This window comes from Polaromonas sp. (genome assembly GCF_029945895.1).
Lineage (GTDB): Bacteria > Pseudomonadota > Gammaproteobacteria > Burkholderiales > Burkholderiaceae_C > Polaromonas.
In genome coordinates this window covers 58,529-114,430 of the sequence record NZ_JAQSDL010000107.1, presented here as the reverse complement: position 1 = coordinate 114,430, position 55,902 = coordinate 58,529, and the positions used below count along the sequence as shown (strand labels likewise).

The 55,902-nt window shown below is 62.5% G+C and carries 55 protein-coding genes and 2 tRNA genes (2 of these 57 only partly in view); 19 read left to right on the top strand and 38 right to left on the bottom strand.

Going from position 1 to position 55,902, the window contains the following annotated elements; all coding sequences use genetic code 11:
• From aspS to PSV33_RS16900, 10 genes are all read right to left on the bottom strand, one after another.
• Positions 1–1,690, bottom strand: the 5' portion of a protein-coding gene (gene aspS / locus PSV33_RS16945) for an aspartate--tRNA ligase (RefSeq protein WP_300563467.1). The gene continues 98 nt to the left of window position 1, outside the view; only the first 1,690 of its 1,788 coding nucleotides appear in the window; its start codon is at positions 1,688–1,690; the stop codon falls past the left edge of the window.
• A 60-nt stretch (positions 1,691–1,750) separates the two neighbouring features.
• Positions 1,751–2,371, bottom strand: a complete 621-nt coding sequence (locus PSV33_RS16940) for a DUF502 domain-containing protein (protein WP_300563465.1) — start codon at positions 2,369–2,371, stop codon at positions 1,751–1,753.
• Positions 2,371–2,703: an FmdB family zinc ribbon protein gene (locus tag PSV33_RS16935; RefSeq protein WP_300563463.1), complete on the bottom strand. Its 333-nt coding sequence runs from the start codon at positions 2,701–2,703 to the stop codon at positions 2,371–2,373. Before PSV33_RS16935 ends, PSV33_RS16940 begins: the two co-directional genes overlap by 1 nt.
• 152 nt (positions 2,704–2,855) lie before the next feature.
• Positions 2,856–4,301, bottom strand: coding sequence for a sodium:solute symporter family protein (locus PSV33_RS16930; protein WP_300563461.1), 1,446 nt, complete (start codon positions 4,299–4,301; stop codon positions 2,856–2,858).
• 44 nt (positions 4,302–4,345) lie between these two features.
• Positions 4,346–5,899 (bottom strand): ubiquinone biosynthesis regulatory protein kinase UbiB, encoded by a 1,554-nt coding sequence (gene ubiB, locus PSV33_RS16925; RefSeq protein WP_300563459.1) that lies wholly within the window; start codon positions 5,897–5,899, stop codon positions 4,346–4,348.
• On the bottom strand, positions 5,896–6,477 hold the full coding sequence (locus PSV33_RS16920; RefSeq protein ID WP_300563457.1) for a hypothetical protein: 582 nt from the start codon (positions 6,475–6,477) through the stop codon (positions 5,896–5,898). The genes ubiB and PSV33_RS16920 overlap by 4 nt, the downstream gene beginning before the upstream one ends.
• 147 nt (positions 6,478–6,624) lie before the next feature.
• Entirely contained in the window at positions 6,625–7,569 is a 945-nt protein-coding gene (locus PSV33_RS16915) for a Tim44 domain-containing protein (protein ID WP_300563455.1), read from the bottom strand.
• A gap of 22 nt (positions 7,570–7,591) precedes the next feature.
• A complete protein-coding gene (gene ubiE / locus PSV33_RS16910; protein ID WP_300563453.1) occupies positions 7,592–8,323 on the bottom strand; it encodes a bifunctional demethylmenaquinone methyltransferase/2-methoxy-6-polyprenyl-1,4-benzoquinol methylase UbiE in 732 nt (243 codons plus the stop codon).
• A 160-nt stretch (positions 8,324–8,483) separates the two neighbouring features.
• The gene (locus tag PSV33_RS16905; RefSeq protein ID WP_300563451.1) at positions 8,484–8,897 is read right to left on the bottom strand and encodes a DUF971 domain-containing protein; all 414 of its coding nucleotides are present in this window, start codon (positions 8,895–8,897) and stop codon (positions 8,484–8,486) included.
• 22 nt (positions 8,898–8,919) lie between these two features.
• Positions 8,920–12,873 (bottom strand): FAD/FMN-binding oxidoreductase, encoded by a 3,954-nt coding sequence (locus tag PSV33_RS16900; protein WP_300563449.1) that lies wholly within the window; start codon positions 12,871–12,873, stop codon positions 8,920–8,922.
• 203 nt (positions 12,874–13,076) lie between these two features.
• Between PSV33_RS16900 and ugpB the strand changes: the two genes are divergently transcribed.
• The 5 genes from ugpB (at position 13,077) to ugpQ (ending at position 18,123) form a co-directional block, all read left to right on the top strand.
• Positions 13,077–14,384 carry a sn-glycerol-3-phosphate ABC transporter substrate-binding protein UgpB gene (gene ugpB, locus PSV33_RS16895; RefSeq protein WP_300563447.1) on the top strand — a complete coding sequence of 436 codons (1,308 nt, stop codon included), beginning with the start codon at positions 13,077–13,079 and terminating at the stop codon, positions 14,382–14,384.
• A gap of 93 nt (positions 14,385–14,477) precedes the next feature.
• Entirely contained in the window at positions 14,478–15,365 is an 888-nt protein-coding gene (gene ugpA, locus PSV33_RS16890; protein WP_300563445.1) for a sn-glycerol-3-phosphate ABC transporter permease UgpA, read from the top strand.
• A 78-nt stretch (positions 15,366–15,443) separates the two neighbouring features.
• The gene (gene ugpE, locus PSV33_RS16885) at positions 15,444–16,295 is read left to right on the top strand and encodes a sn-glycerol-3-phosphate ABC transporter permease UgpE (RefSeq protein ID WP_300563443.1); all 852 of its coding nucleotides are present in this window, start codon (positions 15,444–15,446) and stop codon (positions 16,293–16,295) included.
• 14 nt (positions 16,296–16,309) lie between these two features.
• A complete protein-coding gene (locus tag PSV33_RS16880) occupies positions 16,310–17,329 on the top strand; it encodes a sn-glycerol-3-phosphate import ATP-binding protein UgpC (RefSeq protein WP_300563441.1) in 1,020 nt (339 codons plus the stop codon).
• Positions 17,326–18,123 (top strand): glycerophosphodiester phosphodiesterase, encoded by a 798-nt coding sequence (gene ugpQ / locus PSV33_RS16875; RefSeq protein ID WP_300563439.1) that lies wholly within the window; start codon positions 17,326–17,328, stop codon positions 18,121–18,123. Before PSV33_RS16880 ends, ugpQ begins: the two co-directional genes overlap by 4 nt.
• A 17-nt stretch (positions 18,124–18,140) precedes the next feature.
• Here the strand turns inward: ugpQ and PSV33_RS16870 are convergent, their stop codons facing one another.
• Positions 18,141–18,431: a hypothetical protein gene (locus PSV33_RS16870; protein WP_300563437.1), complete on the bottom strand. Its 291-nt coding sequence runs from the start codon at positions 18,429–18,431 to the stop codon at positions 18,141–18,143.
• 125 nt (positions 18,432–18,556) lie between these two features.
• Here PSV33_RS16870 and hemA point away from each other — a divergent pair, with 125 nt between their 5' ends.
• From hemA to grxD, 4 genes are all read left to right on the top strand, one after another.
• Entirely contained in the window at positions 18,557–19,837 is a 1,281-nt protein-coding gene (hemA, locus tag PSV33_RS16865) for a glutamyl-tRNA reductase (RefSeq protein WP_300563435.1), read from the top strand.
• A gap of 107 nt (positions 19,838–19,944) precedes the next feature.
• Complete coding sequence (prfA, locus tag PSV33_RS16860) at positions 19,945–21,063, top strand: peptide chain release factor 1 (protein WP_300563434.1); 1,119 nt, start codon at positions 19,945–19,947, stop codon at positions 21,061–21,063.
• 99 nt (positions 21,064–21,162) lie between these two features.
• Entirely contained in the window at positions 21,163–22,035 is an 873-nt protein-coding gene (gene prmC, locus PSV33_RS16855; protein ID WP_300563432.1) for a peptide chain release factor N(5)-glutamine methyltransferase, read from the top strand.
• Positions 22,036–22,130: 95 nt separating this feature from the next.
• The gene (gene grxD, locus PSV33_RS16850) at positions 22,131–22,451 is read left to right on the top strand and encodes a Grx4 family monothiol glutaredoxin (protein WP_300563430.1); all 321 of its coding nucleotides are present in this window, start codon (positions 22,131–22,133) and stop codon (positions 22,449–22,451) included.
• 63 nt (positions 22,452–22,514) lie between these two features.
• On the opposite strand, the gene PSV33_RS16845 is transcribed toward grxD, so the two are convergent.
• From PSV33_RS16845 to PSV33_RS16805, 9 genes are all read right to left on the bottom strand, one after another.
• Positions 22,515–22,760, bottom strand: a complete 246-nt coding sequence (locus PSV33_RS16845) for a hypothetical protein (RefSeq protein ID WP_300563428.1) — start codon at positions 22,758–22,760, stop codon at positions 22,515–22,517.
• Between the two features lie 63 nt (positions 22,761–22,823).
• Positions 22,824–23,030 carry a DNA gyrase inhibitor YacG gene (locus PSV33_RS16840; RefSeq protein WP_300563426.1) on the bottom strand — a complete coding sequence of 69 codons (207 nt, stop codon included), beginning with the start codon at positions 23,028–23,030 and terminating at the stop codon, positions 22,824–22,826.
• A gap of 55 nt (positions 23,031–23,085) precedes the next feature.
• Positions 23,086–23,841, bottom strand: coding sequence for a cell division protein ZapD (gene zapD, locus PSV33_RS16835; protein ID WP_300563424.1), 756 nt, complete (start codon positions 23,839–23,841; stop codon positions 23,086–23,088).
• Between the two features lie 38 nt (positions 23,842–23,879).
• Positions 23,880–24,479 carry a dephospho-CoA kinase gene (coaE, locus tag PSV33_RS16830; RefSeq protein WP_300563422.1) on the bottom strand — a complete coding sequence of 200 codons (600 nt, stop codon included), beginning with the start codon at positions 24,477–24,479 and terminating at the stop codon, positions 23,880–23,882.
• Between the two features lie 4 nt (positions 24,480–24,483).
• A complete protein-coding gene (locus PSV33_RS16825) occupies positions 24,484–25,344 on the bottom strand; it encodes an A24 family peptidase (protein ID WP_300563420.1) in 861 nt (286 codons plus the stop codon).
• A complete protein-coding gene (locus PSV33_RS16820) occupies positions 25,344–26,561 on the bottom strand; it encodes a type II secretion system F family protein (RefSeq protein ID WP_300563418.1) in 1,218 nt (405 codons plus the stop codon). The genes PSV33_RS16825 and PSV33_RS16820 overlap by 1 nt, the downstream gene beginning before the upstream one ends.
• 83 nt (positions 26,562–26,644) lie before the next feature.
• Positions 26,645–28,381, bottom strand: coding sequence for a type IV-A pilus assembly ATPase PilB (gene pilB, locus PSV33_RS16815; RefSeq protein WP_300563416.1), 1,737 nt, complete (start codon positions 28,379–28,381; stop codon positions 26,645–26,647).
• 157 nt (positions 28,382–28,538) lie between these two features.
• Positions 28,539–28,615 (bottom strand) — tRNA-Pro (locus PSV33_RS16810).
• 19 nt (positions 28,616–28,634) lie between these two features.
• On the bottom strand, positions 28,635–29,618 hold the full coding sequence (locus PSV33_RS16805) for a polyprenyl synthetase family protein (protein ID WP_300563414.1): 984 nt from the start codon (positions 29,616–29,618) through the stop codon (positions 28,635–28,637).
• 160 nt (positions 29,619–29,778) lie between these two features.
• Between PSV33_RS16805 and rplU the strand changes: the two genes are divergently transcribed.
• The 4 genes from rplU (at position 29,779) to proB (ending at position 32,822) form a co-directional block, all read left to right on the top strand.
• The gene (rplU, locus tag PSV33_RS16800; RefSeq protein ID WP_300511790.1) at positions 29,779–30,090 is read left to right on the top strand and encodes a 50S ribosomal protein L21; all 312 of its coding nucleotides are present in this window, start codon (positions 29,779–29,781) and stop codon (positions 30,088–30,090) included.
• Between the two features lie 28 nt (positions 30,091–30,118).
• Positions 30,119–30,376: a 50S ribosomal protein L27 gene (gene rpmA / locus PSV33_RS16795; protein WP_096667180.1), complete on the top strand. Its 258-nt coding sequence runs from the start codon at positions 30,119–30,121 to the stop codon at positions 30,374–30,376.
• Between the two features lie 132 nt (positions 30,377–30,508).
• Positions 30,509–31,594, top strand: a complete 1,086-nt coding sequence (gene cgtA, locus PSV33_RS16790) for an Obg family GTPase CgtA (RefSeq protein WP_300563412.1) — start codon at positions 30,509–30,511, stop codon at positions 31,592–31,594.
• 91 nt (positions 31,595–31,685) lie between these two features.
• The gene (gene proB, locus PSV33_RS16785) at positions 31,686–32,822 is read left to right on the top strand and encodes a glutamate 5-kinase (RefSeq protein ID WP_300563411.1); all 1,137 of its coding nucleotides are present in this window, start codon (positions 31,686–31,688) and stop codon (positions 32,820–32,822) included.
• Here proB and PSV33_RS16780 read toward each other — a convergent pair.
• Together PSV33_RS16780 and PSV33_RS16775 are read right to left on the bottom strand one after the other, a co-directional pair.
• Positions 32,812–33,309 (bottom strand): CNP1-like family protein, encoded by a 498-nt coding sequence (locus tag PSV33_RS16780; protein ID WP_300563410.1) that lies wholly within the window; start codon positions 33,307–33,309, stop codon positions 32,812–32,814. The two genes, proB and PSV33_RS16780, sit on opposite strands and share 11 nt — an antisense overlap.
• The gene (locus tag PSV33_RS16775; protein ID WP_300563486.1) at positions 33,299–33,997 is read right to left on the bottom strand and encodes an RNA pyrophosphohydrolase; all 699 of its coding nucleotides are present in this window, start codon (positions 33,995–33,997) and stop codon (positions 33,299–33,301) included. The genes PSV33_RS16780 and PSV33_RS16775 overlap by 11 nt, the downstream gene beginning before the upstream one ends.
• Before the next feature lie 114 nt (positions 33,998–34,111).
• On the opposite strand from PSV33_RS16775, the gene PSV33_RS16770 reads away from it, so the two are divergent.
• Together PSV33_RS16770 and PSV33_RS16765 are read left to right on the top strand one after the other, a co-directional pair.
• On the top strand, positions 34,112–35,854 hold the full coding sequence (locus tag PSV33_RS16770; protein ID WP_300563409.1) for a proline--tRNA ligase: 1,743 nt from the start codon (positions 34,112–34,114) through the stop codon (positions 35,852–35,854).
• A gap of 92 nt (positions 35,855–35,946) precedes the next feature.
• Positions 35,947–36,543: a lytic transglycosylase domain-containing protein gene (locus tag PSV33_RS16765; RefSeq protein ID WP_300563484.1), complete on the top strand. Its 597-nt coding sequence runs from the start codon at positions 35,947–35,949 to the stop codon at positions 36,541–36,543.
• A 118-nt stretch (positions 36,544–36,661) separates the two neighbouring features.
• Here the strand turns inward: PSV33_RS16765 and PSV33_RS16760 are convergent, their stop codons facing one another.
• The 5 genes from PSV33_RS16760 to PSV33_RS16740 form a co-directional block, all read right to left on the bottom strand.
• Positions 36,662–37,135, bottom strand: a complete 474-nt coding sequence (locus PSV33_RS16760) for an NUDIX domain-containing protein (protein ID WP_300563408.1) — start codon at positions 37,133–37,135, stop codon at positions 36,662–36,664.
• On the bottom strand, positions 37,132–38,103 hold the full coding sequence (locus PSV33_RS16755) for an ATP-binding protein (RefSeq protein WP_300563407.1): 972 nt from the start codon (positions 38,101–38,103) through the stop codon (positions 37,132–37,134). The genes PSV33_RS16760 and PSV33_RS16755 overlap by 4 nt, the downstream gene beginning before the upstream one ends.
• A 17-nt stretch (positions 38,104–38,120) precedes the next feature.
• The gene (argJ, locus tag PSV33_RS16750; RefSeq protein WP_300563406.1) at positions 38,121–39,362 is read right to left on the bottom strand and encodes a bifunctional glutamate N-acetyltransferase/amino-acid acetyltransferase ArgJ; all 1,242 of its coding nucleotides are present in this window, start codon (positions 39,360–39,362) and stop codon (positions 38,121–38,123) included.
• Positions 39,363–39,399: 37 nt separating this feature from the next.
• A complete protein-coding gene (gene secA, locus PSV33_RS16745) occupies positions 39,400–42,165 on the bottom strand; it encodes a preprotein translocase subunit SecA (RefSeq protein WP_300563405.1) in 2,766 nt (921 codons plus the stop codon).
• Positions 42,166–42,300: 135 nt separating this feature from the next.
• Entirely contained in the window at positions 42,301–43,281 is a 981-nt protein-coding gene (locus PSV33_RS16740; RefSeq protein ID WP_300563404.1) for a M23 family metallopeptidase, read from the bottom strand.
• Between the two features lie 37 nt (positions 43,282–43,318).
• On the opposite strand from PSV33_RS16740, the gene PSV33_RS16735 reads away from it, so the two are divergent.
• Positions 43,319–43,636 (top strand): hypothetical protein, encoded by a 318-nt coding sequence (locus tag PSV33_RS16735; RefSeq protein WP_300563403.1) that lies wholly within the window; start codon positions 43,319–43,321, stop codon positions 43,634–43,636.
• A gap of 111 nt (positions 43,637–43,747) precedes the next feature.
• Here the strand turns inward: PSV33_RS16735 and PSV33_RS16730 are convergent.
• The 6 genes from PSV33_RS16730 to petA all read right to left on the bottom strand — a co-directional run bounded on the left by PSV33_RS16730 (position 43,748) and on the right by petA (position 48,097).
• Positions 43,748–43,823, bottom strand: a tRNA-Thr gene (locus PSV33_RS16730).
• Positions 43,824–43,835: 12 nt separating this feature from the next.
• On the bottom strand, positions 43,836–44,366 hold the full coding sequence (locus tag PSV33_RS16725) for a ClpXP protease specificity-enhancing factor (RefSeq protein WP_300563402.1): 531 nt from the start codon (positions 44,364–44,366) through the stop codon (positions 43,836–43,838).
• A gap of 150 nt (positions 44,367–44,516) precedes the next feature.
• A complete protein-coding gene (locus PSV33_RS16720; RefSeq protein WP_096667159.1) occupies positions 44,517–45,128 on the bottom strand; it encodes a glutathione S-transferase N-terminal domain-containing protein in 612 nt (203 codons plus the stop codon).
• A gap of 87 nt (positions 45,129–45,215) precedes the next feature.
• Complete coding sequence (locus tag PSV33_RS16715) at positions 45,216–45,983, bottom strand: cytochrome c1 (RefSeq protein WP_300563482.1); 768 nt, start codon at positions 45,981–45,983, stop codon at positions 45,216–45,218.
• A 17-nt stretch (positions 45,984–46,000) separates the two neighbouring features.
• The gene (locus PSV33_RS16710; RefSeq protein ID WP_300563401.1) at positions 46,001–47,401 is read right to left on the bottom strand and encodes a cytochrome bc complex cytochrome b subunit; all 1,401 of its coding nucleotides are present in this window, start codon (positions 47,399–47,401) and stop codon (positions 46,001–46,003) included.
• Positions 47,402–47,473: 72 nt separating this feature from the next.
• Entirely contained in the window at positions 47,474–48,097 is a 624-nt protein-coding gene (gene petA, locus PSV33_RS16705; RefSeq protein WP_300563400.1) for a ubiquinol-cytochrome c reductase iron-sulfur subunit, read from the bottom strand.
• Between the two features lie 233 nt (positions 48,098–48,330).
• Between petA and mscL the strand changes: the two genes are divergently transcribed.
• Positions 48,331–48,759, top strand: a complete 429-nt coding sequence (gene mscL / locus PSV33_RS16700; RefSeq protein ID WP_300563399.1) for a large conductance mechanosensitive channel protein MscL — start codon at positions 48,331–48,333, stop codon at positions 48,757–48,759.
• Between the two features lie 182 nt (positions 48,760–48,941).
• Here the strand turns inward: mscL and pdxA are convergent, their stop codons facing one another.
• Positions 48,942–49,994, bottom strand: coding sequence for a 4-hydroxythreonine-4-phosphate dehydrogenase PdxA (gene pdxA, locus PSV33_RS16695; protein ID WP_300563398.1), 1,053 nt, complete (start codon positions 49,992–49,994; stop codon positions 48,942–48,944).
• A gap of 193 nt (positions 49,995–50,187) precedes the next feature.
• Here pdxA and PSV33_RS16690 point away from each other — a divergent pair, with 193 nt between their 5' ends.
• On the top strand, positions 50,188–51,480 hold the full coding sequence (locus PSV33_RS16690) for a GGDEF domain-containing protein (protein WP_300563397.1): 1,293 nt from the start codon (positions 50,188–50,190) through the stop codon (positions 51,478–51,480).
• Positions 51,481–51,495: 15 nt separating this feature from the next.
• Here PSV33_RS16690 and PSV33_RS16685 read toward each other — a convergent pair whose 3' ends face one another.
• Positions 51,496–52,278, bottom strand: a complete 783-nt coding sequence (locus PSV33_RS16685) for a Nif3-like dinuclear metal center hexameric protein (protein ID WP_300563396.1) — start codon at positions 52,276–52,278, stop codon at positions 51,496–51,498.
• Positions 52,279–52,368: 90 nt separating this feature from the next.
• Entirely contained in the window at positions 52,369–53,292 is a 924-nt protein-coding gene (cysK, locus tag PSV33_RS16680; RefSeq protein ID WP_300563395.1) for a cysteine synthase A, read from the bottom strand.
• Positions 53,293–53,536: 244 nt separating this feature from the next.
• On the opposite strand from cysK, the gene PSV33_RS16675 reads away from it, so the two are divergent.
• Entirely contained in the window at positions 53,537–54,691 is a 1,155-nt protein-coding gene (locus PSV33_RS16675; protein WP_300563393.1) for a trypsin-like peptidase domain-containing protein, read from the top strand.
• A gap of 67 nt (positions 54,692–54,758) precedes the next feature.
• On the opposite strand, the gene tatC is transcribed toward PSV33_RS16675, so the two are convergent.
• Entirely contained in the window at positions 54,759–55,559 is an 801-nt protein-coding gene (gene tatC, locus PSV33_RS16670) for a twin-arginine translocase subunit TatC (protein ID WP_300563391.1), read from the bottom strand.
• 54 nt (positions 55,560–55,613) lie between these two features.
• Positions 55,614–55,902: the 3' portion of a Sec-independent protein translocase protein TatB gene (tatB, locus tag PSV33_RS16665; RefSeq protein WP_300563389.1), read on the bottom strand. The gene runs 191 nt beyond the window's last position; 289 of the gene's 480 nt are visible here — the last part of the coding sequence; its start codon lies beyond the right edge, outside the window; its stop codon occupies positions 55,614–55,616.

Below are 55,902 nucleotides of genomic sequence, written 5' to 3'. Positions count from 1 at the left end.
GGGTTTTGGGGAAGGCTATCACGTCGCGGATGGACTCGGCCCCCGTCATCATGGTCACGATGCGGTCCAGGCCAAAGGCCAGGCCGCCGTGCGGCGGCGCGCCGTACTGCAGGGCGTCAAGCAGAAAGCCGAACTTTTCCTGCGCTTCCTCGGGCCCGATTTTCAGGGCATTGAAGACCTTGCTCTGCACCTCGGCGCGGTGGATACGCACCGAACCGCCGCCGAGTTCCCAGCCATTGAGCACCATGTCGTAGGCCTTGGCAATACATTTGCCGGGATCGGTGTCCATCCAGTCTTCATGCCCGTCCTTGGGCGCCGTGAACGGATGGTGCACCGCGCTCCAGCGCTGGCCTTCCTCGTCGAATTCAAACATCGGAAAGTCCACCACCCAGAGCGGTTTCCAGCCGGCGGTGAAGATACCGGTCTTCCTTCCGAAAGGGCTCAGGCCGATCTTCAGGCGCAGGGCGCCCATGCTGTCGTTGACCACCTTGGCCTTGTCGGCGCCGAAGAAGAGGATGTCGCCGTTTTGCGCACCGGTGCGCTTGAGGATTTCGGCCACCGCTGCGTCGTGGATGTTCTTGACGATGGGGCTCTGCAGGCCGTCCCTGCCCTTGCTCACGTCATTGACCTTGATCCACGCCAGGCCCTTGGCGCCATAAATCTTGACAAACTCGGTGTAGCCGTCGATCTCGCCACGGCTCATCTCGGAGCCGCCCGGCACGCGCAGGGCCACCACGCGTCCGCCCGCTGTCGTGGCCGGCGCGCTGAAGACCTTGAAGTCGACATCGGCCATGACGCCTGTCAGTTCGGTGAACTCCAGGTTGATACGCAGGTCGGGCTTGTCGGAGCCGAAGCGGTGCATGGCGTCGGCATAGGTCATGACCGGAAACTCGCCAAGGTCAGTAGCCAGCACGGTTTTGAAGATGTTGCTGATCATGCCCTGGAACATGTCACGGATGTCCTGCTCGCCCATGAAGGACGTCTCAATATCGATCTGTGTGAACTCGGGCTGGCGGTCGGCTCGCAAGTCTTCGTCGCGGAAGCATTTGGTGATCTGGTAGTAGCGGTCGAAGCCCGCCACCATCAACAGCTGCTTGAACAGCTGCGGGCTTTGCGGCAGCGCAAAGAACATGCCTTCATTGACGCGGCTGGGCACCAGGTAGTCGCGGGCACCTTCGGGCGTGCTCTTGGTCAGCATCGGCGTTTCGATGTCGATGAAGCCGTTGGCGTCGAGGAACTTGCGCGTTTCCATGGCCACGCGGTAGCGCAGCATCAGGTTGTTCTGCATGTAGGGACGGCGCAGGTCCAGCACGCGGTGCGTCAGGCGGGTGGTCTCCGACAGATTGTCATCGTCGAGCTGGAACGGCGGCGTCACGCTGGGGTTGAGCACGGTCAGCTCGTGGCACAGGACTTCGATCTTGCCGCTTTTCAGCGCGTCATTGACCGTGCCCTCAGGGCGCGCCCGCACCAGACCCTTGATCTGCACGCAGAACTCGTTGCGTACGCCTTCGGCCGTCTTGAACATGTCGGCACGGTCGGGGTCACATACCACCTGCACATAACCCTCGCGGTCGCGCAGGTCGATGAAAATCACGCCGCCGTGGTCACGCCGGCGATTGACCCAGCCACACAGGCTCACAGTTTGGCCCATCAGGGCTTCGGTCACCAGACCGCAATAGTGGGAACGCATTTGGGAAGTCATAGATAAATCGCTTGTGCTTGTGGCGCTCGCACGCCCTGGAAGAAAAGATTATTTCGGTTTGTAGCTGGCGGCGCTGCCGGGCACCACCACACCCATGGAAATCACATAGGTCAAGGCTTCGTCAACACTCATTTTGAGTTCGATGCAGTCTGCCTTGGGCAACATGATGAAATAGCCACCCGTGGGATTGGGCGTCGTCGGGACATACACACTGACGTAGTCCCCCTGCAGATGATTGGCCACATCGCCCCCTGGCATGCCGGTCTGGAACGCGATGGTCCAGACACCTTCGCGCGGCCACTGCACCAGCAAGGCCTTGCGGAATGCATTGCCGTTCTCCGAAAACAGGGTGTCGGAGACCTGCTTGACGCTGGAATAAATGGATCGGACGATGGGAATGCGGCTGAGCAGCGCATCCCACCAGCTGACCAGCTTCCTGCCAAAGAAGTTGCTGGCGAAGGCGCCTATGGACAGCACAATCGCCAGGGCCAGCAGAACGCCAAAACCCGGGAGGTGAAAACCCAGCAGCTTGTCGGGATGCCAGTCCGCCGGAAGGATCTGCAAGGTCTGGTCCAGCGTGCCGATGATCCAGTTGAGCAGCCAGACCGTGACCGCCAGTGGCACCAGAACCAGCAACCCGGCGAGCAACCATCGGCGTATCGGGCCCATCAACTTGCCTTGGCGGGGCCGGAAGGCGCCGGCGCGGGAGCCGGGGCCGCTGCAGGGGCGGCGGCTGTTTTCCCGGCCGGCTCAGCCGGCTTGCTGTCAGCAGCAGCTGGAGCCTCGCCGCCGCTGACCGGCGGAACGGCGGTGGCCCCCCCGCCGCGGAAGTCAGTCACGTACCAGCCCGAGCCCTTGAGCTGGAATCCGGCCGCAGTGAGCTGCTTCTTGAAGGCGGGCGCGCCGCATTGGGGGCAGTCGGTCAGCGGGGCATCCGACATTTTTTGCAAAACGTCCTTGGTATGCCCGCAGGACTCGCATTTGTAAGCGTAGATTGGCATGGTTCTAGAGGTTTTGTCAGAGGGGTGCTGTCCCGAAGTGACCCGCAGGATGCAAAACCTTCAATTATAGGCGCTGCGAATTTCCGGAGCCGGCGCCTGAAAGCCTCCGATGCCCCTTACCGGCTGGGCGGCTGCGCCCGGCGGGGTGCCGGTCAGCCTTCGGTGGACAGCCGGTGGTGGCTGCCCCGGCTGTTTTCTATCGTCTGCGGTGTCAGCGATCCCACCAGCATGCCCAGCGTGGCGGCCAGCACACCCGCCAGCTGGGCGGGGAACTGCTCCCCCAGAGTACTGAAGGTGAAGAGCAGCCAGGTCGCGATGCCGCAGACGACCGAGAAAATGGCGCCCTGGGTGCTGGCCTTTTTCCAGTACAGCCCAAATACCAGCGGGACAAAAGCCCCGACCAGGGGCACTTGATAGGCACCCGAGACCATGTCGTAAATCGAGGTGCCCTGCATGAAGATGGCGTAGCTCAGCACCAGCGCGCTGAAGATCAACACCGTGGTCCGCATGAGCTTGAGTTCGCGCTTGTCACTCATGCGGGGTTTGAACTGGCGCCAGATGTTCTCGACAAAGGTCACGCTGGGCGCCAGCAGGGTCGCCGACGCGGTGGACTTGATGGCCGACAGCAAGGCGCCAAAAAACAGCACCTGCATGATGAAAGGCATTTTTTCGAGAACCAGCGTCGGCAGGATTTTCTGCGGATCCTCCTTGAGCAGCAGGGCTGTCTGCTCGGGCATGATGATCAGCGCGCTGGCCACCAGGAACATCGGGACAAAAGCAAACAGGATGTAGAAAATGCCGCCAATAACCGGCCCCTTGGTCGCTGCGCTCTGGCTGTTGGCCGACATCACGCGCTGGAAGACATCCTGCTGCGGAATCGAGCCGAACATCATCGTGATGGCCGCGGCAAAGAAAAACACCATGTCCCTGAAGTTCGGTTCGGGCCAGAACCTGAACAGGTCCTGGCTGGTGGCCAGGGCGACGACCTTGTCCGCGCCTCCGGCCAGGTTGCCGGCAAAAATGGCCAGCACGGCCAGGCCGGCGACCAGCACGATCATCTGGATGAAGTCGGTCACGGCCACCGACCACATGCCGCCGAACAGCGTGTAGGCCAGCACCGAGGCTGTGCCGATGATCATGCCGGCCGTCGTGCTGATGGCGCCACCCGACAGGAGGTTGAACACCAGCCCGAGCGCGGTGATCTGGGCGGCCACCCAGCCAAGGTAGCTGAGCATGATGATGATGGAGCACACCACCTCGATGGTGCGGCCATAACGCTCGCGGTAGTAGTCGCTGATGGTCAGCAGGGACATCTTGTAGAGCTTGCCCGCAAAAAACAGGCCCACCAGGATCAGGCAGGTGCCGGCGCCAAAGGGATCTTCCACCACGCCGTTCAGGCCGCTGCTGACAAATTTGGCCGGGATGCCCAGCACGGTTTCCGAGCCGAACCAGGTTGCAAACGTTGTCGTCACGATCATGATCAGCGGCAGATTGCGCCCCGCGATCGCGTAGTCGGCGGTGTTTTTCACGCGCCTGGCGGCATACAGGCCGATGATGATGGTGATCAGAAGGTAGACAAAAACCAGGGTCAAGAGCACGGCGATCTCCTCAGGAATGCGTGATTATCACCAGATTTTCCGGCTCAAAAAAGCCGGATTCTCAGCAGCAGTTGCATGGCCAGCAGGCCCAAAGCAAAACCCAGACCACCATAAATCAGGCTTTGCAGCAGCTTGTTGGTGCGCCGCTGCTCCTGCAGCAGCTCCTGAAGCTCCCGGTGGTTTGCGCCGCCTTGCCCCTTCAGGTACTGCTGCAACAGGCGCGGCAGGCCGGGCAGCAGCTTGGCGTAGGTCGGCGCCTCGGCCTTGAGTTGCTCCAGCAGTTTTTCGGGACCGACCTGCTCCAGCATCCAGGTTTCCAGAAAAGGCTTGGCCGTGCTCCAGAGGTCCAGGTCGGGGTCAAGCTCCCGGCCGAGGCCCTCGATGTTCAGCAAAGTCTTCTGCAGCAGCACCAGTTGCGGCTGGATCTCCACATGGAAACGCCGCGAGGTCTGAAACAGTCGCATCAACACCATGCCCAGGGAGATTTCCTTGAGCGGCCGGTCAAAGTAGGGCTCGCAGCAGGCACGTATCGCGGACTCCAGCTCATCGACGCGTGTCTGCGGCGGCACCCAGCCTGACTCGATGTGCAGCTCGGCCACCCGTTTGTAGTCGCGCTGGAAAAAGGCACTGAAATTCTGCGCCAGGTATTCCTTGTCGACCTCGGTCAGGGTGCCCACGATGCCGAAGTCCAGCGAGATATAACGTCCAAAGGTCGCGGGGTCCAGGCTGACCTGGATGTTGCCGGGGTGCATGTCGGCATGAAAGAAACCGTCGCGAAAGACCTGGGTGAAAAAGATGGTGACGCCGTCGCGCGCCAGCTTTTTCATGTCCACCCCGGCGTCGCGCAGGCGCTGCACCTGGCTGATGGGTACGCCGTCCATGCGCTGCATCACCATCACGTCGGGCATGCAGAAATCCCAGACCATTTCCGGAATCAGCACCAGGTTCAGGTCCTGCATGTTGCGGCGCAGCTGGGCCGCATTGGCGGCTTCGCGCAGCAGGTCCAGCTCGTCATGCAGGTACTTGTCGAACTCGCCGACCACCTCGCGCGGCTTCAGGCGCTTGCCGTCGGCCGACAGACCTTCAACCCAACCCGCCATCATGTGCATCAGCGCCAGGTCTTTTTCAATCGCGGGCAGCATGTTGGGGCGCAGCACCTTGACCGCCACCTCGCGGCCGCCGGGCAGCGTGGCAAAGTGAACCTGCGCAATCGAGGCGCTGGCCACGGGCCGGCGCTCGAAGGTCGCAAAAATCTGCCCGATCGGCCGGCCGAAGGCCTTTTCAATGATGGCAATGGCCACGTCCGAGTCGAATGGCGGAACGCGGTCCTGCAGCCGGGCCAGCTCGTTGGCGATGTCCAGCGGAAGCAGGTCACGGCGGGTCGACATGACCTGACCGAACTTGACAAAAATCGGCCCCAGGCTTTCGAGGGCCTCGCGCAGACGCTCGCCGCGCGGCGCTTTCAGGTTCCGGCCCAGCGACACAATCCGCGTCAGCAGCCGGACCCAGGGCCTGCTGAAACTGGAGAGTACCAGTTCGTCGAGGCCGAAGCGCAGCACCGTCCAGACGATATAAATGCCCCTGAAAAGGCGGCTCATGCAGAAGCTTTCGGAGGCTCCGTCACAGGTGCTGCGCCGGGCTGTACCGGGGAAACGGCTGAAGAAGGTCGTGGGCCCTGCGCAAGAAACTGCCGCAAGCCCGCCAGGCCCTGACGCGCCGCGCTGGCCAGCGTGTGGGCCGGCACGTCGCCGATCAGGCGCGAAAGGTCGTCCTCCACGTCCCAACGCAGGTTGTCCGCCAGCCAGCCGAGTTCAGCGGCAAGCTGGACATCGCCCTCGATCTTGACCGGGGGCGCCTTGCCTGCCAGCACCGACTGCAGCACCACGCCCGGCGACTCTGCCGCCACGGCCAGCAACAGGTCCGGCCTGGCCGCGGCCGGCGCACGGTCCACGAGTCCCGCGGGGGTGATCAGCAAATCCAGGGCAAACACACCCCAGCGAACATGAACCACGCTGCCTTTTTTGCGCAGCAGACGGTTTTGTGCCTCCTTCTCCTGCATCAGCACGTGGTTCAGGAACAGCACCAGCTTCTGCTGCCCCTCATCCACCACCCAGGCGGGAGGTTGAAAGCGTTGGGCCAGGGATTGCAGAAAAGAAAAAGGGGACGTGGTATTCATACGTCCCCGATTTTGCAGCATAAACATGGCCCCCACGGTCGCTCACTTCGTGTAGCCCCTGCCCCCGAGGGGGCCGCTGCGCCTGCGGCCCGGCGAAGCCGGTTCCGCGGCCCCTGCTTGAAAAAAAAGGGGCCCTTGCGCTCGCGCTTACTGGAGTGCCTGCACGCCGGCGACGAGCCAGCCGCCGCCGTTGCGCGGCTTGGTCATGTTCCAGACTTCGCGGAAGGGGCTGGGGCCCGCCGACGCGTCTTCACGGATCATGCCGGAGAACTCCACGCTGGCCATGTAGACATCGCTGAGTTCTTCAATGCCCAGCAGCTGGGCATCGAGCATGACCACGTCGGTCTTGTTGGCCACGCCGCCGGTGTGCGACTCACGGTCGGCCAGCTGCGCCTTGATCTGCTCGAGCATCTCGTCGGTCATCATGGCGCGCAGGCTGTTGACGTCGGAGCGGTCCCAGGCGTCCTGCAGCGTCACGAAGTTGGCCTTGCAGGCCTTGAGGAAACCCTCGGCATCGAAACCTGCCGGCACACCCCAGGACTGCGAACCGCCAAGGGCGGAACCGATCACCGAGCCGCCGGCAGCGGCGCCTGCCTTGTTGGCCTCAAACGCCATGCTGCCGCGCTCCCAGGGACGGGCCGAGGCATCGTTGCCCACGTTTTGAGGACTGTAGTTACGCGGTGTCGCCGCATTGCCGGCTCCCTGCATGGCATAAGGCGTCGCGCCCTGGCTGTTGTTGGCCTTGAGTCTGCGCATGATGAATCCAACGGCCACCATCACCAGCATGGCGAGCAGGGCAAACATGATGATCTGCCCAAAAGCGCCGCCCAGACCGAGCGAAGATGCCAGCCAGGCCAGACCCAGGCCCGCTGCCAGACCGCCCAGCATCGCGCCCCAGGGCTTCTTCGGCGCTGCCGCAGCGGCCCCCGTGTTGGCGGGCGCGGCCGGTGGGGCGGCCTGACGCTGCGTCACATTGGACGATTGCCGCCCGAAGGAGCCGCCACCGCCCATGCGTTTGGCCTCCGCAGGCGCATAGGCCAGCAGCATGGTGACGGACAGCACTGCCGCCAGGATTGCAGACCAAAGTTTCATAACGTCTCCTCTGATTGAATATTCAACACTTGATTCCAACATGCAACGCCACTACCCCGCCGGTGAGGTTGTGATAGTCCACATGGCCGAAACCACCTTTGTGCATCAGGGCCTTTAGCTCTTCCTGCCCGGGATGCATGCGGATGGACTCCGCCAGATAGCGGTAACTCGAGTCGTCATTGGCCACCAGCTTGCCCAGGCGGGGCAGCACCTTGAAGGAATACCAGTCATAGGCTTTCTCCAGTGGCTTGGCAATTTTGGAGAACTCCAGCACCAGCAGTTTGCCCCCCGGCTTGAGCACGCGGTTCATTTCCTTGAGGGCTTCGTCCTTGTGCGTCATGTTGCGCAAACCGAAAGCCACCGTCACCAGATCGAAACGGGCGTCGCCAAAGGGCAGGTGTTCGGCGTCACACACGGTCGTCGGCAACACCTTGCCGGCGTCGAGCATGCGGTTGCGGCCTTCGCGCAGCATGGCTTCATTGATATCGGTATGCACCACACAGCCGGTGCTGCCGACCTTGGAGGCGAACGCCAGGGCCAGGTCGCCGGTGCCTCCGGCGATGTCCAGCACAGACTGGCCTTCCCGGACATCGGCCACCATCACGGTGTAGGCCTTCCACACCCGGTGCAGCCCCATGGACATCAGGTCGTTCATCACGTCGTATTTCGGTGCCACGGAATCGAAGACGCCACGCACGCGGCGCGCCTTGTCCTGCTCGTCAACCGACTCAAATCCGAAATGGGTGCTGCTCATAAGTCAATGCTAGGGGTGAATGCCGGGGATTCAAGTGACAACCCTGCCCCTGCTTGGGGCATTGCGGCAGATTTATGTTGAAAAACAACAGCTGCGCCCGTACGCCGGGCGCCGTCAGCTATAAAAAGAATAGCGGGCGAGGGTTTGCCCGCATGAACCATCAATGGCTGCCGCAGGCATGACCGCCCGCCGCGAGCATGGGCGCGTCGCGCTGCATGCCGGCCGCCTCCAGGCGCTGGAGGTAGTCGGTCCACAACCGCGCCTGCTCTGAGCCCAGGAAATAAAGGTAGTCCCAGGAAAAGATGCCGCTCTCATGACCGTCCGAAAACACCGGCTTGACGGCATAGTTTCCGATGGGTTCGAGTTCGACCAGGGTGACCTCGCGTTTGCCGGTCTGCAGCACTTCCTGGCCGGGGCCATGGCCCTGGACTTCGGCCGACGGTGAATAGACACGCATCAGTTCGAACGGGATCTTGAACTCGGTGCCGTCCGAAAAGGCAATCTGGAGCACCCGCGACTGGGCATGCACGGTCAGCGCAGTGGGGGTGGGGGTGTCGGGGCTCAGGCCTGCCATGGTGTTCTTTCTGAAGGGTGGCCTAAACCAGCACCCGTTCGATACCGCCGTTGTTGGCCGCTTCCACATACGCGGGCAGCCATTCCTTGCCCAGGATCTGGTTGGCCATTTCCACCACGATGTAATCAGCCTCCAGCAGCCCGTTCTGCAGGTCGTCGCCATAGCGGGTCAGGCCTTGCAGGCAGCTCGGGCAGCTGGTCAGGATCTTGACGTTGCCGCTGTCGGCCACGGCGCCGCTGGCGCGCAGCCTGGCTTCGTCCTTGCGCAGCTCTTCTTCCTTGCGAAAGCGGATCTGCGTGGAAATGTCGGGGCGGGTGACCCCCAGCGTGCCCGACTCGCCGCAGCAGCGCTCAGACTTGAGCACCTGGTCGCCGAGCAGGGCCTTGACGGTTTTCATCGGTTCCTGCAGCTTCATGGGGCTGTGGCAGGGGTCGTGGTACAGGTAGCCCTGCCCCGGTGCGTCGGTGCGCAGGGTGATGCCTTTTTCCAGCAGGTATTCGTGGATGTCGATGATGCGGCAGCCCGGGAAGATCTTCTCGAACTCGTATCCCTGCAGCTGGTCGTAGCAGGTGCCGCAGCTCACCACCACGGTCTTGATGTCCAGGTAGTTCAGCGTGTTGGCCACGCGGTGGAACAGCACCCGGTTGTCGGTGATGATTTTTTCGGCCTTGTCGAACTGCCCACTGCCTTTTTGCGGGTAGCCGCAGCACAGGTAACCCGGCGGCAGCACGGTCTGCACACCGGCGTGCCAGAGCATGGCCTGGGTCGCGAGACCCACTTGCGAAAACAGACGCTCCGAGCCGCAACCGGGAAAATAAAACACCGCCTCGGTTTCGGCCGTTGTGCTGGCCGGGTTGCGGATGATGGGAACGTAGTCCTTGTCCTCGATGTCCAACAGCGCACGCGCGGTTTTTTTCGGCAGGCCGCCCGGCATCTTCTTGTTGATGAAATGGATCACCTGCTCCTTGACCGGCGCCGGGCCGACGGTCGCGCGCGGTCTGGCCGTCTGTTTGCGCGCCAGGCGCTTGAGCAGCTCGTTGGCCACGCGCTGGGCCCTGAAGCCGACGTCCACCATCGCGCTGCGCATGAACTTGATGGTCTGCGGGCTGGTCGCATTCAGGAAGAACATGGCGGCAGCATTGCCAGGCCGGAAGGACTTCTGGCCCATCTTGCGCAGCAGGTTGCGCATGTTCATGGACACCTCGCCGAAGTCGATGTCCACCGGGCACGGGCTCAGGCATTTGTGGCAGACCGTGCAATGGTCAGCGACGTCCTCGAACTCTTCCCAATGCTTGATGCTGATGCCGCGGCGCGTCTGCTCTTCGTAGAGGAAGGCCTCGACCAGCAGCGAGGTCGCCAGGATCTTGTTGCGCGGGCTGTACAGCAGGTTGGCACGCGGCACGTGGGTGGCGCAGACCGGCTTGCATTTGCCGCAGCGCAGGCAGTCCTTGACGCTGTCGGCAATCGCGCCGATGTCGGACTGCTGCATGATCAGCGACTCGTGCCCCATCAGACCGAAGCTCGGCGTATAGGCGTTGGTCAGGTCTGCAAACAGGCTCTCCGGTGCAGAATGATCAGTCTTTTTGGCCTTCTGCCCAATATCCACGGGCGCAGCCAGCTCCTGATTTCGTAGCAGCTTGCCTTTGTTGAAGCGCCCCTCCGGATCGACCCGGGTCTTGTAGTCGGCAAAAGGTTTCAGCTCGGCATCGGTCAGAAACTCCAGCTTGGTGATGCCGATGCCGTGTTCGCCGGAGATCACGCCGTCCAGCGAACGCGCGAGCACCATGATGCGCGCCACCGCCTCGTGCGCCGTCTGCAGCATGTCGTAGTCGTCGCTGTTGACCGGCAGGTTGGTGTGCACATTGCCGTCGCCCGCATGCATGTGCAACGCGGCCCAGACCCGGCCCTTGAGCACCTGTTTGTGGATGGCGCTGCACTCGGCCAGGATGGGCGCAAAGGCAGCGCCCGAGAAAATGGCCTGCAGCGGCGCGCGCAGCTGGGTTTTCCAGCTGGCGCGCAGCGAGTGGTCCTGCAGCTGCGGAAACAGCGTGTCCACACCCTGCAGCCAGCCGGACCACAGGGCGCGCACATCGGCAATCAGCGCCACGGCCTGGCCGACGCGGTCTTCCAGCAGTTCGGCCGAGGGGATCTCGCCGGCATCGTCCGACTTGCCCAGCGGCAGCTTGCCCTTGAGGAAAAAGGCCTCCAGCGCATCACACAGCCTGACCTTGTTGGCCAGGCTCAGCTCGATGTTGATACGTTCGATGCCGTCGGTGTACTCGGCCATGCGCGGCAGCGGAATCACCACGTCCTCGTTGATCTTGAAGGCGTTGGTGTGGCGCGAAATGGCGGCGGTGCGCTTGCGATCCAGCCAGAATTTCTTGCGCGCGTCCGGGCTGATGGCGATAAAACCTTCGCCGCGGCGCGAATTGGCGATGCGCACCACTTCCGAGGTCGCGCGCGCCACCACATCGGCATCGTCACCGGCGATGTCGCCGAAGAGCACCATCTTGGGCAGGCCGCCGTGGGTTTTGGACTTGGTCGCGTAACCAACTGCCTTCAGGTAGCGGTCGTCCAGGTGTTCGAGTCCGGCCAGGATGGCGCCGCCGCGCTTTTGCTCGGCGAACATGAAGTCCTTGATCTCCACAATGCTGGGCACCGCGTCCTTGGCGTTGCCGAAAAACTCCAGGCAGACCGTGCGGGTGTGCGCCGGCATGCGGTGCACAATCCAGCGCGCGCTGGTGATCAGGCCGTCGCAGCCTTCCTTCTGGATGCCGGGCAAACCGCTGAGGAACTTGTCGGTCACGTCCTTGCCCAGGCCCTCCTTGCGAAAGGTCTTGCCGGGGATGTCGAGGCGTTCTGTGCGCACCGGCGTCTTGCCGTCGGCCTCGAAATATTTCAGCTCGAAGCTGGCCATCCCGGCGTCGTGAATCTTGCCCAGGTTGTGGTTCAGGCGGGTGACTTCCAGCCACTGCGCTTCCGGCGTGACCATGCGCCACGACGCCAGGTTGTCCAGCGCCGTGCCCCAGAGCACCGCCTTCTTGCCGCCGGCATTCATCGCGATGTTGCCGCCAATGCAGGAGGCTTCGGCCGAGGTTGGATCCACCGCAAAGACATACCCGCCGCGTTCGGCCGCATCGGCCACGCGCTGCGTGACCACGCCGGCTTCAGTCCAGACGGTGGCGACCGGCCGGTCCAGCCCGGGCAGCGCCACCTGCTCAACCTCGGTCATGGCTTCGAGTTTTTCGGTGTTGATGACCGCCGACTTCCAGCTCAGGGGAATCGCACCGCCGGTGTAACCGGTGCCGCCCCCGCGCGGAATGATGGTCAGCCCCAGGTCAATACAGCCCTTGACCAGGCCGGCCATCTCGGCCTCCGTGTCCGGCGTCAACACCACAAAGGGGTATTCAACGCGCCAGTCGGTCGCGTCGGTCACATGCGAGACACGCGACAGGCCGTCGAACTTGATGTTGTCCTTGAGCGTGAACTTGCCCAGCCGGCGCGCGGTCTGGCGGCGCAGGTCGGCCATGTCCTCGAACGAGGTGGAAAAACGGCTGACCGCCGCGCGCGCGGTAGCAAGCAGCTCGCCCACAATGGCGTCGCGCTGGCTGTCGGCCTCGGGCGTGCGGCGCTTCTCGACCTCAGAGAGCCGGTGTTGCAGGGCCTCGACCAGCATCCTGCGGCGCTTCGGGTTGTCCAGCAGGTCATCCTGCAGATAGGGGTTGCGCTGCACCACCCAGACATCGCCCAGCACCTCATACAACATGCGGGCTGAACGGCCGGTGCGGCGTTCGTCGCGAAGCAGGTTCAGCAGGTCCCAGGCGCGCACGCCCAGCAACCGGATCACGACCTCGCGGTCGGAAAACGAGGTGTAGTTGTAAGGAATCTCGCGGATGCGGGCTTGCCCATGCACCGCGTCAGGTGTCGCGTCGGCAGCGAAAACGTTCAGTTCTTGGAGGGTGTCAGGGGCGTTCATCGTGGGGGAAATTCCGCCGCGGTCAGCGGCCGTGCGTGCTGTAGGCCTATGTTACCGCAGTGCCACATTTGTTTTGGGCTTGCCCAGACCCTCGTGGAAACCCGCTTGTAGACGCACTGTCAAATGGCTTAAATCCAACTGTCATAAATCTTTTTTAGACTAACGGTTTATTGTTTGTCCATCCTTTCCAATCAGGAGTTGTAATGAAAAAAAGCCTCACCGCGATCACTTTGGCCGCGTGCGCCCTCGTCGCACCCGCCATCGGCCACGCACAAACCGAAATCCAGTGGTGGCATTCAATGACCGGAGGCCTCAACGACTGGGTGCTTGACCTGGCGGACGGTTTCAACAAGAGCCAGAAAGACTACAAAATCGTGCCGACCTACAAGGGCACCTACGACGAGACCATGCCGGCGGCCGTTGCCGCTTTCCGCGCCGGCAACGCTCCACACATCCTTCAGGTGTTCGAAGTGGGCACCGCCACCATGATGGCCGCCAAGGGCGCCGTGGTGCCGGTCGGCAAGGTGCTGACCGATGCGGGCTACAAGTTTGACGCCAAGGCCTACATTCCGGCCGTCGTGGGTTATTACACCGCGCCCAGCGGCCAGATGTTGAGTTTCCCGTTCAACAGCTCGACCACCGTCTTCAACTACAACAAGGACCTGTTCAAGAAAGCCGGCCTGGATCCCAACAAGCCGCCGGCCACCTGGCCTGAAGTCGTGCTGGCCGCGGCCAAACTGAAGGCAGCCGGCGTCAGCTGTCCGTTCACCACCAGCTGGCAGGGCTGGACCCAGCTGGAGAGCTTCTCCACCTGGCACAACGTCGAATTCGCCACCAAAGGCAACGGCTTTGGCGGCACCAGCGCCCGACTGGTCACCAACAGCCCGCTGCATGTGCGTCACATCGAGAACCTGTCCAACATGGCCAAGCAGGGCCTGTTTGTCTACCGCGGCCGCGGCAACAAGGCCGACGCGCCGTTCTACTCGGGCGAATGCGCCATGGCGACGGCCTCGTCGTCCACCTACGCCAGCATCAAGAAGAATGCCAAGTTCGACTTCGGCATCGCCCCCCTCCCGTATTACCCCGACGTGGCCGGCGCACCGCAAAACACGGTGATTGGAGGCGCCTCGCTGTGGGTCATGGGCGGCAAGAAGCCGGCTGAATACAAGGGCGTGGCCGAGTTCTTCCACTACCTGACCAATGCCGACATCCAGTCCAAGAGCCACCAGCGTACGGGCTACCTGCCGATCACTCTGGCTTCATTCGACCTGACCGAAAAGTCAGGCTTCTACAAACAGAATCCCGGCACCGACGTGGCCGTCAACCAGATGATCCGCAAAACCACGGACAAGTCGCGCGGCATCCGCCTGGGTAATTTCATCCAGATCCGCGCCATCGAGGATGAGGAACTGGAGCAGGTCTGGGCTGGCAAAAAGACAGCCAAGGAAGCGCTGGACGCCATCGTGAGCCGGGGCAACGAGCAACTGGCCCGCTTCCAGAAAGCCAACTGAAACCGCGCGCCGGGCGTGGGCCGGGAGGCACTACACTCCCTGCTCCGCCTGCCGCTGCCCATCCGGGGCGTGGCCCTATTGGGTTGAAAAACTGTGTCCTCTGAAAAACGCGTCGTCTTCCGCTCTGCCTGGCTGCCGTGGGTGCTTCTGGCGCCCCAGGTTGCCGTCATAGCCGTCTTCTTCTTCTGGCCAGCCGCGCAGGCCCTCATTCAGTCCTTCCAGCAATCCGACGCATTCGGCCTGTCGACCGAATGGGTAGGGTTGCAGAATTTTGCCAACCTGCTTGAGGATGCCACTTACCTGGCGTCCTTCAAGATCACGGCGGTTTTTTCAGTACTGGTTGCCTCTCTGGGCATTGGCCTGTCGCTGTTGCTGGCGGTATTTGCCGACCGCGTGGTCAAGGGCACGCTGGTGTACCGCACCCTGTTGATCTGGCCCTACGCCGTGGCGCCGGCAGTGGCGGGTGTGTTGTGGCTCTTCATGTTCGCGCCATCCATCGGCATCGTTTCGTTCGCCCTGCGCAGCTTTGGCTTCGAATGGAATCACCTGCTCAACAGCGGCCATGCAATGACCATGATTGTCATTGCCGCGGTCTGGAAGCAGATTTCCTACAACTTCCTGTTTTTCCTGGCGGGTCTGCAAAGCATTCCGAAATCGCTGGTCGAAGCCGCAGCCATCGACGGTGCCAAGCCGTGGCGCCGCTTCTGGACCATCCAGTTTCCCTTGCTGTCGCCCACCACGTTTTTCCTGTTTGTCATCAACATCGTTTACGCCTTCTTCGACACCTTCGCCATTGTGGACGCCGCAACAGAAGGCGGTCCCGGCCGGGACACCGCCATTCTGGTCTACAAGGTTTACTACGACGGTTTCAAGGCGCTCGACCTCGGTGGCTCGGCCGCGCAGTCGGTGGTGTTGATGTTCATCGTGATCATCCTGACCATCATCCAGTTCCGGTTTGTCGAAAAGAAGGTTCAATACTGATATGAACCCCCACGCGCACCTTGTTCCATGCCCTGCGGGGCAGCATTCAGCCCGCTTCGGGCGGCCAGGAGGCCGCTGATGGTCGAACGCAGCCCCTTCCTGCGCATCCTTTCGCACTTCGTGCTGATCGTCGGCGTGTTCATCGTGGCGTTTCCGCTGTACGTGACCTTCGTCGCCTCGACGCAGACGGCCGACGAAATTCTGCAGGCGCCGATGTCCATGTTGCCGGGCTCGCACCTCATCGAGAACTACACCGCGGCCCTGAAAGGAACCGGCGCGGGCGGCGCGTCAAACGCCCCCGTGGGCCGCATGATGATGGTCAGCCTCATTACGGCACTGGTCATCGCCGTCGGCAAGATTGCGATATCGCTGCTCTCGGCGTTCGCCATCGTCTACTTCCGCTTTCCGTTTCGCATGTTTTTCTTCTGGGCCATCTTTGTCACGCTGATGTTGCCGGTGGAGGTCCGTATCGGCCCGACCTACGCCGTGGTGTCGGACCTGGGCATGCTCAACACCTACGCCGGACTCACGGTGCCCCTGATCGCCTCGGCGACGGCGACCTTTCTCTTCCGGCAGTTTTTCCTGACCGTGCCCGATGAACTGGTTGAAGCCGCGCGCATGGATGGCGCCGGGCCCATGCGCTTTTTCAAGGATGTGCTGGTACCGCTGTCAACCACCAGCATTGCCGCGCTTTTCGTGATCCAGTTCATCTACGGCTGGAACCAGTACCTGTGGCCCCTGCTCGTCACGACCAACGAAACCATGTATCCGGTGGTGATCGGCATCAAACGCATGATCAGCGGCGGCGATGCTGCCACCGACTGGAACATCGTGATGGCCACTGCCGTGCTGGCCATGATCCCGCCTGCGCTGGTGGTCATGCTGATGCAACGCTGGTTCGTCAAGGGCCTGGTCGATACAGAAAAATAAGACGGAAACAGAACATGGCTTCGATTCAACTCAAAGATGTCGTCAAACACTATGGCGCCGGAAAAACCGCGATCAAGGTGATCCACGGCGTCAACGCAGACATTGCCGACCACGAATTCATTGTCATCGTTGGCCCCTCGGGCTGCGGCAAGTCGACCCTGCTGCGCATGGTTGCGGGCCTCGAGGAAATCACCGCGGGCGAGATCTTCATAGGCGGGCGCGTCGTCAATGATCTGGAACCCGCCGAACGCGACATCGCGATGGTGTTCCAGAACTATGCGCTCTACCCGCACATGACTGTCTTTGACAACATGGCCTACGGTCTGAAGATCAAAAAAGTCCCCCTCGCCGAAATCAAGGCCCGCGTTGACAAGGCCGCCAAAATTCTGGAACTCGGCCAGCTTCTGGACCGCAAGCCGCGCCAGCTGTCAGGCGGCCAGCGCCAGCGCGTGGCCATGGGCCGCGCCATCGTGCGCCAGCCGCAGGTCTTCCTGTTCGATGAGCCGCTGTCCAACCTGGACGCCAAGCTGCGCGTTCAGACACGTCTGGAGATCCAGAAGCTGCACCGCGAACTCGGCATCACCTCGCTGTTTGTCACGCACGACCAGGTCGAGGCGATGACGCTGGCGCAGCGCATGATTGTCATGAACGCCGGCCGGATGGAACAGTTCGGTACACCCGAAGAGGTCTACAACCGTCCTGCCACCACTTTTGTCGCGAGTTTCATGGGCTCACCGCCGATGAACCTGCTCAAACATGCGCCGAACGCCGACTTTGGCGGAAAACCCGGCACCATCCTCGGCATTCGGCCTGAACACCTGCAGATCGGCGCCACCGGCTGGGCGGTGCAGGTGGAGACCATGGAAATGCTGGGCGCAGAGCGCCTCGTATATTGCCGCTTCGGCGACGAGTTCCTGATCGTCCGCACCGACGAAAGCCAGGCCACGCCCGAAATAGGCGCCACCATCCACGTGGCACCGCGCACCGACCGGCTGCACTGGTTTGACGCAGAGACCGGAAAACGTCTGGCATGAGCCTCAGCGAACGCGGCGAATCGCCCAAGCCACGCGAAGCCACAAGCGGGGGGGCCCAATCTCCCTGGCCTTACCCGCGCTGGATAGCCCACCGCGGCGCCGGCAAACTGGCGCCGGAAAACACGCTGGCCGCCTTCAGGCTCGGCGCCAGCCACGGCTACCGCATGTTTGAATGTGATGTGAAGCTCAGCGCCGACGGCGTGCCCTTCCTGATGCATGACGCCACGCTGGAGCGCACCACCAGCGGCCGGGGCACCGGCGGCGAGCAGCCCTGGGAAGCGCTGTCGCGGCTGGACGCGGGCGGCTGGCACTCTCGCGCGTATGCCGGCGAGCCGCTGGCAAGCCTGGACAACGTGGCACGTTATTGCCAGCGCAACGGCTATGCCCTGAACATCGAAATCAAGCCCACCCCGGGCACAGAGGCACACACCGGCACGGTCGTGGCCAACGCCGCGGCCCGCCTGTGGGAAGGCGCCGCGGTGCCGCCGCTGCTGACGTCTTTTCAGCCCGCGGCGCTGGAGGCCGCACAAGCCGCGCAAGCGCAGCTGCCGCGCGGTTTGCTGCTCGACAGTTTGTGGATGGGCTGGCTGGAAACCGCGCTGACGCTGGACTGCGCGGCGCTGGTCTGCAACCAGGCCCTGTGGGACAGCTCCACCGTGCTGCAGGCCAAAAGCGCCGGTTTTCGCTGCCTGAGCTACACCGTCAACGAAGAATGGGCGGCCGAGCGCCTGCTCGATCTGGGGACCGACGGCATCATCACCGACCGGATTGACCTGTTCGCCCCTGACGCCTGAGCCGGACGTTCAGGCCTTCAGGCCTTCCAGCCGCGCAGCAGCAGCCACTGGCAGGTCGCCGCACCCACGGCCAGCAAGGCATAGCTGGCCATCTTGCCGTCGCGGCCAAAAATGACCAGCCCGGCCACCAGCAGGGCCAGAGATGCTACAAAAATAATAGCTAGCTGCGCAGGAAGGGAAAGGGCTAGTGGCTTTTTTGCCCTGAAGAACCGGGCAAAGACATGGGCCACCATCACCACAAACAGCGCCACAAAGGCGGCCGGAGCCATGAAATTGAGCAGCTGGTTGGTCAGGTTGAGTGCAGTCATGCCGGGGGCGGATTCGAAGGAGTGATTGAAAGGCCGGGCGTGCCATCGTGTCCCGGCTTGCCCTGTATCAAGGGGATTGAAAGAATGTCCGCAACCGGCCACTCCTTCAATTTTATAATCAGGCAATGTCAGTCTGGACCTTGGGCATCAACCATAACACCGCACCGCTCGATTTGCGCGGCCGGTTTGCGTTCGCCATCGACCAGATCGAGCCCACCTTGAGGGGTTTGCGCGAGTCCCTTGCGCGCCAGCCCGAAGCCACGCTGCTGTCCACCTGCAACCGCACCGAGATCTACTGCGCTGGCGACAAGTCCGACCTCGAACACACCCTCGAATGGCTGGCACACCGCGGCGGCGTCTCACCGGCCCTGCTGCGTTCCCACGCCTACACCCTGGAAAACGACCACGCCGCGCGCCACGCCTTTCGCGTCGCCAGCGGACTCGACTCCATGGTGCTGGGCGAGCCGCAGATCCTGGGACAGATGAAGGACGCGGTGCGCGCCGCCGAAGATGCCGGCGCCATGGGCACGACGCTGCACCAGCTGTTCCAGCGTTCCTTCGCGGTCGCCAAGGAAGTCCGCACCAGCACCGAGATCGGCGCGCACAGCATCAGCCTGGCGGCCGCCTCGGTCCGGCTGGCCGGCCAGCTGTTCGAGGATTTGAGCGATATCAGGATCCTGTTTGTCGGCGCGGGCGAGATGATTGACCTGGCGGCCACCCACTTCGCCGCCAAAAACCCAAAGGCCATGACGGTGGCCAACCGCACCCTGGAGCGCGGGGAAAAACTCGCCGGGCGCTTCGGCGCCGAGGTCATGCGCCTGGCCGACCTGCCCGCCCGCCTGCACGAGTTCGACGCGGTGATCAGCTGCACCGCCAGCACCCTGCCCATCATCGGTCTGGGCGCGGTCGAGCGCGCGGTCAAGCTGCGCAAACACCGCCCGATGTTCATGGTCGACCTGGCTGTGCCGCGGGACATCGAGCCGGAAGTCAAGGAACTGCCGGACATCTACCTCTACACCGTCGATGACCTCGCGCATGTGGTGCAGACCGGCAAGGACAGCCGGCAGGCTGCCGTGGCCGAAGCCGAAGTCATCATCGATGCCGGTGTGCAGAATTTCATGCACTGGCTGGATCAGCGGCGCACCGTGCCGCTGATCCAGCAACTCAACGCCCAGACCGACGAATGGCGTGCGCTCGAAATTGCCCGGGCCAAAAAGCTGCTGGCCAAGGGCGAACCTGTGGATGCGGTCCTCGAGGCGTTGTCGCGCGGGTTGACGCAGAAAATGCTGCACGGCGCACTCGCCGAGCTGCATGCCGGCAGTGCGGACAACCGCGAAGCGACGGCGCAAACCGTCTCCCGGCTGTTTCTGCGCGGCAACCTGCCCAGGCAGCAGAAAGAGCGTTAGCGTTCTTTCCGCGCATCCACAGCCCACCCGGCGGGCTGAACGCGGCGTCGGCCCTGCCGACCACCTTCTTGAACGTTTTTTGCCACCCGGCTCCCCTTTCTCCTTCCATGAAACCTTTTCTCCGCCAGACCCTGGACCGCCAGATTTTCCGGCTGCACGAGCTCGACGCCCTGCTGTCGGCCGCCGACGTTGTCAGCAACATGGAGCGTTTTCGCAACCTGACGCGTGAACACGCCGAGGCCAGCCTCGTGGTCACGCAGTACCAGCAGCTGACGGCGCGCGAGGCTGATCTGGCCAGCGCGCAGGCCATGCTGGCCGAGGCCAAAGACGACCCCGAAATGGCCGCCATGGCGGAAGAAGAGATCACGGCCGCGCAGGCCGACATCGCCCTTCTGGACGAAGCCCTGCAGCTGATGCTGATCCCCAAGGACCCGGACGACGCGCGCCCGGCGTTCATCGAGATCCGCGCCGGCGCCGGCGGCGATGAATCCGCACTGTTCGCGGCCGACCTGTTTCGCATGTACACGCGTTACGCCGAGCGCAAACGCTGGGCCGTCGAGATCATCAGCGAGTCGGTCAGCGAGCTCGGCGGCTACAAGGAAGTGGTGCTGCGCGTGGACGGCCCGCCCGATGCCCTGGGCGTCGGCGTTTACGGCAAGCTGCGTTTCGAGTCGGGCGGCCACCGCGTGCAGCGTGTGCCGGCCACCGAGACCCAGGGCCGCATCCACACCAGTGCCTGCACGGTCGCGGTGCTGCCCGAGCCCGACGAGGCGGTGGCCATCCAGATCAACCCGGCCGACCTGCGCATCGACACCTACCGCGCCAGCGGTGCCGGCGGCCAGCACATCAACAAGACCGACTCGGCGGTGCGCATCACCCACCTGCCGACCGGCATCGTCGCCGAGTGCCAGGAGGGCCGCAGCCAGCACGGCAACAAGGCCCAGGCGCTGAAGGTGCTGACCGCCCGCATCCATGAAAAAGACCGCTCCGAACGCGCCGCCAGGGATGCGGCCATGCGCAAGGGCCTGATCGGCAGTGGCGACCGCAGCGACCGGATACGGACCTACAACTTTCCGCAGGGGCGGCTGACCGACCACCGCATCAACCTGACGCTGTACAAGCTGCTGTCCATCATGGAAGGCGACATGGACGACGTGGTCACGGCCCTGCAGGTCGCGCGCGGCGCGGAACTGCTGGCGGACCTGGAAAACTCGTCCAACGGCTGAGGGCTGACTTTTTAATGCGAAATCGGCCTCCAGCCCTTGATGGGAAAGCGTCACGAGCTCCTGTTTTGATAGCAAATCACCGTGACTGACTCTCCAACCGTGAATATCCTCACTTGCGCGCAGGCATTGGCGGCCGCCCGCACGCTCGGGCTGGAGAGGCTGGACGCCCAGCTGCTGCTGCTGCACGCGCTGGGCAAGCCCGGCGCCGACCGCGCCTGGCTGCTCACGCATGACACGACCCTTTTGCCGCAAAAGGCAGGGCAGCATTTCCGCGAACTCAGCCTGCGCCGCGCAGCCGGGGAGCCGCTGGCCTACCTCGTCGGCAGCAAGGAGTTCTTCGGTCTGAAACTCCAGGTGGATCGTCGCGTTCTGGTGCCGCGTCCGGACACGGAAACCCTGGTGGAATGGGCTCTGCAACAACTGGCGCAGGCGGATATGCCGGATTCCGCCAGGGTGCTCGACCTGGGCACCGGCAGCGGTGCGATTGCCCTGGCGCTGAAGAAAACCCGGCCTGCGCTCGACGTCACGGCGGTGGACGCCAGCAGCGATGCGCTGGCGGTGGCGGACGCCAACGCGCAGGAGCACCAGCTGGAAGTCCACTTCATCCAGGGCAACTGGTTCGAAAATGTAAGTGCTCCCTTTCACCTGATCGTCAGCAACCCGCCTTATGTGGCCGATGCCGATCCCCATTTGCCGGCCCTGCAGCATGAACCGCTCCAGGCGCTGACGGCCGGGAAAGACGGCCTGGGCGACCTGCGGAAAATCATCGAACAGGCGCCGGCCTACCTGCAAGCGCAAGGCTGGTTGCTGCTTGAACACGGCTACGACCAGGCCCGGGCGGTGCGCGAGCTGCTTGAGCAGCGGGGCTTTACCGAAGTGCAGAGCCGGGCCGACCTGGCCGGCATCCCCCGCTGCTCGGGAGGGCGCTGGCCCGGCGCGGCTCTGGGCACCGGCAGCCAAACGGCGGGATAATCAGGCATTGATTTACCGCTTCTGACATCCACTTATCTGAACAAAGCAAAGGCCGACTTCCCTTCGGCCGCCCCATACCCACCAAAGGACCCCCCATGAGCGATACCCAGCAACGCATTGACCAGATCGTCAAGTCCAGTGAGGTTGTGCTTTTCATGAAAGGCACGGCCCAGTTTCCGATGTGCGGTTTTTCGGGCCGCGCGATCCAGGTACTCAAAGCCTGCGGCGTGACGAAGCCGGCGACCGTGAATGTGCTCGAAGACGAGGAGATCCGCCACGGCATCAAGGAATACAGCAACTGGCCGACGATTCCCCAGCTGTATGTCAAAGGCGAATTTGTCGGCGGCTCGGACATCATGATGGAGATGTACCAGAGCGGCGAATTGCAGCAGGTGCTGGGCACGCCCGCCGAGTAAAAATTTTCCCGCAGACCTGCCCGTCACCGGCAGGTCGTGTCGCCCCCAGGCCCGACGGGCTTTTTACTGGGTGTAGCCTTCACACGCCCCAGCATTGACCCGCCCCTTGCACTCGCGCTTGAGCCGTGTTGAACGCTCCTTGGCGGTTTCCTGCGAGCCGGGCATGAACTTGGCGCTTTTGCCGGGTGGGGCGCTAACCTTTTTTTGGGCCTTCTTGCTGGCCGCCAGGCTGGGGCCAGCCGCCAAACCAAGCAGCAAGGTCGCAGCCAATACGGCCGTGGCGCGGCGCGCAAATGATGTGTGAATCACGTCCTTCTCCTCCTTGTTAACGGGCGGCCCGCCGCCACACCGCTTTTTACACGATGGCAGGCCCTACTGCAATCTGGCGTCGCCGTAGACCTGATCATCCGGCGGGGCGTCGGCCGGCAAACGAAAACCCTCGCTGGCCCAGGCACCGAGATCGACATTTTTGCAACGCTCGCTGCAAAAAGGCCGGAACCGGTTTCCAGGCGCGTAAATGCTGGGGCCGCCGCAGGTGGGGCAGACCACTGTTTTTTGGAGGGGCTGGTCGGGATTCATCGTCGCAAGCACAAGCTGGAAATCAGGGGGCAGGAACGGCGTCCAACGGCCGGTCTCAGGAACAAAGCGTCAGTTCGAACGCGGCGTCGTCAGTGCAGGGGTGCAGCCGGTCGTCACTTTCATGGCGCATGAGGCGCACGGACACCATCAGGCGGTTGCCGCTGATCTCCGGAATCAGCCCGAGGCTGGGGTCGATCAGCAGGCGCAGAAGCTGGAACGTACGTCCTTGCGGCAGGGTTTGCTGGTACTGCCCGCCCGCCGCCACGACTTTTTGCGGCAGACCGGAGTCGCGCAGCAGCTTGAGCAACATGCGGACCGACTCGGCCAGCGGCACCAGCGTGGCGATCCAGCGCTGCAAGTCCTGCTGCCGCTGGCGGGCATCAAAATGCTGCCAGGCGAAATACGCTGGCAGATCGAACTCGCAGGTTCCGCCGGGGATGCCGATGCGGCTGCGAATGCTCATGAGCCAGTCGTTTTCTGTCAGGGATTGCCCCGCCTTCCCGGGCAGGCTGTTCAGGGCCGCAAAACAGTCATCCAGCTGCCCGGTGACCTCGTCGAGCACCGCCTCGGAAATCGCAGGGTTGCCGCGGTAGCCGTTGAGCGTGTGTTTCTGCCGGTCCAGGTCCTTCAGTACATCGGTCTTCAGGTCGGCCCGGGCCGCCACGTCCATGATCTCGAAAATGGTGGTGATGGCATAGTGGTGGTCGGTCGGATGTTCGCGCGCAGCCAGTTCGCCCAAGCGGTGAAACAGATGCTCAAGTCGCAAATAGGTACGAATGCGTTCGTTGAAGGGATACTCGTAAAGGATCACTGCGATATATCTTTTTCAGCGGGTTGGTTTGCCATCCATCATAGCCCGAAGCGCTGCGAGAGTCGCTGCACCATCACCGCCAGCGCAGCCAGCGACAAGGGCGCATCGTTGTAAATGCAGATGTCGGCGGCGGCGAGCCGCTGGTCGCGGCTGGCCTGCCCGGCCAGGACACGTTCCACCGCTTCACGCGTCCATCCATTGCGTGCCATCACCCGGCTGACTTGTGTTGCTTCGCTGCAGTCCACCACCAGCACCTGGTCCACACGCTGGCGCCAGCGCCCTGACTCAACCAGCAGGGGAACATCAAACACGATGCAGGCACTGTGGGCCTGCGCGGCCTGCCGGGCGGTTTCTTCGCCGACCAGCGGATGGATAATCGCTTCCAGCTGTTTTTTTGCCTTGGCATCCGCAAAAACGTGCTCGCGCATCGCGTCGCGGTTCAAGCCGCCTTCCGGCGTGAGGAACCGGGCACCAAACTGCTCTGCAATCCCGTCCATGGCAGCGCCTCCTGGCGCCGTGACCTGACGCGAGATGGCGTCGGAATCAATCACCGCAGCCCCGCAGTCGGCCAGCATCGTCGCAACCGTGCTTTTTCCGCTGCCAATCCCGCCCGTCAAACCCAAGCGCAATGCCCGCATGAGGCTACAACCCGATAAACCGCAGGATGGATTGGGGACCAAACACCATGGCCGTCAATCCCGCACCTGCCAGGAAGGGTCCAAAAGGCACATACCCGCCTTCGCGCAGCCCGCTGGAGAACTTCAACGCAATACCGACGAGGGCACCAATCACCGACGCCATCAGGATCATCGGCACCAGCGCGCTCCAGCCAAACCAGGCCCCCAGAGCCGCAAAAAGCTTGAAGTCTCCGTAACCCATGCCTTCCTTGCCGGTCACCAGCTTGAAAGCCCAGTACACCAGCCACAAGGACAGATAACCGGCCACCGCGCCCCACAGCGCCGCCGTGAGTTGCACCGCCGGGTTCCAGCCCAGTGCCGCGACAATCAGCCCCGCCCACAGCAGCGGCAAGGTGACGTCGTCCGGCAACAGCGTGGTGTCCCAGTCAATCAGTGCCAGTGCCAGCAAGGTGGCGGCAAAACCGCTCCAGGCCAGGCCGGTGGCGGTCAAGCCCCAGCGCCAGGCGCAAAAAAAGAAAAAAGCACCCGTGATGGCCTCCACCAGCGGATAGCGCCATCCGAACTTCGTGCCACAGACAGAACACTTTCCCCGCAGGAAAAGGTAACTCAGGACGGGAATGTTTTCGTACCAGGCAATCACATGGCCGCAGCTTGAGCAGCGGGAACGGGGCACCATCAAATTGAATTTTTCGCCATGGTCGGCAACCTTGCCGGCAAGTTCGGCGCATTCGGCCGCCCACTGCCTCTCCATCATTTTCGGCAAGCGGTAAATGACCACATTGAGGAAGCTGCCGACCAACAGCCCCAGGATACCGGCCAGTGCGGCGTTGAATTCCGCAGACAAACCGAGCGCAAGCCCGGGCATCAGACCACTTGGCCCAGTTTGAAGATCGGCAGGTACATGGACACCACAATCCCACCGATCAGCCCACCGAGGAACACGATGATGATGGGCTCCATCAGGCTGGACAGGCCCGCCACCATCTCATCGACCTCGGCCTCATAAAAATCTGCTGCTTTTCCAAGCATATGGTCCACGGAACCCGACTCCTCGCCGATGGCGCACATCTGCAACACCATGGTCGGGAACAGGTTGGCATTGCCCATGGCTGCCGTCAGGCTGGTGCCGGTCGAGACTTCCTGTTGGATCTTGCGGGTAGCGTCCTCGTAAAGAGAGTTGCCGGACGCGCCACCGACCGAGTCCAGCGCCTCCACCAGCGGGACGCCGGCAGCAAACATGGTCGACAGCGTGCGCGTCCAACGGGCGATGCATGACTTTTCAATCAGGGCACCAAACACCGGCATTTTCAGCAGGAGGCGGTCCATCACCCGCTGCACTTTTTCATTGCGCTTCCAGGCCTGCATGAAAAAATAGATGCTACCGCCGACGCCACCAAAGATGAGCCACCAGTAAGCCACAAAAAACTCGCTGATGGCCATCACAAACAGTGTGGGGGCCGGCAAATCCGCACCGAAAGAGGTGAACACTTCCTTGAACGCGGGAATCACGAAAATCATGATCACCGCAACCACCACGAAAGCCACCACCACCACCGAAGTCGGGTACATCAGTGCCGACTTGATTTTCGACTTGATGGCCTCGGTTTTCTCCATGTAGACGGCAAGACGATCCAGCAACTGCTCCAGGATACCTGCCGCCTCGCCGGCTTCCACCAGATTGCAATACAGCGCATTGAAGTACAGCGGGTATTTGCGAAAGGCAGCGCTGAGGGACGTGCCGGTCTCCACATCGGTGCGCACGTCATTGAGCAGCTTGGTCACGCTGGCATTGGCGTTGCCGCGCCCGACAATGTCGAAAGCCTGCAGCAAAGGCACGCCTGCCTTCATCATGGTGGCCAGCTGACGGGTGAAAATCGCGATGTCACGGGGCTTGATGGACTTGCCCGAACGCATGCCGCGCTTCTTGATCTTGGTCGCGAGCACCCCCTGCCGGCGCAGGGAAGCCTTGACCTGGTTTTCGCCCACCGCACGGGTTTCTCCCCGCACCTGCTTGCCATTGCGATCCTTGCCTTCCCACTCGAAGACAAACTCCTTGATGTCTCTGGATGCTGCAGTTGCCATGGTGCCTTCTTCAGTAAGGAAGTGATGATGGGGACTCGAAATGTCGAGCGATGCCAGCGACCGGCCTGTTGAGAATCAAAGGCTTAAACATTGGTGCAGGCCAGGACTTCTTCGAGTGAGGTCATGCCGAGCTTGACTTTGTGCAGACCCGCTCCACGCAGGCTTTTGACGCCCTCGCTTTCTGCCTGCGCTGCGATTTCGAGCGCGCTGCCATCGCGCAGGATGATCCGCTGGAGTTCCTCGGTGATGGGCATGACCTGGTAAACCCCGACCCGGCCCTTGTAGCCGTTGTTGCACATGGAGCACCCGACGGGACGGTAAGGCGTCCAGGTGCCATCCACATCCTCCTCCTTGAAACCCGCGTCCAGCAGCGTCTCGCGCGGAATATCAGCGGGCGCCTTGCAGTTGGGGCAAAGGCGCCGCGCCAGGCGCTGCGCCGTGATCAGGATGACGCTCGAGGCGATGTTGAAGGGGGCAATGCCCATGTTGCGTAGCCGCGTCAGCGTGGCCGGCGCATCGTTGGTATGCAGTGTGGAGAGCACCAGGTGGCCGGTCTGGGCGGCCTTGATGGAGATTTCGGCCGTTTCCAGATCGCGAATCTCGCCGACCATGATGATGTCCGGATCCTGTCGCAAAAAGGCTTTCAGGGCCACGGAAAACGTCAGGCCGGCCTTGTCGTTCATGCTCACCTGGTTGACGCCCGGCAGGTTGATCTCGGCCGGATCCTCTGCCGTGGCGATGTTCACGCCTGGTTTGTTCAGGATATTCAGGCAGGTGTACAGAGACACGGTTTTGCCGGACCCGGTCGGGCCGGTCACGAGCACCATGCCGTAGGGGCGCTGAACAGCCTTGAGCAAGCGCTCCTTTTCGATGGGTTCATACCCCAGGGCATCAATGCCGAGTTTGGCGCTGCTCGGATCCAGGATACGGATCACGATCTTTTCACCGAACATGGTGGGCAGGGTGCTGACACGGAAATCGATCACCCGGTCGGGACCGATTTTCAGCTTCATCTTCCCGTCCTGGGGAACCCGCTTTTCCGAGATATCCATTTTCGAGATGACCTTGATCCGCGAGGCCAGCTTCTCCTTGATGGCCACGGGCGGCGAGGCAATCTCGCGCAGCTCGCCGTCGATACGGAAGCGCACCCGGTAGGTATGCTCATAGGGCTCGAAATGCAGGTCGGAAGCCCGCATGCTGAAAGCGTCGAGCAGCATTTTGTGCAGGAACTTGACAACCGGCGCGTCCTCGACTTCCGAAACACCGGTGTCGTTGCTGTCCGCGCTGGCCGCTTCCGCGGTGGATTCATCAAATTCGAAATCGTCGCCAATGATGCTGTCCATGGCTTCGGACGCCGTAGTGGCGGACGCCTCCACCATCTTGGACAGCTTGTCGTACTCGGCAATGACCCAGTCCACCCCCATCTGGGTAGAGAACTTGATCTTTTCCGCAGCCTCCTGATCGGACGGGTCGGCCGTCGCAACGATCAGGCGATTGCTGCGCTTGCTCAGAACCACAATCCGGTAGGCCTGACAGATTTTCGTGTCCAGCAAACCCTTGGGCAAACGCTGTGTGTCTATCGCATTCAGGTCAAGAAGGGGGGCCGCAAACGCGGTGGACATGGTGTGCGCGAGGTCAGACGGGGATACCACGCCGGACCCGGTCAACTCGGCAATGAAACTGGTCCGCCCGCTCTGGGCCTTGCGAAAGATGTCCTCCGCGGCTTTTTGGCCCAGCTTGCCGGCAATGACCAACGCCCTGCCCAAGCCGGGCAATGCCAGCGCTGCGGGTGCGTTGCTTACAGTATCGACAGCTGCCATGGTGTTGGGAATCCAGCCCGAATTGATAAAATTGACATCATCGCCGATAGATCTGGCGGTGTAAATCTAAAAGCGTGCTGCCCCTGACCCGGTGTTGGAACAAAGCAAAGATCGGACATCCACGGACGGGATGCGGGGGACGGGAGCGGACCTTGAATGGTCGGGGTGAGAGGATTCGAACCTCCGGCCTCTACGTCCCGAACGTAGCGCTCTACCAGGCTAAGCTACACCCCGAAAAGTGCTGGAACAAGCGTCAGGAACGACGCTGCAGCAACTGAGATGCCAATTGTAGCAAGGCCTCGCTATAGGGGTTGGCCCCTAGTGCCGCCAGCGCCCGTATGGCGCGTTGGGCCTCCGCGGCCGCCGCATCCCGGGTCGCCTGCAAGGCACCGGTCTTGCGGACAATGACCACGATCTCGGCCAGCTGCCCCGTCCCGCCGGTTTCGATGGCCTGGCGGATGGTGGTCTGCTCTTCCGCGGTGCCGCGCTGCATGGCGATGATCAGCGGCAACGTGGCCTTGCCTTCGCGCAGATCGTCCCCGAGATTTTTCCCCATTTCCTCGGCATCACCGTCATAGTCCAGCACATCGTCAATCACCTGGAAGGCGGTTCCCAGCGCCTGTCCGTAGTCGGCGCAGGCACGCTCCATGTCGGGCGGCACCTGCGCCAGCAATGCGGCCAGCCGGGCGCTCGCCTCAAACAGCTTGGCGGTTTTCGAGCGGATCACGCGAAGATAGTCTTCCTCGGACAAGCCGGCATCGTGCATGTTCATCAACTGAAGCACTTCGCCTTCGGCAATGATGTTGGTTGCCTCGGCCAGGGTTTGCATGATGCGCATGTCGCCAGCATCAACCATCATCTGGAAAGCTCTGGAATAAAGGAAATCACCCACCAGAACACTGGCCGGGTTGCCAAATGCAGCGTTGGCGGTGGCACGGCCGCGGCGCAGGGCGGAGTCGTCAACCACGTCATCGTGGAGCAAGGTCGCCGTATGTATGAATTCCACCACAGCGGCCAGATTGAAACGCTGCTCCCCCTGGTAGCCCAAGGCACCGCACATCAGCAGCAGCAGCGCGGGGCGCAGGCGCTTGCCACCCGCTGCGATGATGTACTGCGATACCTGACTGACCAGGGGCACTTCGGTGCTCAGGCGGCGCGCGATCACCGCGTCCATGGCCTGCATGTCGTCGGCAATCAGGGCCAGTGCGGCGGCGGTGCTAGAAGAATTTACAGACAAAACGGTCCAGACATGAGATTTCAGGAATTATAGAAAGCAAGCACCCCAGCCGGCACACCCGGCGGCGGCGAAACGAGGGTCCTGCGCCAAATAATGGCGCCGTGCTAGAATATAAGGCTCTGTGGAAATCCGTCCGCAGAACTCACATACGAGGTCTCACATGTACGCGGTCATAAAAACCGGCGGCAAACAATACAAAGTTGCCACTGGTGAAAAAATTAAAGTAGAACAGATTGCTGCGGACGTAGGCCAAGAGATCGTTATTGACCAGGTATTGGCTGTCGGAAGCGGCAGCACAATCACGGTTGGTACGCCCTTGGTGTCCGGCGCTACTGTTACGGTAACTGTCCTGTCTCACGGCAGGGGCGACAAAGTGCGCATTTTCAAAATGCGTAGGCGCAAGCACTACCAAAAACGTCAAGGTCACCGTCAGAACTTCACGGAACTGCAAATCGGCGTCATCGCCGGCTAAGCAGCGACGCACCAAGGAGTATTGAAAAATGGCACAGAAAAAAGGCGGCGGCTCTACGCGAAACGGGCGGGATTCCAAGCCAAAAATGTTGGGCGTCAAGAAGTTTGGCGGCGAAGTGATCAATGCAGGCAGCATCATCGTGCGCCAGCGTGGCACCAAGTTCCATCCTGGCGTCAATGTCGGCATCGGCAAGGACCACACCCTGTTTGCACTGGTGGATGGCTCGGTATCGTTTGCCGTCAAGGGCGCGCTGAACAAGCACACCGTCAACGTGACACCAGCGTAAGTTGATCACTTCGATGGCATCGAAGCCCCGCTTGGTCGGGGCTTTGTTGTTTTGGCCCCTCTTGTTTTTTAATGTTTGTAAACTACCTTCAGGACTCCGGCGGCCCATGCTGCCGGACGCCTTTACAAGATCATGAAATTTGTTGACGAAGCCTATATTGACATCGCCGCTGGCGATGGCGGGAGTGGCTGCGTCTCCTTCCGCCATGAAAAGTACAAGGAGTTCGGTGGGCCCAATGGGGGAGACGGCGGGCGCGGCGGGCATGTGTATGCCCTGGCGGACGTCAATCTGAACACCCTGGTGGATTTCCGGTTTTCGCGCCGCCACCATGCGCGCAACGGCGAGCACGGCATGGGCTCGGACATGTTTGGCGCCAAGGGCGACGACATCATTCTCAAGATGCCGGTGGGCACCATCCTGACCGACGCCGAAACTGGCGAGGTTCTGTATGAGCTGCTGGTGCCCGGCGAGGAAGTGCTGATCGCCAAAGGCGGCGACGGCGGCTTCGGCAACCTGCGCTTCAAGAGCTCGACCAATCGCGCGCCACGCAGCAAGACGCCGGGTTGGCCCGGTGAACACAAAAGCCTCAAGCTGGAACTGAAAGTGCTGGCCGATGTCGGCCTGCTGGGCATGCCCAACGCAGGCAAATCCACCTTCATCTCAGCCATCTCCAACGCCAGGCCGCGTATTGCCGACTACCCTTTCACCACCCTGCACCCCAACCTCGGTGTGGTGCGTGTCGGCCCCGAACAGAGTTTTGTTGTTGCGGATCTGCCCGGTCTGATCGAGGGTGCTTCCGAAGGCGCCGGCCTGGGCCACCTGTTCCTGCGCCACCTGCAGCGCACCCGCCTGCTGCTGCACATCGTGGACATGGCGCCTTTTGACGACAGCGTGGATCCCGTGGCACAGGCGAAGGCCATTGTGGGCGAGCTCAAGAAATACGATGAGGCGCTGTACAACAAACCGCGCTGGCTGGTGCTCAACAAGCTCGACATGGTGGATGCGGACAAGCGCGCCGCGCTGGTCAAGGACTTTGTCAAACGTTTCAAGTTCAAGGGTCCGGTGTTCGAGATCTCGGCCCTGACACGCGAAGGTTGCGAGCAGCTGGTCAAGACGATTTACCAGCACGTCAAGTCAGTGCAGAAAAGCGAGCAGGAGCCGGAAGAGATCGACCCGCGCTTTGCAGAGTTGCCGGCAGAGCCGCCAGCGGCCGGCTGAAAACCCCTCGCGCCGCCTTTTTGCTGTGCTACAGAAAAAGTAGCTACTCGCGTCCGGCCACCAAGGGCTGGAGCCCTAAAATACCCTGAACATGCAGGAAAAAACAGCGTCCACCGTCCTCCTCAACGCCAGACGCATCGTCGTCAAGGTTGGCTCCAGCCTGGTCACCGACGAAGGCCGGGGGCTGGACGCGCTGGCAATCGGGCAGTGGTGCCAGCAACTCGCCGTGCTGGTCAAAAGTGGCCGTGAAGTCATCATGGTCAGCAGCGGCGCCATTGCCGAGGGCATGAAACGGCTGGGCTGGGCCACGCGTCCCAAGGCCATCCATGAACTCCAGGCCGCTGCCGCCGTGGGCCAGATGGGCCTGGTGCAGGTGTATGAAAGCCAGCTTCGCGAAAACGGCGTTGGCAGTGCGCAGGTGCTGCTCACCCATGCCGACCTGGCCGATCGCGAACGTTATCTCAATGCCCGCTCCACCCTGCTGACCTTGCTCCAGCTCGGCGTGGTTCCGGTGATCAATGAAAACGACACCGTGGTCAACGATGAAATCAAGTTCGGCGACAACGACACCCTGGGCGCCCTGGTGGCCAACCTGGTCGATGCTGATGCACTGATCATTCTGACCGACCAGAAAGGCCTGTACACCGCCGACCCGCGCAAGGATGCCTCGGCGCGTTTTGTCCATGAGGCGCAAGCCGGTGACCCGGCGCTGGAAGCCATGGCGGGCGGCGCGGGCTCCAGCATCGGCAAGGGCGGCATGATCACGAAAATCCTCGCGGCCAAACGCGCGGCCGGGTCCGGCGCCTCCACCGTGATTGCCTGGGGCCGGGAACCGAATGCCTTGATCCGCCTGACACAGGGCGAAGCCATTGGCACGCTGCTGGTTGCCCCGACAGGAAAGAACCAGGCCCGCAAGCAATGGATCGCCGACCATCTGCAGTTGCGAGGCGCCGTGACGGTGGACGCCGGCGCGGCCGTCAAGGTACGCGACGAGGGCAAAAGCCTGCTGCCCATCGGCATGACCACTGTGCAGGGCGAGTTTTCCCGGGGCGACGTGATCGCCATCCGCGACGGCAACGGTGCCGAAGTCGCCCGCGGGCTGGCCAACTACTCCAGCGCCGAGGCCCGGCTGATCTGTCGAAAACCCTCTTCAGAATTCGAAAAACTGCTCGGTTACACCGGTGAAGCTGAAATGGTTCACCGGACCAACCTGGTGCTTACGGCCTGAATCCCAAGGTTTTGATCTGTCGGACCATTTCCTCGACCGAGGTCGGGGGTGCCGAGTTGTTGCAGGCCCCGGCCTTGGCCAGCTCCAGCGCGTGGCGAGTCGAAGGGCTGCCGAAAAGCGAGCGCCACTCCGGTTTGTCCACCTTGACCCAGGCCCCTTCCGGGGTGTAGCGGGCATAGGTCTTGAGCTCTCCGCTGACGCAGCGCAGGCCTTCATAAAACACATTGCGCGCACCGCCGGCGCTGCTGGCAACCATCACGTAGCGGACAATCCCGTCTTCCGAGATGCGCAGGGTGGCCGGATCAACGCCAAAGACCAGCGAGGAGCCCGGGACTTCAAAAGTCAGGAGTTTTCGCGTCTCAAAAGCCGGTGGCGCCGGCACCTCGCCTTCTTTCCAGTCGAGGGGATCGGTATTGATATTGGGCTGCGCCCAGGCCGCCAGGCAAAGGCCCAGCAAACATGCCGCACTCCATGATTTAAATGTCATGTTTGTCTTTTCTGGAGGCCGCCATCAGGCTGGTCTGGGGATCGGGCTCAAAGGTTGCGCCGGGAGGCAACTCGAAAGATGCCCCGGGCAAACCGGCACCACGCAGCCCGTGAATCCCCTGATCCACCGGGCCGGCGTCGGCCGGATCGCGGTGGCGCAAGCCACCACGCAAATAGCGGTTCCGGTGGTCGGGCCGTGGCTCGAAGCGGTTGTCAAAACGCGGCACGAACCGCGACAGCTCGGTCAACGCCATTTCATAAACACCACGCTTGAATTCCACGACGACGTCCAGTGGAACCCAATAATCATTCCAGCGCCAGGCGTCGAACTCCGGATGGTCGGTGGCGCGCAGATTCAGGTCCCAGTCGTGGCCGACCAGTTGCAGGAGAAACCAGATCTGTTTCTGGCCTTTGTAATGTCCGCGCGCATCGCGGCGGATAAACCGGTCAGGCACCTCATAGCGCAACCAGTCCCGGGTCCGGGCAAGCACCTGCACATGTTGCGGCATCAGCCCCACTTCTTCGTGCAGTTCGCGGAACATGGCCTGCTCGGGATTTTCGCCCCGGTCAATGCCACCCTGCGGGAACTGCCACGAGTGGGTACGGATACGCTTGCCCCAAAATACCTGACTTCTCTGGTTGAGCAAGATGATGCCGACGTTGGGCCGAAAGCCGTCCCGGTCAAGCATAATCAAACCTCAAATTTTTTAAACTGAGTCCATTATGCACAGCAGAATGCTCAGAGCCAAGCGCACCCCGGGGCCGCCGTCCCAAAAACCTCACGAAGCCCGGAAAATCCGTCCATGAAAGCCTCCCAGTTCTTCATTTCCACCCTCAAGGAAGCGCCCGCCGATGCAGAGGTGGTCAGCCACCAGCTGATGATGCGCGCCGGCATGATCAAGAAACTGGGCGCCGGCATCTACAACTACATGCCCATGGGCCTGCGCGTGATCCACAAGGTGGAAGCCATCGTCCGCGAAGAAATGAACCGCGCCGGCGCCGTTGAATTGAGCATGCCGGTGATCCAGCCGGCCGAGCTCTGGCAGGAAACCGGCCGGTTTGCCTCCATGGGGCCGGAACTGCTGCGGATCAAGGACCGCCATGGCCGCGATTTCGTGGTGCAGCCGACCAGCGAGGAAGTCATCACCGACGTGATGCGCCAGGACATCAAGAGTTACAAGCAGCTGCCCAGGAATCTGTACCAGATCCAGACCAAATTCCGCGACGAACGCCGGCCACGCTTTGGCCTGATGCGCGGGCGCGAGTTCATCATGAAGGACGCCTACAGCTTTGACCGCGACCAGACCGCCGCCAAGGCCAGTTACCAGGTCATGGCGCAGGCTTACCGCCGGATTTTCGACCGCTTCGGCCTGACCTACCGCGCCGTCGCGGCCGACAGCGGCGCGATTGGCGGCGACCTCAGTGAAGAGTTCCAGGTGATTGCCGCCACCGGTGAAGATGCCATCGTCTACTGCCCTGACAGCGACTACGCCGCCAACATGGAAAAGGCCGAAGCGCTGGCGCCCCACGGCCAACGCAAGGCGGCTACGCAGGTCATGACAAAAACGGCAACGCCAGGCAAGGCGACCTGCGGCGATGTGGCTGAACTGCTGTCCATCCCGCTGCAGTCGACCGTCAAGTCCCTGGTGCTGGCGACGGACGAACTCGATGAGACCGGCAAGGTCCACAAAACCCAGGTCTGGCTGCTGCTGCTTCGCGGCGACCACGACATGAACGAGGTCAAGGTTGGCAAGGTGGCTGGCCTGGCCGGCTTCCGCTTTGCCACGGTGACGGAAATCGAGGACCACTTCGGCTGCAAGCCGGGTTACCTCGGCCCACTGAACATGAAGAAGCCGGTCAAGCTGGCCGTGGACCGCGAGGTGGCCGCCCTGGCCGACTGGGTCTGCGGCGCCAACGAGCCGGACTTTCACATCACCGGCGTCAACTGGGGTCGCGACCTGCCCGAGCCCGATCTGATCGCCGACCTGCGCAACGTCGTCGCGGGTGACGCCTCTCCCGACGGAAAGGGCGTGCTGGCGATTGAACGCGGCATCGAAGTGGGCCATGTGTTTTACCTCGGCACCAAATACAGCCAGGCGATGAACGCCACCTTTCTCGACGAAAACGGCAAGCCGCAGTTCCTCGAAATGGGCTGCTACGGCATCGGCATCACGCGCCTGCCGGCGGCGGCGATCGAGCAGAACCACGACGAACGCGGCATCATCTGGCCGGACGCGATTGCGCCTTTTACCGTGGTGCTCTGCCCCATCAGCCCCGACCGTTTCCCCGAGGTGAAAGCGGCGGCGGAGAAGCTTCATGACGAACTGGTCGCGGCTGGCGTTGACGTGATCCTGGACGATCGGGGCGAACGGCCTGGGGCCATGTTTGCCGACTGGGAGCTGATCGGGGTGCCGCACCGAGTCACTATCGGCGACCGCGGCCTGAAAGATGGCCAGCTGGAATACCAGCACCGCCGTGACGCCGCATCGAGCAAGATCGACCTTGCAGGCGCCTTCAACTTCCTCAAGGAAAAACTGGCCCTCTGAGCGCAATGAGGCTGTCCAACTTCTTTATATCGCCACAGAGTCCCGCTGCAGCAGCCCCCCCGCCGGTTGCCGGACTTTCAAGAAGAAAGTGCCTGGAGTCCTTTTCCGTTCTGGGGGGAGCGCTCCTGTTTTCGGAGCAGCTGTGGGCCGGCGCACAGATCGAAGAGCCCCTGATCGACTCGGTTCGCACGGCACTGAGTTCGGCCATTGCCAGCCAGGCGCCACCAGTGCCCGAGTTTCGCGACACCGAAAGCCGCATCGCCTACCTGCGCTGGCTGGGTGCCATGAGCGACCGGCTCAGGAAAAAAAAGCCGGAATGGCAGATCCGCAAGGAATTCCTGCAAACGGTCTGGTACGAAAGCAAACGCGCCGGCCTGGACGTGGCGCTGGTGCTGGGCCTGATCCAGGTGGAAAGCAACTTCCGCAAGTTTGCGGTCAGCCGTGTCGGCGCCCGGGGTTACATGCAGGTCATGCCTTTCTGGACCCGTGTCATTGGCGACGGTGATGCCGGAAAGCTGTTTCACATGCAGACCAACCTGCGCTTTGGCTGCGTGATCCTGCGGCACTACCTGGACCGGGAGAAAGGCGACCTGTTCCTGGGCCTGGGCCGCTACAACGGTTCACGCGGCAAGGCGGCCTACCCGGATGCGGTGCTCGGTGCGAGAAAACAGTGGGAATTCACGGCTTGAAGCGGACCACCCGGTGGCAAGTCGAAATATCAAGGGAAAAGTGCCGCCAGCCTTTACCCCGTAAGCGCCGGTAGCTACCAATAAGAGAGCACCTCAATGCCGCCTGTGCACCAGCCGGTCAACCGGCAGCGAGTGTCGTCACACCGGCAAAGCGGCGTTCGGCTGCGAACCAGGACAGCACCGGCAGCGTGCCCGGCAACACCGGCTTGACCTCCACCGGCAGGCGCTGCCAGGCAAACAACTGGCCTTCGCGCATGTGCAGTTCGCCCGTCCAGTCGAAGACTTTGCAGAAGTTCAGCCGCACCAACGCGTGCGGGTAATCGACCAGTTCGACCTTCCAGGGCTGGACCGCGCCAATCGTGATGTTGATTTCTTCCTGCAGTTCACGGCGCAGGGCCTGCTCCACCGTCTCGCCGGCCTCCAGCTTGCCGCCGGGAAATTCCCAGTAGCCCTCATAGACTTTGCCTGGCGGGCGCGAGGTCAACAGGAAGTCACCGTCCGGCCGCAGCAACACACCGACCGCGACATCGACCACCTGACGGTCAGCGCCGCCCTCGCGCGGGCGCTCGCCATCGGCGACCAGCACATTCATGTCGCGTGGTCAGCTGCCTGGTCGCCGGAGTCGGACGCCGCAGCCACGGCACCGGGCCGCTCGTACGCGGCGATGGCCGGTGCCGACACGGGCCGGCTGTCGCTTTCACGGCCGGCGTAGTCGCGGGCGAACTGGTAGGCCACGCGGCCGCTGCGCGAGCCGCGCTCCAGCGCCCAGACCAGCGACGCAGGTTTGGCCGCGGTGATGGCGTCCGGGCCAATGCCAAACGACGAGAGCCACTGCGCGACGATGGTCAGGTATTCGTCCTGGCTGAACGGGTAGAAGCTGACCCACAGGCCGAAGCGTTCAGACAAGGAAATCTTTTCCTCCACCACCTCGCCGGGATGCACCTCCCCGTCCTCGCTGCGGGAGTAGGTGAGGTTTTCCGTCATGTACTCGGGCAGCAGGTGGCGCCGGTTGCTGGTCGCGTAAATCAGCACATTCGGCGTGGCAGCGGCGATGGAGCCGTCGAGGATGGACTTGAGCGCCTTGTAGCCCGGCTCGCCTTCCTCAAAACTCAGGTCGTCGCAGAACACGATGAATTTTTCGCTCAGGCCGGAGACCACGTCGACGATGTCGGGCAGGTCGGTCAGGTCGGTCTTGTCGACCTCGATCAGGCGCAGGCCGCGCGCCGAATAGGCGTTGAGGCAGGCCTTGATCAGCGAGGATTTGCCGGTGCCGCGGGCGCCGGTGAGCAACACGTTGTTGGCAGGCTTGCCGAGCACGAACTGCTCGGTGTTGCGCCGGATCTTTTCCTTCTGCTCCTCGATTTCCTTGAGGTCCCCCAAGCTCATGTTGCCGATGTGGCGCACCGGCTCCAGCGATCCGTGGCCGGAGCTGCGCTTGCGGTAGCGCCAGGCGATCGCCTGGCTCCAGTCGGGTGCGGACAGCGGTTGCGGCAACACGGATTCAATGCGCGCCAGCAAGGATTCCGCACGCGCCATCAGGCGTTCAAATTGCTCGTTCATGTCGGTGGCGGCAGCAATCAGCTGCGGTAATCTGCGTTGATCTTGACGTAGTCGTAGGACAGGTCGCAGGTCCACACCGTGTCGGTTGCCTGGCCGCGGCCCAGTACCACGCGCACGGTGATTTCGCTTTGTTTCATCACCCGCTGGCCGTCGGCCTCGACATAGCCCGGATGCCGGCCGCCGTTTTGGGCCACCAGCACATCGTCCAGGTACAGATCAATTTTTGTCTGATCCAGATCGGCGATGCCGGCATAACCGACCGCCGCCAGAATGCGGCCGAGGTTGGGGTCGCTGGCAAAAAATGCCGTCTTGACCAGCGGCGAATGGGCAATCGCATAGGCCACGAGGCGGCATTCTGCCGCGGTCTTGCCACCTTCCACCTGTACGGTGATGAACTTGGTCGCACCTTCGCCATCGCGCACGATGGCCTGAGCGAGCAGCTTGGCGATCCGCAACATCGCGGCCCGCAGAACAAAACCTTCGTCACTGTCTAGAGAGGTAATTTCGCGATGCTCGGCCTTGTTTGTCGCAATCACCACGAAAGAATCGTTGGTAGACGTGTCGCCGTCTATCGTGACACGGTTAAACGAACCTTCAGCGAGTTCTTTTGCAAGCTGTGCCATCACGGACTGCGACACACAGGCATCAGTCGCCATAAAGCCCAGCATGGTCGCCATGTTAGGACGAATCATGCCGGCGCCTTTGCTAATCCCGGTGACAGTCACCAGTGCCCCCGCCAACATGAGCTGCATGGAGAAGGCCTTGGCCACGGTATCCGTGGTCATGATGGCCTCGGCGGCCCTGCCCCAGTTGTCGGCTTGGGCATCGGCCAGTGCAGCTGGCAGACCCGCGGCGATGCGCTCATGGGGCAGCGGCTCCATGATCACGCCGGTTGAAAAGGGCAGGATCTGCTCCGGCGCGACATTGAGCTCGCGCGCCAGCGCAATGCAGCTGGCGTGCGCCCGGCTCAGGCCGTCCGCACCGGTGCCCGCATTGGCATTGCCGGTGTTGATCAGCATCGCGCGTATGCCCAGGCTATTGCCACCGTTTCTGGCGAGGTGCTCGCGGCAAATCTGCACTGGCGCGGCGCAGAAGCGGTTTTGCGTGAACACCGCACCCACCGAGGCGCCTTCATCGAGCAGGAGCACCGACAGGTCCTTGCGGCCGGCCTTGCGTATGCGCGCCTCGGCAATGCCCCAGCGCACGCCGGGCACGGGATGGAGCTGGTCGGCAGGCGTGGCAATGAGGTTCACGGGCATCTTGTCTTGACTCCAGAAGCAGGCCGACGGACGTAACTCAGTTGAGTTTGCCGTGGCAGAGTTTGTATTTTTTCCCCGAACCGCATGGGCACGGGTCGTTGCGGCCCACGCGTGGTACCGCGCCGGCCGGCAAGGCCTGCTTGTAGCGCAGCGATTCCTCGTCCACCGTGGTTTCCACTTCGCCGGTTTCGGTCGGCGCCGTGTAGGTCACGTTGGCGATCCTCTCCGCGCGGTCTTCCATTTCCTCGGCAGCCTGGCCGAGCTGCTCGCCCGACTGGACCTGGACCGTCATGAGAAGTTTGGTGACTTCGTTTTTCACGCTGTCAAGCAGCTGGCCAAACAGCTCGAAGGCCTCGCGTTTGTACTCCTGCTTGGGCTGCTTCTGGGCGTAACCACGCAGGTGGATGCCCTGGCGCAGGTAGTCGAGCGAGCTCAGGTGCTCACGCCAGTGCGAGTCAATGCTCTGCAGCAGCACGATGCGCTCGAACTGGGTGAAGTTTTCCGCGCCGATTTTCTCGACCTTGTCGGCAAAGGCGGCATTGGCGGCGGCAATCACCTTTTCCAGCAGGTCCTCGTCGGTGATGGCCGTTGCGGCTTGCACCTCGTCGTGCAGGGACAGCTCAATCTGCCATTCATCGCGCAGCACCTTCTCCAGACCGGGAATGTCCCACTGCTCTTCCACGCTTTCGGCGGGGATGTACTGGCGCACCAAGTCGGTAAAGCAACCCTCGCGCAGGGAGGTTATCTGCCCTTCCAGGCTGGCCGCGTCCATGATGTCGTTGCGCTGCTGGTAAATCACCTTGCGCTGGTCGTTGGCCACATCGTCGTATTCCAGCAGCTGCTTGCGGATGTCGAAGTTGCGTGCCTCCACCTTGCGCTGGGCAGACTCGATGCTGCGCGTCACGATGCCGGCCTCAATGGCCTCGCCGTCCGGCATCTTGAGCCGCTCCATGATCGCGCGGACCCGGTCGCCGGCAAAAATGCGCATCAGCGTGTCATCCAGGCTCAGGTAAAAACGCGAGGAGCCGGGGTCACCTTGTCGGCCCGAGCGGCCGCGCAGCTGGTTGTCGATGCGGCGGGACTCGTGCCGCTCGGTCGCGATGATGCGCAGACCGCCGAGTGCCTTGACCTGCTCGTGGTCCTGCGTCCATTGGGCCCGCAGGCGGGCGATTTCCACCGCCTTGGCTCCATCGTCCAGCGACTCGTCCGCCTCGACCGCATCGACCAGTTTCTCCACGTTGCCGCCGAGCACGATGTCCGTGCCACGACCGGCCATGTTGGTGGCGATCGTGATCATGCCGGGGCGGCCGGCCTGGGCCACGATGTCGGCTTCACGCGCGTGCTGCTTGGCATTGAGCACCTGATGCGGCAGCTTTTCCTTGTCCAGCAACTGGTCGATGATTTCCGAGTTCTCAATCGACGTGGTGCCCACCAGCACCGGCTGGCCGCGTTCGTGGCATTCGCGGATGTCCTTGATCGCCGCCTCGTATTTTTCACGCGTGGTCTTGTACACGCGGTCGAGCTGGTCTTCGCGCCGGCTCGGGCGGTTCGGCGGAATCACGGTGGTCTCGAGTCCGTAGATTTCCTGGAACTCGTAGGCCTCGGTGTCGGCGGTGCCGGTCATGCCGGCCAGCTTGCCGTACAGGCGGAAGTAGTTCTGGAAGGTGATCGATGCCAGGGTCTGGTTCTCGGCCTGGATTTCCACGCCTTCTTTCGCCTCGACGGCCTGGTGCAGGCCTTCACTCCAGCGCCGGCCCGACATCAGGCGGCCGGTGAATTCGTCGACGATCACGATCTCGCCGTCCTGCACCACATAATGCTGGTCGCGGTGATAGAGATGGTTGGCACGCAGGGCTGCGTACAGGTGGTGCATCAGCGAAATGTTCGCCGGGTCGTACAGGGTGGCGCCTTCGGGAATCAGGCCCAGGCTGAACAGGATGCGTTCTGCATTTTCATGGCCCTGCTCCGTCAGGAACACCTGGTGGGTCTTTTCATCGAGCGTGAAGTCACCGGGCTTGATGATGCCCTCCCCGGTGCGCGGGTCGGCCTCGCCTTCCTGGCGGCTCAAGAGGGGAACGACCTTGTTGATGGCCAGATACATGGCGGTATGGTCTTCGGCCTGACCGCTGATGATCAGCGGCGTGCGGGCTTCGTCGATCAGGATCGAGTCCACCTCGTCAACGATCGCGAAGTTCAGTCCGCGTTGAACGCGATCGGCCACTTCGTAGACCATGTTGTCGCGCAGGTAGTCGAAACCGAATTCGTTGTTGGTGCCGTAGGTGATGTCCGCGCGGTAGGCCTCCTGCTTCTCGGGGCGCTGCATGTTCGGCAGGTTGATGCCGACCGTCAGGCCCAGGAAGTTGTAGAGCTTGCCCATCCAGCGGGCATCGCGGTTGGCGAGGTAGTCGTTGACGGTCACCACATGCACGCCCTTGCCGGTCAGCGCATTGAGGTAGACCGGCAGCGTCGCCGTCAGGGTTTTGCCTTCGCCGGTTCCCATCTCGGAAATCTTGCCGCTGTGCAGCGCCATGCCGCCCAGCATCTGCACGTCGAAGTGGCGCATCTTCATGACACGCTTGCTGCCTTCCCGGACCACGGCAAAAGCTTCGGGGAGGATGTCATCAAGAGTTTCACCCCCGGCCACGCGGTCTATGAATTCGCGGGTCTTGGCGCGCAACTGCTCATCATTGAGGGCTTCCAGCGGTGCTTCCAGCGCATTGATTTTCTCGATGGATTTACGGTAGGTTTTGAGCAGGCGGTCGTTGCGGCTGCCGAAAATTTTGGTCAGGATATTGGAAGCCATAAATGCGAGGCCGCGCTGACAGCTCCCATGAGCGGGCAGTGCGGCCGAAATCCTTATTGAGTATCGACTTAGGTGTGGGCGCTGCCAGCTGGTTTCAACTGCGCGCGAAGCGCAGATTTTACCTCTGCCCGGCCCTTACTTCGGCCGGACGGTCTGGACGGTCGGCCCCGGGGCCGGCGGGACCGTGGCGAGCGCCACCGGTGTGGGCAGTTTCTGGCCTGCCATGAGGAATTTCTGGGGATCCTGGAACACCCCCTGCACCAGCACTTCAAAATGCAGGTGCGGCCCGGTTGAGCGCCCGGTCGTGCCCACCTCGGCTATTTTCTGGCCCCGTCTGACCAGATCGCCCTTTTTGACCATTACCCGGGAGGCATGACCATAGCGGGACACCAGGTCGTTGCCATGGTCTATTTCGACCATGTTGCCGTACGCCGGGTGGTATTCCTGCGTGACCACCACGCCCCCCGCTGCGGCGAGGATCGTCGTGCCGGGTTCGGCTGGAAAATCCAGCCCGGTGTGCAAGGCGGAGCGCCCGTTCAGCGGATCGATGCGCCAACCGAAGGCCGACCCCAGCACGCCGCCCGCGACCGGCTGCTGGGTGGGCACCATCATTTTCTTGATCTTCTGGTCAAACAGCCTGGATTCCATCACGGTCATGAGATCCACGCGCTGGTCCGTCAACCTGTCGAGGTCGGCCAGGGTCGCCTGCAACTCTTCCATGCTCAGCGACCGCCCTTCCACCAATGCACCGCCGCGCCCGGGCTGGGCCCTGATCTCGCTGGGGTTGACACCTGCCAGCCCTGACACCCGCTCACCGAGCGATTCGAGCTGCATCATCTTGGCCTGCATTTCGCCCAGGCGTTTGGCCATGGCGTCGAGGTTTTCCCGCATGAAGCGGTCCCGCTGTTCGAACTCGTCCTTGACCACCAGTTTGACGAGGGCACCGATCACCGGCCACCCCTCACGCGCACCCTTGAGGAAAACCCAGTGGTACATACCCGCAGCCACCAGCATCAATGCCAATGCCGCGACAAAACCCGCCACCACCAGCTTGGTCCCACTCAGATAAATGGCACGGCTTTGCGCCATCCAGGCATCCGTGATAATCAAATGCACGTGTTCGTCTCCTTCACACCATCAGAGCCTGATCACCTTGAACTCCAGCCCCCGTCTTCACCAGGCAGTCACTTTCAGCCAAGCTGTCGAGAACTCGCCATCGCTGGCGCGTCTGGCCGGGCTTGTACAGGAATCCAGCGACAGGCTCAAGGCTGTGGAGTCCCTGATTCCCGAAGCCCTGCGCCCCGCGATTCAGGCCGGGCCTATCGAAGACGGGGCATGGTGCCTGCTGGTCAGCAGCAATGCCGCTGCAGCGAAAGTGCGCCAGTTGCTGCCCCTGATCCAGTCCCGACTGATCGACAAAGGTTGGAAGGTTACCTCAATTCGCTTGAAGATACTAATCAGCAGAAAGTAGTAGCCACTCTGACCTGCACACTGCCAAGGCCAGTCTGCCGCAGCCAGACTGCTATCAAATGAGGAGTTAACGTTGTCCACCGGCAGCTGGCCGAGACAGGATGGAGGGAAATGGTGCCGCTTGTCGGATTCGAACTGACGACCTACCGCTTACAAGGCGGTTGCTCTACCAACTGAGCTAAAGCGGCACAAACTCTATTTTACTTGACGCGCTTGAGTGAAGGGCGCGTGCCCTGCTGCGGCTTGGGTGGTTCGGGCGGTTCCGGATCATCGTCGCGCGCCGAAGAAATGTTGTTGGCTGGCACCAATTGTACGATCTTCGCTTCTGTCGCTGCAGACGGGTCCGCCTCGGCTGGGGCAGGCTGCGCTTCTGCCTGAACCGGTGACGGAGAAACTTCCGCCGATGGCCCTGTCGCCAGTGGAAACGCCATTCCCTGGCCATTTTCCCGGGCATAAATGGCAATCACACGGCCAATCGGTACCATGATTTCGCGGGCACTCCCCGCAAAACGCGCCTTGAACTCGATGAAGTCATTGCCCAGTTTGAGCGAACTCGTGGCATCAAAACTGATATTGAGCACGATCTCGTTGTTCTTGACGTATTCCCTGGGCACCTGCACCGTTTCGTCCACGGCCACCGCGACATAAGGCGTGAGCCCGTTGTCCGTGCACCAGTCGTACAGCGCGCGTATCAGGTACGGACGCGTCGAGGTGGAGTCCAGGGCATTCATGAAATCAGCCACGCGAGATCCGGGCCAGGGCGATATGTGCAGCAATGCACTCTTTACCAGCCGGGGCCGCGGAACCGGCTTCGCCGGGCCGCAGGCGCAGCGCCCCCCCGGGGGGCAGCGAAGCACACGCAGTGGCGAGCGTGGGGGCCATTATTTCCTCATGACCTTCTCGGAAGGGGTCAGCGCCTCGATGTAGGCCGGACGCGAGAAAATGCGCTCGGCATATTTGAGCAGGGGCGCGGCATTTTTCGACAGATCAATGTCGTAATAGTCCAGGCGCCAGAGCAGCGGGGCGATCGCCACGTCGAGCATGGAGAAGTTGTCGCCCAGCATGAACTTGTTCTTCAGAAACACGGGTGCCAGCTGAGTGAGGCGGTCACGGATATGCGAGCGGGCCTTCTCGAGCGCCTTTTCATTGCCTTTGGAGGCGCGTGCTTCCAGCGTGCTGACATGCACAAACAGTTCTTTTTCGAAGTTGAGCAGGAACAGGCGAACCCGTGCACGGTCGACCGGATCGCCAGGCATCAGCTGCGGATGCGGGAATCGCTCATCAATGTACTCATTGATGATGTTCGACTCGTACAGAATCAGGTCGCGCTCGACCAGGATGGGTACCTGGCCGTAGGGGTTCATCACATTGATGTCTTCGGGCTTGTTGTACAGGTCAACATCGCGGATTTCGAAGTCCATGCCTTTTTCAAACAGCACAAAACGGCAGCGATGCGAAAACGGGCAGGTCGTGCCTGAATAAAGGACCATCATGGCTCGGAACTCCTAAATGCAAAGGAGTGGAACCGTTGAAGGCATCCACTCCAGAAGGTGCCGGGGAGCCAGCCCCGGCGAAAAAAATTACTTGATGTCTTTCCAGAATGCCGCGTTCAGGCGCCAGGCAACAAACGTCAGACCCAGCAGAAACAGCAGCACCCAGGCACCCACCCTGACGCGGGTATTCTGTGCAGGCTCGGCCATCCACTGCAGGTAGCCAACCAGGTCGCCCATGGCCTGGTCGTACTGCAGGTTCGTCATGGTGCCAGGTGTCACTTGCTGCCAGCCCTTGAAGACCGCCACCTTGTGGCCGTGTTCTTCCTTTTCCTCATACAGCGGCTTGCGCTCGCCGGACAGTTCCCACAGCACATGCGGCATGGCCACAGTGGGGAACGCCAGGTTGTTCCAGCCGGTGGCGGTGGTGCCATCGCGGTAGAAAGTGCGCATGTAGGTGTAGAGGTAGTCCGCACCGCTGCCGCCATGGCCGGCGCGTGAACGGGCGATCACGGTCAGGTCAGGCGGATTGCCGCCAAACCAGTCCTTGGCCTGCTTGGGGTCGATCGAGGCCTTCATGGTCTCGCCCACCTTGTCAGTGGGAAACAGCAGGTTGTCCTTGATCTGCTGCTCGGTCAGGCCGATGTCCTTCAGGCGGTTGTAGCGCATGAACGCGGCCGAGTGGCAGTTCAGGCAGTAGTTGACGAACAGCTTGGCACCGTTTTGCAGGGCGCCCAGGTCGTTGGTCTTGTTGGGCGCCTTGTCCCAGGCTATGCCGGTGGTGGCCGCAGACACAGTGGTCACGGAAAGCGCAAGCACAGCCGCCAGGCCCAGAGCGATTTTTTTGAGTGTTTTCATCATGTCAGGATCTCCGCTCAATGGGCAGCAAAAGTCACGCGTTCAGGCACCGGCCGGAAAGTACCCAGGCGGCTCCACCAGGGCATCAACAGGAAGAAGCCGAAATAGAACAGCGTTCCAACCTGCGAGACGCGCTCGTTGATCACCGAGGGCGGATTGATGCCCAGATAACCGAGGACCAGGAAGTTGACGACAAAAATGCCGTACAGCCACGCGTGCCAGGTGGGCCGGTAACGGATCGACTTGGCTGCACTGTTGTCCAGCCAGGGCAGGAAAAACAGGATGATGACCGCGCCGCCCATGACAACCACGCCCCAGAACTTGGCGTCGATCATCAGCATCGCGGCAATCAGCACGACGGCTGCGCCCACGATGATGGCCTTGAACAGACCGGCTATTTTGGCCTTGAGTACACCCAGCACCGCTCCCGCCAGCACGCAGGCAATCAGGGCGTACATCATTTCGCTGGTGATGGCGCGCAGCATCGAGTAGTAGGGCGTGAAGTACCAGACCGGGGCGATATGCAGCGGCGTCTTCAGCGAATCGGCTGGGATGAAGTTGTTGTACTCGAGGAAATAACCGCCCGCCTCGGGCGCAAAGAAGATGATGGCCGAGAAGATCATCAGGAACACGCTGACGGCAAAGATGTCGTGCACCGTGTAGTAAGGATGGAAAGGAATGCCATCGAGCGGCTTGCCGCTTGCATCCTTGTGCTTCTTGATTTCCACACCGTCAGGGTTGTTGGAGCCGACTTCGTGCAGCGCAATCAGGTGCGCCACTACCAGGCCCAGCAGTACCAGCGGCACGGCAATCACGTGAAAGGCAAAGAAGCGGTTCAGCGTGGCGTCACCGACCACGTAGTCGCCGCGTATCAGCAGGGCCAGATCAGGCCCGATGAAGGGAATGGCGGCAAACAGGTTGACGATCACCTGGGCGCCCCAGTAGCTCATCTGGCCCCATGGCAGCAGGTAGCCCATGAAGGCCTCGGCCATCAGTGCCAGGAAAATCGCGCAGCCGAAAATCCAGATCAGCTCGCGCGGCTTGCGGTAGCTGCCGTAGAGCAGGCCGCGGAACATGTGCAGGTAGACCACAACAAAAAATGCCGACGCGCCTGTCGAGTGCATGTAGCGGATCAGCCAGCCCCAGGGCACGTCGCGCATGATGTATTCGACCGAGCCAAACGCCAGTGCGGCATCGGGCTTGTAATGCATGGTCAGGAAAATGCCGGTGACGATCTGGATGACCAGAACCAGCAGGGCCAGCGAGCCGAACACGTACCAGAAGTTGAAGTTCTTCGGTGCGTAGTATTCGCTCATGTGCTCTTTGTAGAGCTTGCTCGCCGGGAAGCGGTTGTCGACCCAGTTCATCAGCTTGGCAGCAGCCGGCGCTTCGGGGGAAATTTCTTTGAATTCAGCCATAAGGGGTCCTATTTGCTACTCGATGGGGGACTTGGCGGGCGTCGCGGCGCCTGCGGGTTGTCCAGCAAAGCTTCAGGCTTTTTTGTCCTCGCCAATCAGCAGCTTGGCGTCTGACAGGTACATGTGGGGTGGCACTTCAAGGTTGTCCGGCGCGGGCTTGTTCTTGAAGACGCGGCCAGCCATGTCGAAGGTCGAGCCGTGGCAAGGGCACAGGAAACCCCCTGCCCAGTCATTGGGCAGCGAGGGCTGGGCCCCCGGCTGGAACTTGTCGCTGGGCGAGCAACCCAGGTGAGTGCAGATGCCGACGGCCACCAGGAATTCGGGTTTGATCGAGCGGTGTTCATTGCGCGCGTACTCCGGCGTGAGTTCCCCGGGTTTTCGCAGCGACTTCGGATCAGCCAGTTCGGCATCGAGCTTGGGCAGTTCTGCCAGTTGCTCTGGCGTGCGCCTGACAATCCACACCGGCTTGCCGCGCCATTCCACCGTGAGCTTCTCGCCCGGCTTCAGGGCCGAGATATCCACCTCGACAGCTGCACCGGCGGCTTTGGCACGCTCGGAAGGCTGGAAGGTGCTGACGAAGGGCACCGCGACAGCGGCCACGCCGGCACCACCGACGGCGCAGGTGGTCACGATCCAGTTTCTTTTGTCTTTGTCAATCGGTGCGCCGGGCGGCACGTTAAGGCTTGCTTGGGTCATGGATGTCCTACAAGAACAGGGCTTGAAAAACTTGAAAGAGGGCTTATTGGGGTCAACCCGGGATTGTAACGGAGCGCGAATGGCATTTTCAAGCTGCGAGATCCATTCCGACAGCGCGGCTGCGACATCGGCGAGACAGCAGCGTTGGCAGCGTCCGACGCTGCGGCGTCAGGCCCCGGCCTCGCCGCACGGGCACAATAACGTGCGTCGACCAAACACACCAGGAGCACACCATGGGAATGATGAAGGAATTCAAGGAATTCGCCGTTAAGGGCAATGTCATTGATCTGGCCGTGGGCGTGATCATAGGGGCCGCATTCGCCAAGATTGTGGACTCGGTGGTCAGCGACCTGATCCTGCCGCTGGTCGGCGCGGTGATTGGCAAGCTCGACTTCTCGAATCTTTTTGTGGTCCTGGGCAACGTGCCTGCGGGGACGGCCATGACGCTGGACGCGCTGAAAAAAGCCGGCGTTCCGGTGTTTGCCTATGGCAATTTCATCACGGTGGCGGTCAACTTCGCCATCCTGGCGCTCATCATCTTCCTGATGATCAGGCAGATCAATCGCCTGAAGAAGGAAACCCCGGCCGCGCCGGCGGCGCCCGCCGCCCCGTCCGAAGACGTGGTGCTGCTGCGCGAGATCCGGGACAGCTTGAAAAAATAGGCTCCCCCCGTTGGCCGCTCACTTTGTGTAACGGCCCTCCCCCTCAGGGGCGGCGCCTGCGCGCCGGCAAAGCCGGACGCGCGGCCCCCGCTTGTAAACACCGAACAGTTGCTATTTATTTGATAGCTGATTGCGCTTGCCACACAAGGGCTGGTGACCCTTTTGACACTTAACCGGGCGATTCAGGCGGCCAGCTGGCGCGCCATGCGAATGGCCGCCAGCAGGCTGGACGCGTCGGCCCTGCCGCTGCCGGCGATGTCGAAAGCCGTGCCGTGGTCGGGGCTGGTGCGCACCAGCGGCAGGCCCAGCGTGACATTGACGCCGTGCTCCACCCCGAGGTACTTGACCGGGATCAGGCCCTGGTCGTGGTACATCGCCACCACCACGTCGAACTCGCCGCCCTGCCCGGCCGGGGCGCGGGCTCTCATGAACACAGTGTCGGGCGCGAAGGGGCCACTCACATCCAGCCCCTCTTCGCGGGCCCTGGCGATCGCCGGCGCGATGATGTCCATCTCTTCGCGGCCGAACAGGCCGCCCTCGCCCGCATGCGGGTTGAGGCCGGCTACCGCGATACGTGCCCTGCTGCCCGAAGCGCTGCGTACCGCCTGGTGCGTGATGCGCAGGGTCTGCAGCACGTTGTCGAAGGTGACGGCGGCTATCGCCTCGCGCAGGGACAGATGGATGCTGACCAGCACGGTCTTGAGTTCGTCGTTGGCCAGCATCATGCGCACTGGCAACGCGGACACGTCTTTGCCGAGAAAAGCCGCGGCTTCGGCCTGCAACAGTTCGGTATGACCCGGAAAGCGGGCAAACGCCGGGCCGGCGGCGGCCAGCGCCTCCTTGTGAATCGGCGCGGTGACCATGGCCGCACACTCGCCGGCCAGGGTCGCGCGGGCCGCCCAGACAATGCAGTCCGCCGCCGCCTTGCCGGCCAAAGCACTGATGCGCCCAAACGGCACGGGCGCAGACAGCTCACATTTTTGTAGCACCGGGATGCAGCGCGGCGGCACCGCCTGCCAGTGGCTGGCCGCGTCGAGTTGGGCCACGGGCGATGCCAGAGCCGCGCCGCCACCCACCAGCTGCGCGGCGCGGCGCAAGCTGGCGACATCACCGACCACGACGCAGCCGGCCAGTTCGGCCGGCGCGTCGCGAAAAGCCTTGGCAATGATTTCCGGCCCGATCCCGGCCGGATCGCCCATGGTGATGGCCAGAGGCCGGTTTCTCAGCTCGTGCATGTCTTCCCCTGGTGGTCTGTTCGTCTCATAATGGTTTGCCGGGCGCACCACGGCGTCCACAAGCTGCTTGTCGGCCCACCTGACGGACGGGTAGCCGACAGGGCCACTGAGCAAGGGAAAGCGAAGACATGCATCCTGCCGGTATTCTCGCGCAAACGCTCTGCAGCGCCCCTGCGCCGCACCAGGAAGGGGCATGAACACGGCCGAAACCATCATCTGGAGCGCCGCCGCAGGGTCAATGGGTCTGGTGGTTCTGCTTGGCGCGGCAGATGCTCTCTTCAGCCGAAGCCGGGCCAGTGTGCAGAGCCTGATTTACCTCACGGCCTGTTGGGTTTTTTTCCTCCTGCTCAGCGGTCTTGCGGCAACCTTGCTGCCACGCCCCGATGCGTCCTGGCTGCGCACGGCCCAGGTGCTGATCGGGCCCCTGTGCGGCGGCCTGGGTACGCACGGTGCGAGCCAGTGGCTGGCCGCCGCCAGGCGCGACCGGCTCACCGAACTGGGTTTTCGCAGTGTCAGCATCCTGTGTCTGACGGGTGGGCCACTGTGCCTGCTGCTCGCGCCTGGCTGGCAACTGCCGGCGTCGGCGGCGCTGGCCATCCTGAGCCTGTCGGTGGCCTTGTGGCTGGCCGTGCGCGCGGCGCAGCAGGGCGACCGGCTCGCCTGGGGGCTGGCTGCCGGCTGCCTGCTGACCCTTCCACTGCAACTCGGTCTGTACTGGCTGGCGCTCGACACTGGCCGGCCGTCAGTGCTGCTGCAGGCCGGCATGGCGTTGCTCGGCCTGCTCAGCGTCTCGGTGATTGGCGTGACGCTGTGGCTGCGCAACCACCAGGACCTGGAAATCCGCCATGCCAGCCAGTCGCGGCGTGACCCCACCACCCAGCTTTACAGCAGTGTCGTGCTGGTGCAGAAAATCCTGCGCGCCCAGCGACGGCTGGCGCGCACCCGGCGCGACGGCGCAATCATGGCGGTGCGGGTATTTGAGCCCGAACGGCTGCTGGACCAGGTGGGCCAGCACGGCCTCAACGAGATTTACGCGCAACTGGCGCGGCGCATGCAGCGCCACACCGGCGTCGTCAACCCCGCGGGTCGGTATTACGACCGCTGTTTTGTGGTGCTGATCGAAAGCCTGCATTCGCCCGGCTGGATACGCACCATGGGATTGCGCGTGGCCTCCAGCCTGCGGCGGCCGCTGGAGATCACCGCGCTGAGTGGCGAACGCATGCGGATCAGCGCCGACATCAGCGTCGGCATGGTCCATCTGACCAGCGCGGGCCGGGACGTGGCCCAGCTGCTGCACGAGGCCGAGGAGATGGCCGTGGCGGCACGCGGCATGCGCTCACGTGCCGCCCTGCTCGACGAGATCAGCCGTCAGGCCGTGCCGGTGGAAAACGCCCAGCTTGGGGTCAGCTGGCATGCCATGCGCTCGGTGCGGCCGCACCACGCACGCAACGGCCATGGCGCCCGACCACGCAAGACGCCGGCCTGACAACACGCACCCCTCTCAGGCCGGGTTGTCGATGTCGATGAACTCATGCGCCAGCCCGAACTGCGCGGCCACGTGCGCCGCCACCGCAGGTGCGCCGTAACGCTCGGACGCATGGTGACCGCAGGCAATGAAGGCCACGCCCATCTCGCGGGCGTAATGCGCCTGTGGCTCGGAGATCTCGCCGGTGATGAAGGCATCGGCCCCGGCGGCAATCGCGTCCTCGAAGTAGCCCTGCGCGCCGCCACTGCACCACGCTATGTTTTTAATAGCTGTTGGCGCACATCCGACAAGGGTGACAGGCCGATTCAATGCATTTTCAACATGAGCAGCCAGGCTGCCGGCGCTGGCAAAACCTTCTTCGGTGCCGCTGCGCCTGCCCAGGAACCCCAGCTTGTTCTCGCCAAACCAGCGATCCGCCTTCAACCCCAGCTGCAAGCCCAGCTGCGCGTTGTTGCCGAGTTCGGGATGGGCGTCGAGCGGCAAATGGTAGGCGTAGAGATTGATGTCATGTGCCAGCAGCAGTGCCAGCCGCTGCTTCATCCAGCCGGTGACCCGGCCGTCCTGGCCGCGCCAGAACAGGCCATGGTGCACAAAAATCGCATCCGCCTGCGCGGCAACCGCCGCTTCGATCAACGCCAGGCTGGCGGTGACGCCAGAGACGATCTTGCGCACTTCCGCCTTGCCCTCGACCTGCAGACCGTTCGGTCCGTAGTCCTTGAAACCCTCAGGCTGCAGCAACTGGTCGAAAGCGGCCAGCAGCAGCGCGCGCGGCGCAATCGCGGAGCTGTCAGAACTCATGGGCACGTCACCTTTCTTTTCCAGCCTGGGCCGCGGAACCGGCTTCGCCGGGCCGCAGGCGCAGCGCCGCCGAGGGGCTGGGGGCTTCGTTCACGGCAGAAAACCCTCGATGGACAGGTAACGCTCACCGGTGTCGTAGTTGAAACCCAGCACCGTGCTGCCGGCAGGAATCTCTGCCAGTTTCTGCGCCATGGCCGCCAGCGTGGCGCCTGACGAAATGCCGACCAGCAGGCCCTCTTCGGTCGCGCTGCGGCGGGCATAGTCCTTGGCGGCATCGCCTTCGACCTGGATCACGCCGTCGAGCAGACTGGTATGAAGGTTGGCCGGGATGAAGCCCGCGCCTATGCCCTGGATCGGGTGCGGCGAGGGTTTTCCGCCGCTGATGACCGGCGAAGCCGAGGGCTCCACCGCATAAACCTTGGTGTTGGGAAACCGGGCCTTGAGCACCTGCGCCACGCCGCTGAGGTGGCCGCCGGTGCCGACCCCGGTGATCAGGTAGTCCACACCCTGCGGAAAGTCCGCCAGGATTTCCTCGGCCGTGGTGCGCACATGCACCTCGATGTTGGCCGGGTTTTCAAACTGCTGCGGCATCCACGCGCCCGGTGTCTGCGCCACCAGCTCTTTGGCGCGGGCAATCGCGCCGTTCATGCCTTTTTCGCGCGGCGTGAGCTCGAAACTGGCGCCGTAGGCCAGCATCAGGCGGCGTCGCTCGATGCTCATGCTGTCCGGCATCACCAGCACCAGCGTGTAGCCCTTGACGGCCGCCACCATCGCCAGGCCCACGCCGGTGTTGCCCGAGGTCGGCTCGATGATGGTGCCCCCAGGCTGCAGCGCGCCCGATTGTTCGGCCGCCTCCACCATGGACAGCGCGATGCGGTCCTTGATGGAGCCGCCGGGGTTGCTGCGCTCCGATTTGATGTAGATCTGGTGAGTCTGGCAGGCCGCACCAAAAAGCCGGTTGATCCGGATGTGCGGTGTGTTTCCGATGGTGGCGAGGACGCTGGCAGCTTTCATGACGGATTCCTTGTGTTTTTGGCCCGGAACCGGAGCGGTTGCATGGGCGCAGGGTTGCTGCAAATTATCTCCCCTCCGGCCGGGACGCGCAGGACATGGCTCCCCGGCCGGCCACGCCCGCGCAAACTGGGAGAAAATCGAAACTTCTGGTAATTAGCTGCCAGCCCCCACCTTCCTGCCACGCAGCGTTTTCTGCCTTTTTTTGGTTTTTCCGTCTTCACGGCCGTTTCCTTCTGGACCCACCATGCGCAAATTCTGGCTTCTGTTTTCCCAAACCGTGACGGTTTTCCTGGCCGCCTACTTTGTGGTGGCCACGCTCAAGCCCCAGTGGCTGAACCGGCCAGGCATGGGCTCGGTGGCGGTGATCGAAGCGCCAGCCGGCGTGGCGGGCACCCCGGCACCGGCCGGCAGCTTTGCCGCGGCGGCCAAGGCGGCTTCGGCGGCGGTGGTCAGCATCAACACCAGCAAGGCGGCAGCGCGCAACCCGAACATGGACGACCCCTGGTTCAAGTTCTTTTTTGGCGACCAGGGGGGACAAAACGAGCCACAGGTCGGACTGGGCAGCGGCGTGATCGTCAGCCCCAACGGTTACATCCTGACCAACAACCACGTGGTCGAAGGCGCGGACGACATTGAGGTCATCCTCAACGACACGCGCAAGGCCAAGGCCAAAATCATAGGCACCGACCCTGAAACCGACCTGGCCATCCTGAAAATCGAAGTCGACAAGCTGCCGGTCATCGTGCTGGGCAGCTCGGACACCCTGCAGGTGGGCGACCAGGTGCTGGCCATCGGCAACCCCTTTGGCGTCGGCCAAACGGTCACCAGCGGCATTGTCAGCGCGCTGGGCCGCAACCAGCTGGGCATCAACACCTTCGAGAACTTCATCCAGACCGATGCGGCCATCAACCCCGGCAATTCCGGCGGCGCGCTGGTCGATACCCAGGGCCGGCTGCTGGGCATCAACACCGCGATTTATTCGCGATCTGGCGGCTCCATGGGCATTGGTTTTGCCATTCCGGTGTCCACTGGCAAGCAGGTGCTCGAGAGCATCGTCAAGGACGGCCAGGTGACACGGGGCTGGATAGGTGTGGAGCCGCAGGACCTGAGCCCCGAAGTGGCCGAGACCTTTGGCATCAAGCCCGAGGCACTGGGCGCAGGCGGCGTGATCATCACCGGTGTGCTGCAAAACGGTCCGGCCGCGCAGGCCGGCATCGTGCCGGGCGACGTGATCACCACCGTGGCGGGCAAGCCGGTGCGCACGGTGACCGAACTGCTGAGCGCGGTGGCGGCCCTCAAACCCGGTGTTGCAGCACCGCTGGGGGTGCTGCGCAAGGACAGGAAAACGGAAATCGCCGTGGTGCCCGGTACCCGGCAGCGTCCGAAAGTCCAGCGTTAAACACCTAACCCGCTATTGATTCAGGAGCTGCCGGCGCCCGCTACAAAAGGGCTACAACCCCTTTTTACTAAGGTTTGGCGGCCTCGGTGTCGCTCTCGGTGCCGGGCTTGACGGTGTGTTTGATGAACATCTGCGCGGCCAGAATGCCGACTTCATACAGACCGCCAACTACCATCAGCAGCATGATCATCGAGCCCGCATCGGGCGGCGTGACCAGGGCGGTGCCGATGGCCGCGATCACCCAGAAATAACCGCGGTACTCGCGCAGTTGCGCCACGCTGAGCACGCCCATGCGCACCAGCAGGATCACGGCAATCGGCACCTCGAACGCCAGGCCGAATGCCAGGAACATGCCGAGCACGAAGTTGAGGTATTCCTCGATATCCGGCGCGGCGGTGATGGACTTGGGCGCAAAACTCTGGATGAATCGGAAAACCTGGCCAAACACGAAGTAGTAGCAGAAAGCCACGCCGATGAAAAACAGCAGCGTGCTGGAAACGACCAGCGGCATGACCAGCTTTTTCTCGTGCGAATAGAGGCCAGGCGCGACAAACGCCCAGACCTGGTAAAGGACGATAGGCAGCGCGATCATGAAGGCGGCCATGAAAAGGATCTTGATCGGCACCACAAACGGCGAGATCACGTTGGTGGCGATCAGCGTGGCGCCCTTGGGCAGGGTCGCGACCAGCGGCGCCGCGAGCAGGTCGTACAGCGCGCCCGGGCCGGGGTACAGCGCCAGCAGGGCCGCACAGACGCCAATCGCGATGACCACCTTGATCATCCGGTCGCGCAGCTCCATCAGGTGCTGCACGAAAGGCTGCTCGGTGCCCGCGAGTTCGTCGGGCTTGTCGGTGTTGGGGTCGCTCATGGGAGGTGTTTGCGCTGATGGGGTGGCGCCGGGGGTTGCGCGAAAAAAGGAAGATCAGGCATGGCGCCCGGAGGAAGGGCCGGAGCGGGGGCGAAACCGCGCCACACGCGCCGCGCCGGACTGTGCGCGGGTGCGCGTACCCGAACGGGCCTTGTACCACTGGGGCGTGGCGCCCTGCTTGAGGCGCCAGTTCTTTTTCGGGTGTTTGTATTCGGGGAAACTGATCATGCCGGGCAACTCGTCGCTGGCGGCGGTGCCGGTGGTTTCCGACCAAGACTTCTCGAAATCACTGGCGTTGGTCTGGATGGAGTTTTCGACGTCGCGGGCGGCGCCTTCCATCGTT

Bases quoted from the DNA above. Each gene is read 5' to 3' on its own strand.
- PSV33_RS16685 (WP_300563396.1), bottom strand. From the start codon at position 52,278: ATGAGTTCTGACAGCTCCGCGATTGCGCCGCGCGCGCTGCTGCTGGCC.
- mscL (WP_300563399.1), top strand. From the start codon at position 48,331: ATGGGAATGATGAAGGAATTCAAGGAATTCGCCGTTAAGGGCAATGTC.
- ubiE (WP_300563453.1), bottom strand. From the start codon at position 8,323: ATGAGCAGCACCCATTTCGGATTTGAGTCGGTTGACGAGCAGGACAAG.
- PSV33_RS16675 (WP_300563393.1), top strand. From the start codon at position 53,537: ATGCGCAAATTCTGGCTTCTGTTTTCCCAAACCGTGACGGTTTTCCTG.
- prfA (WP_300563434.1), top strand. From the start codon at position 19,945: ATGAAACCTTTTCTCCGCCAGACCCTGGACCGCCAGATTTTCCGGCTG.
- PSV33_RS16725 (WP_300563402.1), bottom strand. From the start codon at position 44,366: ATGAATGCCCTGGACTCCACCTCGACGCGTCCGTACCTGATACGCGCG.
- PSV33_RS16770 (WP_300563409.1), top strand. From the start codon at position 34,112: ATGAAAGCCTCCCAGTTCTTCATTTCCACCCTCAAGGAAGCGCCCGCC.
- ugpE (WP_300563443.1), top strand. From the start codon at position 15,444: ATGGTCGAACGCAGCCCCTTCCTGCGCATCCTTTCGCACTTCGTGCTG.
- cysK (WP_300563395.1), bottom strand. From the start codon at position 53,292: ATGAAAGCTGCCAGCGTCCTCGCCACCATCGGAAACACACCGCACATC.
- PSV33_RS16880 (WP_300563441.1), top strand. From the start codon at position 16,310: ATGGCTTCGATTCAACTCAAAGATGTCGTCAAACACTATGGCGCCGGA.
- PSV33_RS16775 (WP_300563486.1), bottom strand. From the start codon at position 33,997: ATGCTTGACCGGGACGGCTTTCGGCCCAACGTCGGCATCATCTTGCTC.
- tatC (WP_300563391.1), bottom strand. From the start codon at position 55,559: ATGAGCGACCCCAACACCGACAAGCCCGACGAACTCGCGGGCACCGAG.
- grxD (WP_300563430.1), top strand. From the start codon at position 22,131: ATGAGCGATACCCAGCAACGCATTGACCAGATCGTCAAGTCCAGTGAG.
- PSV33_RS16915 (WP_300563455.1), bottom strand. From the start codon at position 7,569: ATGAAACTTTGGTCTGCAATCCTGGCGGCAGTGCTGTCCGTCACCATG.
- PSV33_RS16920 (WP_300563457.1), bottom strand. From the start codon at position 6,477: ATGAATACCACGTCCCCTTTTTCTTTTCTGCAATCCCTGGCCCAACGC.
- rplU (WP_300511790.1), top strand. From the start codon at position 29,779: ATGTACGCGGTCATAAAAACCGGCGGCAAACAATACAAAGTTGCCACT.
- PSV33_RS16905 (WP_300563451.1), bottom strand. From the start codon at position 8,897: ATGGCAGGCCTGAGCCCCGACACCCCCACCCCCACTGCGCTGACCGTG.
- PSV33_RS16940 (WP_300563465.1), bottom strand. From the start codon at position 2,371: ATGGGCCCGATACGCCGATGGTTGCTCGCCGGGTTGCTGGTTCTGGTG.
- PSV33_RS16755 (WP_300563407.1), bottom strand. From the start codon at position 38,103: ATGAACGAGCAATTTGAACGCCTGATGGCGCGTGCGGAATCCTTGCTG.
- PSV33_RS16825 (WP_300563420.1), bottom strand. From the start codon at position 25,344: ATGCCCGGGCTTGCGCTCGGTTTGTCTGCGGAATTCAACGCCGCACTG.
- PSV33_RS16900 (WP_300563449.1), bottom strand. From the start codon at position 12,873: ATGAACGCCCCTGACACCCTCCAAGAACTGAACGTTTTCGCTGCCGAC.
- PSV33_RS16840 (WP_300563426.1), bottom strand. From the start codon at position 23,030: ATGAATCCCGACCAGCCCCTCCAAAAAACAGTGGTCTGCCCCACCTGC.
- rpmA (WP_096667180.1), top strand. From the start codon at position 30,119: ATGGCACAGAAAAAAGGCGGCGGCTCTACGCGAAACGGGCGGGATTCC.
- ubiB (WP_300563459.1), bottom strand. From the start codon at position 5,899: ATGAGCCGCCTTTTCAGGGGCATTTATATCGTCTGGACGGTGCTGCGC.
- PSV33_RS16690 (WP_300563397.1), top strand. From the start codon at position 50,188: ATGAACACGGCCGAAACCATCATCTGGAGCGCCGCCGCAGGGTCAATG.
- PSV33_RS16935 (WP_300563463.1), bottom strand. From the start codon at position 2,703: ATGCCAATCTACGCTTACAAATGCGAGTCCTGCGGGCATACCAAGGAC.
- PSV33_RS16820 (WP_300563418.1), bottom strand. From the start codon at position 26,561: ATGGCAACTGCAGCATCCAGAGACATCAAGGAGTTTGTCTTCGAGTGG.
- PSV33_RS16720 (WP_096667159.1), bottom strand. From the start codon at position 45,128: ATGATGGTCCTTTATTCAGGCACGACCTGCCCGTTTTCGCATCGCTGC.
- PSV33_RS16780 (WP_300563410.1), bottom strand. From the start codon at position 33,309: ATGACATTTAAATCATGGAGTGCGGCATGTTTGCTGGGCCTTTGCCTG.
- pilB (WP_300563416.1), bottom strand. From the start codon at position 28,381: ATGGCAGCTGTCGATACTGTAAGCAACGCACCCGCAGCGCTGGCATTG.
- hemA (WP_300563435.1), top strand. From the start codon at position 18,557: ATGTCAGTCTGGACCTTGGGCATCAACCATAACACCGCACCGCTCGAT.
- PSV33_RS16870 (WP_300563437.1), bottom strand. From the start codon at position 18,431: ATGACTGCACTCAACCTGACCAACCAGCTGCTCAATTTCATGGCTCCG.
- ugpB (WP_300563447.1), top strand. From the start codon at position 13,077: ATGAAAAAAAGCCTCACCGCGATCACTTTGGCCGCGTGCGCCCTCGTC.
- argJ (WP_300563406.1), bottom strand. From the start codon at position 39,362: ATGCCCGTGAACCTCATTGCCACGCCTGCCGACCAGCTCCATCCCGTG.
- pdxA (WP_300563398.1), bottom strand. From the start codon at position 49,994: ATGCACGAGCTGAGAAACCGGCCTCTGGCCATCACCATGGGCGATCCG.
- proB (WP_300563411.1), top strand. From the start codon at position 31,686: ATGCAGGAAAAAACAGCGTCCACCGTCCTCCTCAACGCCAGACGCATC.
- coaE (WP_300563422.1), bottom strand. From the start codon at position 24,479: ATGCGGGCATTGCGCTTGGGTTTGACGGGCGGGATTGGCAGCGGAAAA.
- secA (WP_300563405.1), bottom strand. From the start codon at position 42,165: ATGGCTTCCAATATCCTGACCAAAATTTTCGGCAGCCGCAACGACCGC.
- PSV33_RS16710 (WP_300563401.1), bottom strand. From the start codon at position 47,401: ATGGCTGAATTCAAAGAAATTTCCCCCGAAGCGCCGGCTGCTGCCAAG.
- ugpQ (WP_300563439.1), top strand. From the start codon at position 17,326: ATGAGCCTCAGCGAACGCGGCGAATCGCCCAAGCCACGCGAAGCCACA.
- cgtA (WP_300563412.1), top strand. From the start codon at position 30,509: ATGAAATTTGTTGACGAAGCCTATATTGACATCGCCGCTGGCGATGGC.
- PSV33_RS16760 (WP_300563408.1), bottom strand. From the start codon at position 37,135: ATGAATGTGCTGGTCGCCGATGGCGAGCGCCCGCGCGAGGGCGGCGCT.
- PSV33_RS16715 (WP_300563482.1), bottom strand. From the start codon at position 45,983: ATGAAAACACTCAAAAAAATCGCTCTGGGCCTGGCGGCTGTGCTTGCG.
- petA (WP_300563400.1), bottom strand. From the start codon at position 48,097: ATGACCCAAGCAAGCCTTAACGTGCCGCCCGGCGCACCGATTGACAAA.